General features: G+C 36.1%; 53 protein-coding genes (2 of these 53 running past the window's edge). 30 read left to right on the plus strand and 23 right to left on the minus strand.

Annotation, left to right across the window (positions count from 1 at the left end):
• The 4 genes from ACG94X_RS03825 to gltS all read left to right on the plus strand — a co-directional run.
• Nucleotides 1–1,091, plus strand: partial view of a bifunctional aconitate hydratase 2/2-methylisocitrate dehydratase gene (locus ACG94X_RS03825; RefSeq protein WP_419382411.1) — the 3' end only. It extends 1,549 nt beyond the left edge of the window; 1,091 of the gene's 2,640 nt are visible here — the last part of the coding sequence; its start codon lies off the left edge, out of view; it ends in the stop codon at nucleotides 1,089–1,091.
• Nucleotides 1,092–1,164: 73 nt separating this feature from the next.
• Nucleotides 1,165–3,324 (plus strand): AAA family ATPase, encoded by a 2,160-nt coding sequence (locus ACG94X_RS03830; RefSeq protein ID WP_419382412.1) that lies wholly within the window; start codon nucleotides 1,165–1,167, stop codon nucleotides 3,322–3,324.
• A 204-nt stretch (nucleotides 3,325–3,528) separates the two neighbouring features.
• Nucleotides 3,529–3,750, plus strand: a complete 222-nt coding sequence (locus tag ACG94X_RS03835; RefSeq protein ID WP_419382413.1) for a hypothetical protein — start codon at nucleotides 3,529–3,531, stop codon at nucleotides 3,748–3,750.
• 177 nt (nucleotides 3,751–3,927) lie between these two features.
• The gene (gene gltS / locus ACG94X_RS03840) at nucleotides 3,928–5,151 is read left to right on the plus strand and encodes a sodium/glutamate symporter (RefSeq protein ID WP_419382414.1); all 1,224 of its coding nucleotides are present in this window, start codon (nucleotides 3,928–3,930) and stop codon (nucleotides 5,149–5,151) included.
• Nucleotides 5,152–5,380: 229 nt separating this feature from the next.
• Here the strand turns inward: gltS and mqo are convergent, their stop codons facing one another.
• The 3 genes from mqo to ACG94X_RS03855 form a co-directional block, all read right to left on the minus strand.
• Nucleotides 5,381–7,027 carry a malate dehydrogenase (quinone) gene (mqo, locus tag ACG94X_RS03845; RefSeq protein ID WP_419382415.1) on the minus strand — a complete coding sequence of 549 codons (1,647 nt, stop codon included), beginning with the start codon at nucleotides 7,025–7,027 and terminating at the stop codon, nucleotides 5,381–5,383.
• 323 nt (nucleotides 7,028–7,350) lie between these two features.
• A complete protein-coding gene (locus tag ACG94X_RS03850) occupies nucleotides 7,351–7,836 on the minus strand; it encodes an Lrp/AsnC family transcriptional regulator (RefSeq protein WP_419382416.1) in 486 nt (161 codons plus the stop codon).
• Between the two features lie 379 nt (nucleotides 7,837–8,215).
• Complete coding sequence (locus tag ACG94X_RS03855) at nucleotides 8,216–8,626, minus strand: Lrp/AsnC family transcriptional regulator (protein ID WP_419382417.1); 411 nt, start codon at nucleotides 8,624–8,626, stop codon at nucleotides 8,216–8,218.
• Between the two features lie 126 nt (nucleotides 8,627–8,752).
• Here ACG94X_RS03855 and ACG94X_RS03860 point away from each other — a divergent pair, with 126 nt between their 5' ends.
• Nucleotides 8,753–9,295, plus strand: a complete 543-nt coding sequence (locus ACG94X_RS03860) for a cysteine hydrolase family protein (RefSeq protein ID WP_419382418.1) — start codon at nucleotides 8,753–8,755, stop codon at nucleotides 9,293–9,295.
• 64 nt (nucleotides 9,296–9,359) lie between these two features.
• On the opposite strand, the gene ACG94X_RS03865 is transcribed toward ACG94X_RS03860, so the two are convergent.
• Nucleotides 9,360–9,869, minus strand: a complete 510-nt coding sequence (locus ACG94X_RS03865) for a hypothetical protein (protein ID WP_419382419.1) — start codon at nucleotides 9,867–9,869, stop codon at nucleotides 9,360–9,362.
• Nucleotides 9,870–10,187: 318 nt separating this feature from the next.
• On the opposite strand from ACG94X_RS03865, the gene ACG94X_RS03870 reads away from it, so the two are divergent.
• The 4 genes from ACG94X_RS03870 (at nucleotide 10,188) to ACG94X_RS03885 (ending at nucleotide 14,173) form a co-directional block, all read left to right on the plus strand.
• Nucleotides 10,188–11,354: an ATP phosphoribosyltransferase regulatory subunit gene (locus ACG94X_RS03870; RefSeq protein WP_419382420.1), complete on the plus strand. Its 1,167-nt coding sequence runs from the start codon at nucleotides 10,188–10,190 to the stop codon at nucleotides 11,352–11,354.
• A 72-nt stretch (nucleotides 11,355–11,426) separates the two neighbouring features.
• On the plus strand, nucleotides 11,427–12,746 hold the full coding sequence (locus tag ACG94X_RS03875) for an adenylosuccinate synthase (protein ID WP_419382421.1): 1,320 nt from the start codon (nucleotides 11,427–11,429) through the stop codon (nucleotides 12,744–12,746).
• 209 nt (nucleotides 12,747–12,955) lie between these two features.
• Nucleotides 12,956–13,261: a hypothetical protein gene (locus tag ACG94X_RS03880; protein ID WP_419382422.1), complete on the plus strand. Its 306-nt coding sequence runs from the start codon at nucleotides 12,956–12,958 to the stop codon at nucleotides 13,259–13,261.
• Nucleotides 13,262–13,387: 126 nt separating this feature from the next.
• Complete coding sequence (locus tag ACG94X_RS03885) at nucleotides 13,388–14,173, plus strand: M48 family metalloprotease (protein ID WP_419382423.1); 786 nt, start codon at nucleotides 13,388–13,390, stop codon at nucleotides 14,171–14,173.
• A 100-nt stretch (nucleotides 14,174–14,273) separates the two neighbouring features.
• Here ACG94X_RS03885 and ACG94X_RS03890 read toward each other — a convergent pair whose 3' ends face one another.
• Together ACG94X_RS03890 and crp are read right to left on the minus strand one after the other, a co-directional pair.
• A complete protein-coding gene (locus ACG94X_RS03890; RefSeq protein ID WP_419382424.1) occupies nucleotides 14,274–15,323 on the minus strand; it encodes an NADP(H)-dependent aldo-keto reductase in 1,050 nt (349 codons plus the stop codon).
• 295 nt (nucleotides 15,324–15,618) lie between these two features.
• Complete coding sequence (gene crp / locus ACG94X_RS03895) at nucleotides 15,619–16,326, minus strand: cAMP-activated global transcriptional regulator CRP (RefSeq protein WP_419382425.1); 708 nt, start codon at nucleotides 16,324–16,326, stop codon at nucleotides 15,619–15,621.
• Nucleotides 16,327–16,477: 151 nt separating this feature from the next.
• Here crp and ACG94X_RS03900 point away from each other — a divergent pair, with 151 nt between their 5' ends.
• A complete protein-coding gene (locus ACG94X_RS03900; RefSeq protein WP_419382426.1) occupies nucleotides 16,478–16,900 on the plus strand; it encodes an OsmC family protein in 423 nt (140 codons plus the stop codon).
• Nucleotides 16,901–17,085: 185 nt separating this feature from the next.
• On the opposite strand, the gene ACG94X_RS03905 is transcribed toward ACG94X_RS03900, so the two are convergent.
• From ACG94X_RS03905 to ACG94X_RS03920, 4 genes are all read right to left on the minus strand, one after another.
• Complete coding sequence (locus ACG94X_RS03905) at nucleotides 17,086–17,889, minus strand: M23 family metallopeptidase (RefSeq protein ID WP_514131866.1); 804 nt, start codon at nucleotides 17,887–17,889, stop codon at nucleotides 17,086–17,088.
• 455 nt (nucleotides 17,890–18,344) lie between these two features.
• Nucleotides 18,345–20,300, minus strand: coding sequence for a family 2A encapsulin nanocompartment cargo protein cysteine desulfurase (locus ACG94X_RS03910; protein ID WP_419382428.1), 1,956 nt, complete (start codon nucleotides 20,298–20,300; stop codon nucleotides 18,345–18,347).
• Nucleotides 20,275–21,207: a family 2A encapsulin nanocompartment shell protein gene (locus tag ACG94X_RS03915; protein ID WP_419382429.1), complete on the minus strand. Its 933-nt coding sequence runs from the start codon at nucleotides 21,205–21,207 to the stop codon at nucleotides 20,275–20,277. The genes ACG94X_RS03910 and ACG94X_RS03915 overlap by 26 nt, the downstream gene beginning before the upstream one ends.
• 245 nt (nucleotides 21,208–21,452) lie before the next feature.
• Entirely contained in the window at nucleotides 21,453–21,941 is a 489-nt protein-coding gene (locus ACG94X_RS03920) for a rhodanese-like domain-containing protein (protein WP_419382430.1), read from the minus strand.
• 440 nt (nucleotides 21,942–22,381) lie between these two features.
• On the opposite strand from ACG94X_RS03920, the gene epsC reads away from it, so the two are divergent.
• The 3 genes from epsC (at nucleotide 22,382) to ACG94X_RS03935 (ending at nucleotide 27,219) form a co-directional block, all read left to right on the plus strand.
• Entirely contained in the window at nucleotides 22,382–23,290 is a 909-nt protein-coding gene (gene epsC, locus ACG94X_RS03925; protein WP_419382431.1) for a serine O-acetyltransferase EpsC, read from the plus strand.
• A 661-nt stretch (nucleotides 23,291–23,951) separates the two neighbouring features.
• Complete coding sequence (gene clpB / locus ACG94X_RS03930) at nucleotides 23,952–26,531, plus strand: ATP-dependent chaperone ClpB (protein WP_419382432.1); 2,580 nt, start codon at nucleotides 23,952–23,954, stop codon at nucleotides 26,529–26,531.
• 223 nt (nucleotides 26,532–26,754) lie between these two features.
• A complete protein-coding gene (locus ACG94X_RS03935) occupies nucleotides 26,755–27,219 on the plus strand; it encodes a hypothetical protein (protein ID WP_419382433.1) in 465 nt (154 codons plus the stop codon).
• 16 nt (nucleotides 27,220–27,235) lie between these two features.
• Here the strand turns inward: ACG94X_RS03935 and rlmKL are convergent, their stop codons facing one another.
• Nucleotides 27,236–29,440: a bifunctional 23S rRNA (guanine(2069)-N(7))-methyltransferase RlmK/23S rRNA (guanine(2445)-N(2))-methyltransferase RlmL gene (gene rlmKL, locus ACG94X_RS03940; protein ID WP_419382434.1), complete on the minus strand. Its 2,205-nt coding sequence runs from the start codon at nucleotides 29,438–29,440 to the stop codon at nucleotides 27,236–27,238.
• Between the two features lie 452 nt (nucleotides 29,441–29,892).
• Here rlmKL and ACG94X_RS03945 point away from each other — a divergent pair, with 452 nt between their 5' ends.
• The 6 genes from ACG94X_RS03945 (at nucleotide 29,893) to ACG94X_RS03970 (ending at nucleotide 36,652) form a co-directional block, all read left to right on the plus strand.
• Nucleotides 29,893–30,261: a hypothetical protein gene (locus ACG94X_RS03945; RefSeq protein WP_419382435.1), complete on the plus strand. Its 369-nt coding sequence runs from the start codon at nucleotides 29,893–29,895 to the stop codon at nucleotides 30,259–30,261.
• Between the two features lie 393 nt (nucleotides 30,262–30,654).
• On the plus strand, nucleotides 30,655–31,671 hold the full coding sequence (locus ACG94X_RS03950) for an aspartate carbamoyltransferase catalytic subunit (RefSeq protein ID WP_419382436.1): 1,017 nt from the start codon (nucleotides 30,655–30,657) through the stop codon (nucleotides 31,669–31,671).
• 16 nt (nucleotides 31,672–31,687) lie between these two features.
• Entirely contained in the window at nucleotides 31,688–32,923 is a 1,236-nt protein-coding gene (locus ACG94X_RS03955) for a dihydroorotase (RefSeq protein WP_419382437.1), read from the plus strand.
• A 198-nt stretch (nucleotides 32,924–33,121) separates the two neighbouring features.
• Nucleotides 33,122–34,591 (plus strand): OmpA family protein, encoded by a 1,470-nt coding sequence (locus tag ACG94X_RS03960; protein WP_419382438.1) that lies wholly within the window; start codon nucleotides 33,122–33,124, stop codon nucleotides 34,589–34,591.
• A 147-nt stretch (nucleotides 34,592–34,738) separates the two neighbouring features.
• On the plus strand, nucleotides 34,739–35,773 hold the full coding sequence (locus tag ACG94X_RS03965) for a DUF1311 domain-containing protein (protein WP_419382439.1): 1,035 nt from the start codon (nucleotides 34,739–34,741) through the stop codon (nucleotides 35,771–35,773).
• A gap of 102 nt (nucleotides 35,774–35,875) precedes the next feature.
• Nucleotides 35,876–36,652 (plus strand): Rossmann-like and DUF2520 domain-containing protein, encoded by a 777-nt coding sequence (locus ACG94X_RS03970; protein ID WP_419382575.1) that lies wholly within the window; start codon nucleotides 35,876–35,878, stop codon nucleotides 36,650–36,652.
• Nucleotides 36,653–36,671: 19 nt separating this feature from the next.
• Here ACG94X_RS03970 and ACG94X_RS03975 read toward each other — a convergent pair whose 3' ends face one another.
• Together ACG94X_RS03975 and ACG94X_RS03980 are read right to left on the minus strand one after the other, a co-directional pair.
• On the minus strand, nucleotides 36,672–36,830 hold the full coding sequence (locus tag ACG94X_RS03975) for a hypothetical protein (protein ID WP_419382440.1): 159 nt from the start codon (nucleotides 36,828–36,830) through the stop codon (nucleotides 36,672–36,674).
• A 129-nt stretch (nucleotides 36,831–36,959) separates the two neighbouring features.
• A complete protein-coding gene (locus tag ACG94X_RS03980) occupies nucleotides 36,960–38,363 on the minus strand; it encodes an aminotransferase-like domain-containing protein (protein ID WP_419382441.1) in 1,404 nt (467 codons plus the stop codon).
• A 154-nt stretch (nucleotides 38,364–38,517) separates the two neighbouring features.
• Between ACG94X_RS03980 and ACG94X_RS03985 the strand changes: the two genes are divergently transcribed.
• Complete coding sequence (locus tag ACG94X_RS03985; RefSeq protein WP_419382442.1) at nucleotides 38,518–39,339, plus strand: hypothetical protein; 822 nt, start codon at nucleotides 38,518–38,520, stop codon at nucleotides 39,337–39,339.
• A gap of 262 nt (nucleotides 39,340–39,601) precedes the next feature.
• Here the strand turns inward: ACG94X_RS03985 and trmB are convergent, their stop codons facing one another.
• Nucleotides 39,602–40,318, minus strand: coding sequence for a tRNA (guanosine(46)-N7)-methyltransferase TrmB (gene trmB / locus ACG94X_RS03990; RefSeq protein WP_419382443.1), 717 nt, complete (start codon nucleotides 40,316–40,318; stop codon nucleotides 39,602–39,604).
• Nucleotides 40,319–40,491: 173 nt separating this feature from the next.
• Between trmB and ACG94X_RS03995 the strand changes: the two genes are divergently transcribed.
• Complete coding sequence (locus ACG94X_RS03995; RefSeq protein ID WP_419382444.1) at nucleotides 40,492–42,957, plus strand: ExeM/NucH family extracellular endonuclease; 2,466 nt, start codon at nucleotides 40,492–40,494, stop codon at nucleotides 42,955–42,957.
• A 236-nt stretch (nucleotides 42,958–43,193) separates the two neighbouring features.
• Here ACG94X_RS03995 and ACG94X_RS04000 read toward each other — a convergent pair whose 3' ends face one another.
• Both ACG94X_RS04000 and ACG94X_RS04005 read right to left on the minus strand, forming a co-directional pair.
• Nucleotides 43,194–45,137, minus strand: coding sequence for a sensor histidine kinase (locus tag ACG94X_RS04000; protein ID WP_419382445.1), 1,944 nt, complete (start codon nucleotides 45,135–45,137; stop codon nucleotides 43,194–43,196).
• Entirely contained in the window at nucleotides 45,083–45,775 is a 693-nt protein-coding gene (locus tag ACG94X_RS04005; protein WP_419382446.1) for a LuxR C-terminal-related transcriptional regulator, read from the minus strand. The genes ACG94X_RS04000 and ACG94X_RS04005 overlap by 55 nt, the downstream gene beginning before the upstream one ends.
• A gap of 801 nt (nucleotides 45,776–46,576) precedes the next feature.
• Between ACG94X_RS04005 and ACG94X_RS04010 the strand changes: the two genes are divergently transcribed.
• Nucleotides 46,577–47,188, plus strand: coding sequence for a glutathione binding-like protein (locus ACG94X_RS04010; protein WP_419382447.1), 612 nt, complete (start codon nucleotides 46,577–46,579; stop codon nucleotides 47,186–47,188).
• A gap of 246 nt (nucleotides 47,189–47,434) precedes the next feature.
• Here the strand turns inward: ACG94X_RS04010 and ACG94X_RS04015 are convergent, their stop codons facing one another.
• From ACG94X_RS04015 to ACG94X_RS04040, 6 genes are all read right to left on the minus strand, one after another.
• Nucleotides 47,435–48,115 carry a hypothetical protein gene (locus tag ACG94X_RS04015; RefSeq protein ID WP_419382448.1) on the minus strand — a complete coding sequence of 227 codons (681 nt, stop codon included), beginning with the start codon at nucleotides 48,113–48,115 and terminating at the stop codon, nucleotides 47,435–47,437.
• A 111-nt stretch (nucleotides 48,116–48,226) separates the two neighbouring features.
• Entirely contained in the window at nucleotides 48,227–49,039 is an 813-nt protein-coding gene (locus ACG94X_RS04020) for a thiazole synthase (RefSeq protein ID WP_419382449.1), read from the minus strand.
• Between the two features lie 24 nt (nucleotides 49,040–49,063).
• Nucleotides 49,064–49,261, minus strand: coding sequence for a sulfur carrier protein ThiS (gene thiS / locus ACG94X_RS04025; RefSeq protein WP_419382450.1), 198 nt, complete (start codon nucleotides 49,259–49,261; stop codon nucleotides 49,064–49,066).
• A 45-nt stretch (nucleotides 49,262–49,306) separates the two neighbouring features.
• Complete coding sequence (locus tag ACG94X_RS04030; RefSeq protein WP_419382451.1) at nucleotides 49,307–49,672, minus strand: DUF423 domain-containing protein; 366 nt, start codon at nucleotides 49,670–49,672, stop codon at nucleotides 49,307–49,309.
• Nucleotides 49,673–49,807: 135 nt separating this feature from the next.
• Entirely contained in the window at nucleotides 49,808–50,677 is an 870-nt protein-coding gene (gene rpoH, locus ACG94X_RS04035) for an RNA polymerase sigma factor RpoH (protein ID WP_419382452.1), read from the minus strand.
• Between the two features lie 138 nt (nucleotides 50,678–50,815).
• Nucleotides 50,816–51,055 carry a sulfurtransferase TusA family protein gene (locus ACG94X_RS04040; RefSeq protein ID WP_419382453.1) on the minus strand — a complete coding sequence of 80 codons (240 nt, stop codon included), beginning with the start codon at nucleotides 51,053–51,055 and terminating at the stop codon, nucleotides 50,816–50,818.
• A gap of 381 nt (nucleotides 51,056–51,436) precedes the next feature.
• Between ACG94X_RS04040 and ACG94X_RS04045 the strand changes: the two genes are divergently transcribed.
• On the plus strand, nucleotides 51,437–51,649 hold the full coding sequence (locus ACG94X_RS04045; RefSeq protein ID WP_004822370.1) for a cold-shock protein: 213 nt from the start codon (nucleotides 51,437–51,439) through the stop codon (nucleotides 51,647–51,649).
• A 106-nt stretch (nucleotides 51,650–51,755) separates the two neighbouring features.
• Nucleotides 51,756–52,907 carry an ATP-dependent RNA helicase RhlB gene (gene rhlB, locus ACG94X_RS04050; protein WP_419382454.1) on the plus strand — a complete coding sequence of 384 codons (1,152 nt, stop codon included), beginning with the start codon at nucleotides 51,756–51,758 and terminating at the stop codon, nucleotides 52,905–52,907.
• 71 nt (nucleotides 52,908–52,978) lie between these two features.
• On the opposite strand, the gene ACG94X_RS04055 is transcribed toward rhlB, so the two are convergent.
• Nucleotides 52,979–53,359 (minus strand): hypothetical protein, encoded by a 381-nt coding sequence (locus ACG94X_RS04055; protein ID WP_419382576.1) that lies wholly within the window; start codon nucleotides 53,357–53,359, stop codon nucleotides 52,979–52,981.
• Nucleotides 53,360–53,603: 244 nt separating this feature from the next.
• Between ACG94X_RS04055 and ACG94X_RS04060 the strand changes: the two genes are divergently transcribed.
• The 6 genes from ACG94X_RS04060 to ACG94X_RS04085 all read left to right on the plus strand — a co-directional run.
• A complete protein-coding gene (locus ACG94X_RS04060) occupies nucleotides 53,604–54,179 on the plus strand; it encodes a nitroreductase family protein (RefSeq protein WP_419382455.1) in 576 nt (191 codons plus the stop codon).
• Between the two features lie 62 nt (nucleotides 54,180–54,241).
• Nucleotides 54,242–55,315 carry an NAD(P)H-dependent glycerol-3-phosphate dehydrogenase gene (locus ACG94X_RS04065; RefSeq protein WP_419382456.1) on the plus strand — a complete coding sequence of 358 codons (1,074 nt, stop codon included), beginning with the start codon at nucleotides 54,242–54,244 and terminating at the stop codon, nucleotides 55,313–55,315.
• Between the two features lie 134 nt (nucleotides 55,316–55,449).
• Nucleotides 55,450–55,905: a phosphohistidine phosphatase SixA gene (sixA, locus tag ACG94X_RS04070; RefSeq protein WP_419382457.1), complete on the plus strand. Its 456-nt coding sequence runs from the start codon at nucleotides 55,450–55,452 to the stop codon at nucleotides 55,903–55,905.
• 38 nt (nucleotides 55,906–55,943) lie between these two features.
• The gene (gene gspL / locus ACG94X_RS04075) at nucleotides 55,944–57,086 is read left to right on the plus strand and encodes a type II secretion system protein GspL (protein WP_419382458.1); all 1,143 of its coding nucleotides are present in this window, start codon (nucleotides 55,944–55,946) and stop codon (nucleotides 57,084–57,086) included.
• Nucleotides 57,086–57,565, plus strand: a complete 480-nt coding sequence (locus tag ACG94X_RS04080) for a type II secretion system protein M (protein WP_419382459.1) — start codon at nucleotides 57,086–57,088, stop codon at nucleotides 57,563–57,565. The genes gspL and ACG94X_RS04080 overlap by 1 nt, the downstream gene beginning before the upstream one ends.
• An 89-nt stretch (nucleotides 57,566–57,654) precedes the next feature.
• A protein-coding gene (locus ACG94X_RS04085) for a quinone-dependent dihydroorotate dehydrogenase (protein ID WP_419382577.1) crosses the window boundary here: on the plus strand, nucleotides 57,655–57,671 show its 5' portion. 988 nt of this gene lie beyond the right edge of the window; the window shows 17 of its 1,005 coding nt (coding positions 1–17); it begins with the start codon at nucleotides 57,655–57,657; the stop codon falls past the right edge of the window.

Raw genomic sequence — 57,671 nt, forward strand, 5'->3', positions numbered from 1 at the left:
CTGGTCTTGTAGCATTCGCTGCTGCGACTGGTGTTATGCCGTTAGACATGCCTGAATCTATCCTTGTGAAGTTCAAAGGTAAAATGCAGCCTGGTATTACTTTACGTGACCTTGTACATGCAATTCCTTACGTTGCGATTCAACAAGGTGATTTAACTGTAGAGAAGAAAGGTAAGAAAAACATTTTCTCTGGTCGTATCCTTGAGATCGATTTAACAGAAATGGAAAATGACCTTACTGTTGAACAAGCATTCGAACTTTCTGATGCTTCTGCTGAACGTTCAGCTGCTGGTTGTTCAATCACGCTTTCTGAAGAGAAAGTTGCTGAATACCTTAAATCAAACATTACTATGTTGAAATGGATGATTTCTGAAGGTTATGGCGATGCTCGTACTATGGCGCGCCGTGTAGAGAACATGGAAAAATGGTTAGCGAATCCATCACTTCTTAAAGCTGATGCTGATGCTGAATACACGAAAGTGTATGAAATTGACCTAGCAACTATTACTGAACCAGTTCTTTGCTGTCCAAACGATCCAGATGATGCGAAATTGTTATCTGACGTTCAAGGCGTGAAAATTGACGAAGTATTCGTTGGTTCATGTATGACGAACATCGGTCACTTCCGCGCAACTGGTAAGTTGTTAGAGAAAGTTCCTGGTGGCGTATTGTCAACTCGCTTGTGGATTGCTCCGCCTACGCGTATGGACGAACGTCAATTGATGGAAGAAGGTTTCTATAACATCTATGGTAAAGCTGGCGCGCGTACTGAAATGCCAGGTTGTTCATTATGTATGGGTAACCAAGCACGTGTAGCTCCGAACACAACTTGTGTATCGACTTCTACGCGTAACTTCCCGAACCGTTTAGGTCAAGGTGCGAACGTCTATTTAGCTTCAGCTGAACTTGCTTCAGTTGCTGCTGTATTAGGTAGATTACCTTCTCCAGAAGAATATCAACAATATGCTGCTCAAATTGACAGCATGTCTGCTGACATTTACCAATACTTAAGCTTCGACAAAATGAGCGACTATACTGACGCTGCTAAAGACGTTGATACGAAGAAAATTGCTGCTGCTCAATTGTCTTAATTTGTTGAAAATTAAGACAACATGAGTTAAAAATAAGGGCTGATTATTCAGCCCTTATTTTTGGATTATAAAAATGAATAAAACTTTAAAAATAAAATTTCAAAACTGTTTTGGTATAGGGGAGTTGGAACATGAGTTTAAGTTTACTCCACGAGAAAGAGCACAACTTATTTATGCGCCTAACGGAACAATGAAGTCTTCATTCGCAAATATTTTTGAACTTGTATCGCAAGATAAAATTGGACAAGTAGTAGATAGAATTTTTTTAGACAAGCCTACGGTTTGTGAAATCACAATAAATGATAATTTAATTGATAAAGATGAAGTTGTGGTCGTAAATGCTGAAACTATCACTTCACAAAATTCAATAACAAGGTTTATTGCAAGAACAGAATTAAAGAATAAATATGATGCAATTTATAATGAATTATTAGGTGAAAAAGCAAAGTTTATGGTTTACCTTAAAAAGCAGTCTAGAAGCTCAGATTGTGAGGGGGAGTTAAAAGCTGTATATAATGAAGGAGAGACATTCTTTGAATATCTACTTAGAATTGAAAAGGATTTATCGAATACTCTAGAAGCATATAGTTTTAAATATAATGATGTATTTGATAAGGGAAACAAAGTAAAAGTTTTTTTAGAGTCAAACAAAAATCTTTTAGATGATTATCTACAACGTTACACTCAACTTCTTGAACATTCTAAATTCTTTAATAAATCTTCTAATTCATTTGGAACAGTACAAGCCTCAAATTTATTGAATTCCTTAAGTGATAATTCATTTTTTGATGCTGGGCATCAAATAAACTTACAATCGAATGATATTATAGTATCAAAGAAAGAATTGGCTGATTTAATACAGGCAGAAGTGGATCAAATTCTAAAAGATGCAGATTTACAAAAAAAATTCGATAAGGTGGATAAAGCCTTAGGTAAAAATGCTGAATTGAAAGCATTTAAAACATTATTAGAGAATGATCAAACACTTTTAGTTGAATTAAAAGATTATGAAGGATTCCGAAATAAAATTTGGTTAAGTCATATTTCTGAATTAGAAAAAGAAACAAAATTAATTTTAGATATATATAAATCTCGGAAAGCTGAGCTTCTACAAATTATTAATAGGGCAAATGATGATGTTGAAAAATGGAATACAACTATTGAAATATTTAACTCTAGATTTTATGTTCCTTTTACCATAAGTTTACAAAATCAGTCAGATATCATTCTTAAGAATGATATACCAAAATTAATATTTACTTATAAAGGAAATATTATTCCTAATAATGATGAGAAACTTCTTTTAGAAGTATTAAGTAGAGGTGAAAGTCGTGCATATTATATTTTAAGATTCTTATTTGAGATACAGTCTCGGATTGAAGAAAATAGAAATTTATTAATTGTATTTGATGATGTTGCAGATTCATTTGACTATAAAAATAAGTATGCAATTATTGAATATATTAAAGACCTGTTGGATCAGCCTAATGTTAATGCTGTAATTTTGACACACAACTTTGATTTTTATAGAACAGTAGCAAAGAGACTGTCAATAAGACCGACAAGCTTTATGGCTAGCAAATGTAATCAGGGGATTGTAAAAATAAATAAGGGTAAATATTTTGAAGATGTTTTTAAAAATATTTTCGTAAAAAATTATAATAATGAAAAATTTTTCATAGGGCTAATTCCATTTGTACGAAATTTATTTGAATATTTAGCAAATGATGAAGCATACAATTTCTTAACAAGTTGTCTACATATCAAATCTAATACTATGAATATTACAGCGGATGAAGTCCATGAATATTTGAAAAAAGTAATATTGGATAAAGCAGAAATGAATTTAGAATTCAAAAATAAAAAAATAATTGATATGGTTTTTGCTGAAGCAGAAAAGATTACTGAATTATTTACAGATCATTCAATAGATTTGGAGGATAAATTAATAGTTTCTATTGCTTGTAGATTAAAAGCAGAGCTCTATATGATTGATCAGATATCAATTGATGAATTAAATAATATTAATAAAGATCAGACTCAAAAATTATATCAATTATGTAAAGAAAAAGGAATTGATCCAATCACTTTAAAATTATTAAATAGAGTAAATCTAATAACACCTGAACATATCCACGTAAATTCATTTATGTTTGAACCGTTAGTTGATATGTCTATGAATCATTTGGTAGATTTGTATAAGGATGTCAGTGCTTTATATTTAGATGTATAATAAGCTGTTTAATGAGAATCGGTATATTCTTGCAGTTAGAAAAATAAATTAATTGTCATTGAACATGATTTTAATTAATTAGACCGATACTCACTTTGTCTAATTAATACTTCTTTTATGGCTATCGTTCGCTAAGCTTTACAGCTAGACCAATAAATCGTTTAATCGCCACATTGAAAATGATTTAAAAAGTTGATGTAGCAAATGGCAAAACAAGCACGGTTTTTATGTATTGGTGGGTTTCTTAACGGATCAGCCGTGAAAGACCAAGGTGAAAGCTTTGAATGTGTGGAAAACTCTAAAAAAGTGACTTATCGAAAACTTGAAATTTTTCATCGAGATTCGAGAGATGACTATTACTATGTTTTTGAAAACACAACAGATCAACAAGCTAAAAATTGGGTGTATGACATCGAGTCTAATTAATTGTTTATTGAGTTAGATCAAGTCTCACTTGGTCTAACTTTCTATTTTCAATATATATTTTAGAAACAATAGTATTTGTACAAATATTGTCTAGATACTACATATTGATATATTTATATCTATTTATTACTGAATAATTTGTTTAAAATTAACTGACTAAGCACCAGTGAGTATCAAATGAATTATCAATTGGATGCCTTTTTGACCATAATTGCTGCAGTTGCAGTATTGTTGGTCGGGTATGTATTTGTCAATAAAGTGAGCATACTCAAAAAATACAACATACCAGAACCTGTAGCAGGCGGTATGGTTGCTGCTGTTATCACTTATATCCTATTTAAAAGTTTAAATATCACTGTCAATTTTGATACCAATATTCAGCAAATATTCATGCTGATGTTCTTCACCTCTGTTGGTTTAAGCGCAAGTCTAATCAAACTGAAAGAAGGTGGAAAATCACTGCTCGTATTCTTAGTCTGCGTCATTATATTTGTATTGTTGCAAAATGCTGTAGGTATTAGTCTTGCCAAAGCACTGGGACTTAATCCACTGATTGGATTGATTACTGGCTCAGTGACATTAACTGGTGGTCATGGCACAGCAGGTGCATGGGGTGCAGTATTTGAACAGGAATATGGCGTTCAGGGCGCAATTGCATTGGGAATGGCGAGTGCGACATTTGGCTTGATCATTGGTGGAATGATTGGTGGCCCAGTTGCTAAATTTCTGATTCGACGTTTTCAATTGGCAGAAGAAATTTTACCAGAAACTGGACGTAACGAAGCACCATCATCAGCGCTGACAGCACCATTCGAATACCCCGAAAAAACTCGTTTAATCACTGCGGATGACGCAGTTAAAACACTCGGGATGTTTGCTATCTGTATCAGTTTTGCCTACTTCATGACAGGCTTCGCCAAAGGGCAATGGTTTGAATTGCCGACTTTTGTTTGGGCATTAATGTGCGGTGTAATCGTGCGTAACATTCTTGAACATGGATTAAAAGTTCAGGTCTTTGAGCGTTGTATCGATGTATTTGGCAATGCTTCACTTGCACTATTTTTGGCTATGGCATTAATGTCATTACAATTATGGTTATTGGCAGATTTAGCAGGACCAATGGTCATCATTTTAATCGTACAAACGATTTTCCTGATGCTGTATTTGTACTTTGTTACATTCAGAGTTATGGGAAAAAATTACGATGCGGCGGTGCTATGTGCAGGGCAATGTGGCGTGAATTTAGGTGCAACGCCTACAGCAATTGCCAATATTCAGGCGGTAACCAATACTTATGGCCCATCACATAAAGCATTCTTGATTATTCCGCTGACGGGTGCATTTTTTGTTGATATTGTGAATGCAATGGTTATTCAAATTTCAATTAGTATTTTTGGTTGATGATATTGGGGAGTACTTTTGAGTTTTTATTTACGCCAATTTTACGCTAAAAATTCTCAAGTTATGGATTTTAGACATTAAAAAGCCCCATGGTTAGGGGCTAGTCGTATACAAGCCAAAGCTTATATACTGTAAGAGGCTCATCTCAAACTGAGTGTATTAAAACACAAAATGAGAAATTCAGCCAATAAAAAGATGAGCCGAGGCTCATCTTTTTTACACAAGAAAATTAATGTGCATTTGCTACCGCAGGTGCCGCAGCGGCTGTCGTATCATTAGCAGCTTTACGAGTAGGTGTATAGTTTAGACCTAAAGTCGAGCTGGTATATGTACGCACTTGATCAAGCAGAGCAGGGTTGGTATTTAAATCTTGTTGATAAGACTTCACAATCTCATGCAATTTCGGATTCCATTTACCTTTAACTTGCTCAGGGAACGCTTTTTCCATCAAGCTCAACATGATGTATGGAGAGGTTGATGCACCTGGAGAAGCACCAAGAAGACCTGTGATTGAACCATCTTTAGAGGTGAAGATCTCAGTACCAAATTGAAGTGTTGCAGGTTTATTTGGTGCTTTTTTGATGATTTGAACACGTTGGCCAGCTTGGCTTAAAGTCCAGTCTTCAATTTTTGCATCTGGATAATACTTTTTCAATTCATTGAACTGATCTTGCTTAGACATTGCCACTTGGCTGACTAAATATTTCACCAAGTCCAGATTTTCCATACCAATGGTTGCCATTGGAATCACATTGTTTTTGTTGGTCGCATCAATCAAATCAAACTGAGAACCATTTTTTAGGAACTTGTTTGAATAGGTTGCAAATGGGCCAAATAATACATACTTTTTACCATCAACGTAACGAGTATCAATGTGTGGTACAGACATTGGAGGTGCGCCTAATTCAGGTTTACCATAGACTTTTGCAGTATGTTGTGATGTAACAGCTGGATTATCTGTCATCAAGAAAATACCGCCGATCGGGAAGCCAGCGTATTGCTTAGTTTCTTCAAGACCAGTCATTTGTAATAATCTAATCGCAGCACCACCCGCACCAATAAACACATGACGAGTTTTAACATGGTTGGTTGTGTTGGTTTTTAGATTTTTAAACGATACAGTCCAAGTTTTGTCTGCATTTTGACTAATACCTGTTACTTCAGATGAAGTTTCAAGTTTGAATTTAGGCTGTTTTTTCAAATGATCAATTAATTGGGTTGTAATTGAACCATAATTTACATCAGAACCAACGTCCATACGTGTTGCAGCAACTTTTTGATTTGCATCACGGCCTTGCATAACTAATGGCGCCCATTGCTTAATTTCAGCAGGATTTTCAGTATATTTTAATCCTTCGAACATTGGGCTTTGGCTCATCGCTTCATAACGTTTTTTCATGTAGTTCACACTATCGCCCCAAACAAAGGCAATATGTGGTACAGGATTAATAAAGCTGTTAGGTTGACCCAGCACGCCATTTTTGACCTGATAAGCCCAGAATTGTTTACTTACTTCAAATTGTGAAGCGGTATCAATGGCTTTTTTAATATCAACTTTACCGTCTTTCTCAGGGGTATAGTTCATTTCCATAAAGCCAGAGTGTCCCGTTCCTGCGTTGTTGAATCCCGCAGAACTTTCTTGACCTACCTGATCCAAACGCTCATACATATTGATGGTCCAGTCTGGTTCAACTTCATTGAGGTAAGTCCCCAAAGTTGCACTCATGATACCGCCACCAACAAGCACTACATCTACAACTGGTTCATCTGCTGTTGTATTGACTTTTTTAGAGGCAATTGGTCTGAATAAAAAGATCAATCCAATAACAAATATAACCCCGATGATAATCAGTAGGTATTTAAAAAATCTCTTCATATATTTCCTGTTTCATCAAGTTTTAATAATATTGTAATGTAGAAAAGTTACATAAATGTTAGTTTGTGTAATGATTTTTTTCGTAAATGATTTAAATATATGAAATAATTTGTTTTTAAATTTGTAAAGATGTGTACGAAAAACAACCGGATTAAAATTTGATTAGTATATTTGTGTAATAAATATTCAAAAAAGTCTTAGACTAAAGTACTGTTTTTTGTAGGTGTTAAGCTTTTTGTATCTTTAAATTGGCTGGAAAATATGCTGAAAAGAAGAGTTTTTTCAGTATAAAAAATATACAAACTCTTCTCAATATTTTTTACTTATTCAATCATCATTAAATCAGACTTATTTTCGAGTTTTAAAGGTCTTAACGCAAAAATTGAACGAGTATGACGAACTGCTTTTAATGTGTATAAATTTTTTCTTAAAAAGCGTTCATAGTGTTCGGCATTCCGAACAGCAACTTTAACCAAGTAATCGTAATCGCCCGTGACTAAATATGCTTCAACGACTTCTGGCATGTTGGCAAGGGCATGACTAAATTCATCTAAAATTTCATCATCATGTCGTTCTAACGTAATTTCAATAAAGAATAAATCATTGATACCAATCGCTTTTGGGTTGATATTGGCGGTATAGCTTTCAATCACATTTAGACTTTCTAAGCGTTTGACTCGTGTCCAACAAGGTGATGATGATAAGCCGACCAAATCTGACAATTGTGCAATGGTCAAACGCGCATCTTTCCGAAGGGCAGACAAAATTTTCCGATCTATCTTATCTAAAGTGTATTGACTGTCATTCATTTGCTATATCTCAGAAAAAATTTTCGGGAAAGTGGTATTTACTGAAAATATATTCCGAAAGTGATTAACAATATCTATAAATACGGGAAATATTTTAGTCAGTAAAAGGTTAAAATTACTTTATCAAATCAAAGTCATTTGGGAGATTGGCTTTGATTATACAGACAGCACTCTAAGTAAGGGTGATTTAGAGTGCTATCTGTATGTTTTAAATACATGTTTATAATAACGGCTTCTATGAGTATTTGAATTTTTCACAATCAAAAATTAAAAAAACTAAAAATTGAATATAGTAAGTTAAGATGATTCATATTGTGTTCAAAATATTGTTTTTCAAATAAATTTAAGTCAAGTTTTATATCTGTCAGCAGGGTGTAAACTAAGGCTGCGTTTCTATTGTTCTTACAACACTATCCACTGAATATTGTCCCCATTCAGAAAGTTGTTCAATAAAATGATTCATTGCATGGTTATCAAAATGAGCAACTAACATATAGCAGGCTGAGCCACATACTTTATAACTACTTTCAATGGAATCAAATTGAGCGATAAATGTTTCAAACTGTTCAAATTTATTATTTTGCATCATCACTCGTATAAATTGTGTCGATTGATGGTGCAGCGTAATTGTATATTTCTGAATTGTTCCTTCATCTTGCATTTTAGCGATACGACTGCCTACAGCTTGACCTGTACGGTGAACTAATGTTCCGATCTCTTTATGACTCAGGCGAGAATCAGTTTTTAGTATCTTTAGAATTTTTAAATCAATCGGATCATTTGGCAGCATAGTCAATTGGATGAATTTTCAGTTTGAAAGTTTTTAGAGAATTATTCTTTCATGAGTGACTGCAAATCTCCAGCTGTTTTGATTAATCTTATAAAAATATGAACATAACTAGATATAGGAAAGAATATGAGTAAAACAGCATTATTAGTCATAGATGTACAGAATGATTATTTTCCTCAAGGAAAGATGGAGCTATTTTGTGCGGAACAAGCTTTAAAACAAATCAATCGATTGGAAGATACGTTTATAGAGAATGGTCAGCCGATTATTTATATTCAGCATATTGCTCAACAACCTAATGCGACTTTTTTTGAAGCAGGAACTGAGGGTGTAGATCTACATTCAGGGTTACGAGTAAAGCCGGATTCAGTTGTGATTGAAAAACACTATCCGAATAGCTTTTTTCAAACAACATTAAAGGCAGAATTAGTGCGACTTAATGTCGATAAATTGGTGATTACTGGCATGATGACACATATGTGTGTAGATGCCACATCACGTGCAGCAGCAGAATTGGGTTATCAACCTGCGATCATTGCAGAAGCGACAGCTACCCGTCAATTGGGCTATTCAGGCAGAACGGTTCAAGCGGAAGATGTACAAACAGCTTGTTTATCGGCATTTCAAATGTTTTCACAAGTGTTGAATATTGATGATTATTTAAAATAGTTGAGATAAAAGAGAAGTACATTCATTTTAGCTTCTGTACTTCTCTTTCAATCTCAATAAAATTTTATTCTTGATTTAAAAACCCTTCTTTAATCTTTTCAGGAAAATCTTTATGCCACCATGTATAAATGGAGGATTTTATTGCTTCATCTTCTTCTGGATCATTAAATGGTTCATCATCTTCACGAATTAGTTCATTACCTTCAAATTTAAACCAAAACTCCCAAGGATCATCATCACCACAGCCCCAAGCTTGTGTATCAATATCAGGAACTAAAGCTTTTAAGAACAATAAAATCGCTTCAATAAATTCATCACCAGGAGAGCCATGTACGAAATGTGCAATCGAATAACCTTCGATTTGGTCAACTGATTCTGGACCAAGATCAAATTCAAGATCATCTACGCTGTTGGTTATGTCAATTGCAAGTGCTTCACCTAATTCGGGATGAATAGCAATTGCAGAAGTAACAAAGATATCTTGATTGCCTTTGTGTGATTCAAATAAATGATCTAATGCAGCCATGACTTTTGAATCAGCATGACGGTAATAGACATTGCTGTGCATTTCCATGAAATTTCCTTGGTGTATTTGTTGTGGTTTTTGCAATGTTCATTGCTATTTTTGAATGTGATAAAGTATAAATTTAAAACCATTAAATTCAATCTAAATTATTGTAATAGAATGATAAAAATATTTAAATATCGCACTAAAATAATAACAAGTTTGTGATTTGGTTAAAATGTGTCTAGGTCATCAAATTATTCACTTTGTAAAAGTTATTTTATTAATGCACAGCTCTAACTATCGTGCTAAAATAAGAGAAATCGGGTGTGTTCCCGATTTTTTTATGCGGATTTGTTCCGCGCAGACAGGATTTAGGTCTACAACATGCCCATTTCAGAGACATGGTTATTACCTGATGGTGTAGCTGATGTATTACCAGAGCAAGCGCAAGTTATTGAAAAATTGCGTCGTGAAGCTTTAGATTTCCTCGCAACTCGAGGTTATCAATTGGTGTACACGCCATTCATTGAATACATTGAATCTCTTTCTTCTCTTTCCGAATCGAATCAAGATTTAGACTTAGCCACTTTTAAAGTCATCGACCAACTTTCAGGTCGTTTACTTGGTGTGCGTGCCGATATGACACCACAAGTGGCTCGTATTGATGCGCATGTACATCAGGTACAAGGCGTGGCGCGTTACTGCTATGCAGGTACAGTTTTACATACGAAACCACAGGGTTTTAATACCACACGTGCGCCTTTGCAATTGGGCGCAGAATTATTTGGTTCAGACAATATAGATGCAGATGTCGAAATGATCGACGTGATGCTCAGTCTGATTAAAACCGCAGGTCAGGTAGATGGTATTCATCTCGACCTAGGTCATGTGGGTTTATTCCGTAGTTTAGTTAAACATGCGGGTTTAAGCAAAAGCACAGAACATCATCTTTCAGACTTATATCAGCGTAAAGCATTGCCTGAACTTGCTGAATTTACAGCAGAATTAAAATTTGGTTCAGATTTCTACGCTTTAGGTCGTTATGCAAGTGATTTAACTGCATTGCAAACCCATTTAAGTACTGAAATATTAGCAGATGAAGCTTTTAAACTTGCTTTTAATGCCTTGACGACAACGCAAGCAGAAATTCAAGCACGTTGGCCAACCCTACATATCGGTATCGATGTGGTTGAACTTCGTTCATACCATTATCATACAGGCTTAATGTACGCAGTTTATGCGCCAAATCGTGCTGCACCACTGGCTCAAGGTGGTCGTTATGATGGTATTGGTGAACACTTTGGGCGTGCGCGTCCTGCAACGGGTTTCAGTTGTGACTTGTATGCGCTGTGTGCGGGTCAGTTTAAACAGATTGAAATCGTGGTTGCACCAAAAGGTACAGACGCTGCATTAATAAATGCAATTACGACTGCTCGTGTGCAGGGTTTAATCGTCATTCAGTTATTGGGTAATGATGATTTTAGCTCAGTGCCAAATGCAACACACCAATTGGTGAATGTAGCTGGCGAGTGGAAAATCGAACAGATTTAATCGCCAAACATCAATGTTTATGTCATTGGTGTTTGGTTTTCAATTTTAACAGCATGATGTGATGAGGCTATTATGGGCAAAAGTGTTGTGGTACTCGGTACCCAATGGGGCGACGAAGGTAAAGGTAAAATCGTTGACCTGCTCACAGATCAGGCAACTGCCGTAGTTCGCTATCAAGGTGGACATAACGCAGGCCATACTCTTGTAGTGGGCGGAAAGAAAACAGTTCTTCATCTCATTCCATCTGGTATTTTACGTGAAAACGTATTGTGCTTAATTGGTAATGGTGTTGTGCTTTCACCTGAAGCACTGATTAAAGAGATGGATATCCTAGAAAAAGAAGGCGTACCTGTTAAAGAACGTCTACGTATTTCTCCAAACTGTCCTTTGATTCTTCCACACCATATTGCATTAGACCAAGCACGTGAAATTAAACGTGGTAATGCAAAAATTGGTACAACGGGTCGCGGTATCGGTCCTGCGTATGAAGATAAAGTTGCACGTCGTGCGATTCGTGTTGCTGACTTAGTCCGTGGCGGCGCGCATCTTAAAGCTCAACTTGAAGAATTATTGGAATACCACAACTTCCAATTGACACAATTCTTTGGTGTTGAAGCTGTTAATGTTGATGATGTGCTTGCACTTTGTGACCAATGGCGTGAAGTGGTTGCACCACTGGTGATTGACGTTACAACTGAGTTGCATAACTACCGTAAAAACGGTGACAACATCATGTTCGAAGGCGCTCAAGGTTCACTTCTTGACGTTGATCATGGCACATATCCGTATGTAACATCTTCAAATACAACTGCTGGCGGCGTAAGCTCTGGTTCAGGTATGGGGCCATTACATCTTGATTATGTATTGGGTATCACTAAAGCATATACAACACGTGTTGGTGCAGGTCCATTCCCTACAGAATTGATTTATGACGCTGCAAATGATGTGGGTGATGCGATTGGTAAACACCTTGGAACTAAAGGTTCTGAATTTGGTGCATCTACTGGGCGTCAACGTCGTTGTGGTTGGTTTGATGCTGAAATTTTACGTCGCTCTGTAGATGTAAACTCACTTTCAGGCATTTGCTTAACCAAGCTTGATGTTCTTGATGGTTTAGAAGAAATCAAAATCTGTGTAGGCTATGAAGCTGCAGATTCTGGTTGTGCCGGTTCTTCAGATGCACTTGCATTTGAAACACTGAAACCAATTTACGAAACTATGCCTGGTTGGACTGAATCTACTTTCGGTGCGAAGTCATTGGATCAATTACCACAAGCTGCGCTTAACTATGTTAAACGTATCGAACAGTTAATTGAATGTCCAATCGACATTATTTCAACGGGTCCAGACCGTGAAGAAACGATTGTAATGCGCCATCCATTCGATGCTTAATCTTTAGATTCATATTCGAATATAGAGCCTCGTGATATACGGGGCTTTTTTATATGACTTTGAACTTGAAAATAAAGAGAAGAAGTAAAATATAGAATTATTTAATCATAAACTAAAATCTGCTTTAAAGACTAAAGTCGACATTAAATGAGCTATGCAGAAACATGAACATTGTTAAAATGTGGTTCAAAAGGAATTAGGTTATTGGAATGCAAAAAAATATTTCGAGTACAATTTTTTACTCTTTAATCTTTGCAATGGGTGGAGCACCGACAATTGCAATCATGATTATTCAGGCGCAAACTGCCGATCCAGCAGTAATGAATAGTGCATTACTTGGTTTAAGTGTCATTATTGCATGTATATTGGTTCCGCTTGTTCTAATTCAAAATGCTTTTTTATTTGCACACAGAAAGAATATAAAATTAGAAGAAAAAATTGAACCTTTAAAGAAAATTTACTTGGTTTTAAATGTGATTTGTTTATTGTACTGGCTTGCAATTCAATTTTTATAGGTCACTTACAGACATTTCTTTACATAAATCCTATGAATTTGGCATTTTAAATATTTTAATGTGTGCAATCTATTGAATATAATCACTGCTTTGTAAAATTACATTATTGTTGTGGAGAAAATTATAATGAAAAAGAAGTTATTACTTAGCCTTTGTGCAGTAAGTGCTTTAACAATTTCTGGTTGTGCAACGATTGCAGATATGGCAGGCGCTGACTCAGCAACTTTAAACTTAAATGCAACTCAAGGTTTTAATAAAACTGTACAAGAAGCACGTACAAATAAAACCCTAGATACTTCATCTGCTGCTTATAAAAAAGTTTACGCCGCTTTCATTCGATTAAAACCGTATGCAGATCAAATGAATCAAACAGGTCAAAAGTTTGATTGGCAATTGGCTGTATTAAAATCGGACACTGTGAATGCGTATGTTGCACCTGGCGGAAAAGTAGTATTCTATACAGGTATTGTGAATAAGTTAAACCTATCAGAAGCAGAAGTTGCGGCGGTGATGGGGCACGAAATGACACATGCTTTAGAAGAACATTCTAAGCAAAAACTGGGTGCTCAAGCTTTAACAAATTTAGCTGTTGATCTTGGTAAATCTTATGCAGGTAACCAACTGGGGCAGTTAGGCAATGCTGCGGTCGATTTGGGTAGCCAAGTGGGTGTAGGTTTGCCGTATTCACGTAATCTAGAAAGCCGCGCTGACCAAGGTGGCTTAATGATGATGGCGAAAGCAGGCTATAACCCTCAAGCTTCGATCACACTGTGGGAAAAAATGGCGAAACAAGGTGGTGGTCAAGGTTCAGCTTTATTGTCGACGCATCCATCAGATGTAAATCGTATCAATGCAATGAAGAAGAACTTACCAGCTGCAATGGCAGTTTATACTGCTCGTGGTGGAAAATAAGTTGTAAAAACTGGTTAAATTAAAAGGATGCATGAGCATCCTTTTTTTTAAATTTAGAAATTGGAAAGTTATAAAAATAAAGCAGTGAATTAAAATATATTTATGGTGCAGGATTGGGCTGTTGTTGATGAATTTCATCAATTTCAACTAAGATCTCTTGTGATAAATCAATATCAAAAGCATCAATATTCTGTTTCAACTGCTCAAGATTGGTTGCACCAATAATCGTACTAGTGACAAAAAATTGTTGTTTAATAAATGCCAAAGCCAACTGGGTTAAACTTAAACCATGCTTTTCTGCAAGTAGGGCATATTGTTCTGTTGCCCAATCGCTTTCAGGATTTGTATAACGGCTAAATCGTGAAAATAGTGTGATACGAGCGTCTACAGGGCGTACGCCGTGACGGTATTTCCCTGTTAAATAACCAAATGCAAGCGGTGAATAGGCAAGTAAACCCACACCTTCATAATGTGCAATTTCAGCTAGACCAACTTCATAGGTTCTGTTTAGTAGATTATAAGGATTCTGTACACTCACCACTTCTTCTAAGCCCAGTTTCTCTGCAATTTGTAAAAACTTCATGGTTCCCCAAGGTGTTTCATTTGAAAGCCCAATATGGCGAATACGGCCCTTTTTAACTTCATTAGAAAGTGCCAAAAGAGTTTCCTCGATTGGCGTAATATCATGGCTGGGTACAACATGTCGATTATCGAAGCCAAGCGTGCCAAAGGAGTTGGTTGGACGTTGTGGCCAGTGCAGTTGGTATAGGTCAATGTAATCGGTCTGTAAACGCTTTAGAGAGTCATTTAGAGCAGATTCAATTTCTGTTGCTATGAATTTGGTTTGACCATTGCGAATTTGGCTACCCCCTTGTTGAGGCCCCGCTATTTTTGTGGCAAGAACGAGTTTGTTTCGTTGTCCATTTTTTGCGATCCAATTGCCAATAATGGTTTCTGTTGAACCTTGTGTTTCTGGTCTAGGAGGAACGGGATACATTTCTGCAGTGTCCCAAAAATGAATATTTTTATCAAGTGCATAAGCCAATTGTTCAAATGCTTGTTGTTGATTGTTTTGTTCACCAAAAGTCATGGTGCCTAAACATATTTCTGGGACGAAAAGATCCGATTGTCCTAAACGTTTTGACTTCATGAAACATCCTTGAAAATTTAAATATGACTTAAAGCTTTATAGTCCTATAGATTGAATAATAATGTAAATATTGTGTAATTAAAGCTTTTAAGAAATCAATTAGATGATCAAAAAGTGATAAGTGTGTATTGGAAATTGATATATGCAATTGGATATGTTTCATCGTACTGAAAACAAAAAAAGCAAACTCGGAAGTTTGCTTTTAAAGAATATTTTGAGCTGCGTGAAAATTTTACGATGTTCTATTCTAAAATAATTTTTAGTGAGCTTAATTTTCAGGTCAGCTTAAATTATTTTATTCTTCATTGTCTGATTCATCTTCAGAAAGAGTTGGTTCTTCTGTAGAGACATCAAAAATTAGGATTGCTTTACCATCAGTCTCGATCATGCCTTGTTCTTCAAGTGTTTTCAGAACACGACCAACCATTTCACGTGAACAACCCACGATACGTCCAATTTCTTGACGCGTAATACGAATTTGACGACCATTAGGCAAAATCATTGCTTCAGGTTGAGTCGAAAGGTCAATCAAACAACGTGCGATACGACCAGATACATCAATAAATGCAAGGTCAGTTACTTTACGTGTTGTATTTTTTAAACGACGTACCAGTTGTGCAAATACAGCATAACTTAGGTCAGGATATTGTTTGCTTATTTCATGGAAGTTGTCATAAGAAATTTCAGCAATCTCACATACATCACGGGTTCTTACTTCCGCAGTACGTTGAGGGTTTTGCTCAAATAAACCCATTTCTCCAAAAAAATCCCCAGGGTTCAAATAAGCCACAACAATTTCACGATCATCATCTTCACGTAAAATAATAGAAACCGAACCTTTTAAAATTAGATACAGAGATTTTGACTCTGAACCTGCATCGATAATCGTTGAACGCTTAGGAAAACGATTGATGTGGGCTCTTTTGAGCAAAGCTTTGACTGATTCTGGTAGTTGACCAGGAGACAAAGCATCTGTACTAAGTTGTGCAAAATTAGAAGACATGCTTAAAAATTCCGAATTGGATAATAACTAGATTTTGTGATCTAAATTGAACTCGTCACGTAGAAGCAGTAGAGATGAAATTCCTTATCAACTCATTTTATGCTAGTGTACAGGTACCCCATAAATTTATAGCTTTTTTTAGGTAGTTGCAATGCAAACTAGCGTTCATTGGTTAGAGAATGTTGCTTTTGAAGCAAAATCAGAGAGTGGTCATCAAATTGTGATGGATGGATCTGCTGAGTATGGTGGTGAAAACCGTGGTCCACGTCCTATGGAGCTCATATTAATGGGACTTGGTGGGTGTGCTTCGTTTGATATCGTGACGATTTTAAAGAAATCACGCCAAAATGTGACAGGTGTTGTTTGTAAACTAAAGGCAGACAGAGCAGATTCTATACCCGCTGTTTTTACAAAAATTCACTTACATTTTGTTGTTACTGGACGTGATATAAAAGAAAAGCAAGTTGCCAAAGCTGTTGAACTTTCAGCTGAAAAGTATTGTTCTGCAAGTAAAATGCTGTCAGATGGTGGTGTTGAAATCACGCACGATTTTGAAATTATTAGTGTTGAATAAGTTAAATATTCGATTAAAAAGCCAATAAATTTATTGGCTTTTTTTTATCATTTATCACCAAAATTAAATATGACTGAGTAGACATAATTAAATATCAAATAAAGTATTACAAAATGTGTATTTAGGTGAGAAATTCTCAATTTTGAATAATTTTTTAAATTAACTCAATTATTTATATGTCAAAACTAGGGTGATAAGAATAGTTGTGGATCTATACGGGCATTATTCAGGCTCATACCCCAATGTAAATGAGGGCCTGTAACACGTCCAGTTTTTCCAACTAAACCTAACAATTGTCCTTGAGTAAGCATTTCACCCTTTTGCACATTAATTTTACTCAAATGGCAGAACATACTGATTAGGCCTTGTCCATGATCAATCATGACTGTATTGCCATTAAAGAAGTAATTGCCCGTTGCAACTACTGTTCCCGCAGCAGGAGCTATGACTTTTTGACCGACAGGTGCAGGAATATCTAAACCTGAGTGTGGTGCTCGCTCTTCACCATTAAAGAAACGTTTACGACCAAAAGAGTTACTGAATTTTCCCGCAGTGGGGCGAATGAATTGTGGAAATTTTTCCCATTGAGAAGCGGTAAATGAAGCATAAATATCATTTTGTTCTTTGGCTTCTATTGCATAACGATCAAGTTGTTCTTGCTTTGGATTGACGTAGTCATCATTTTTCACAGTTAATCGTTGTTCAGCATATTTATACGGTTTGACTTCTATATCAATGGGACCATTGGAACTCTGTAGCTGTAAAGTTCCCACAGATGCTGAAAGTGGAATGCCAAAAATAACGTGGTTAACTGAGTTGACACCTGTTTCGATCAGTAAGGGTCTACCTTGATAACGAACATTGAGGATCGTTTTCGGGAGGGTAATCACAGCAATACCGCCAGCACGGCGTGAATCTTGAGGTAAGCCATATACTTGTGTCATAGTGAGTAAACCACAAAGAATGAATAAGTTTTTTATTGAAAACATAAGCTTAAATTATTGATGATTTTGGTCAGTATGCTGTTTTTATTCAATCTTTCGCAATATGAAGTTTGTTAATGAGTGATCTATGGCGATAAGCATCTGACTATTGATAAGTCGGTTGAAATAGCCTAAGCAATGTTGAGATTTTCATGGATATCGAATAAAAGATATATTTGATTAACTGATGTTATTCGATTGAAGCACAATAGATTATATTCATAGTTATGATGATGACTGACATGGCAGAGCCTAATATCAAAAATTTAGATTTAGTCATTAGCCTTCTGCTTGATCTGAGTAGTTAACTCGTCACAGTTTTCGGGAAATGTAGGCAAATTAGCACCCAGCAAATTGGGATGGATATTTAAAAACGATTTAAAATAAAAAAAGAAATTGATTAGTGTTCACATGCCTAATAAATTAAGCATGTGATTGTATCTATCAATAAATAATCAATATCACGACTTATAAGGTTTGGCATGGCGTAATTGATGCAGTACTGAAACCAGTAGGTCGATTTCCTCAGTGGTGTTATAAAACGCCAAAGACGGGCGTACAGTGCGTTCTACACCAAAACGGCGCAAGATCGGTTGAGCACAATGATGCCCTGTACGAACTGCAATCCCATATTGATTCAAAACTTTACCCACTTCTTCAGTTTCATAACCTGCCAATGTAAATGACATCACACTGGCTTTGTTCAAAGCAGTACCAATTAAACGCAAGCCTGAAACGCTTTGTAGTGCATGTTGACCATATTCAAGCAAGTCATGTTCATAACGTGCAATATTATGGATACCAATACTTTCTACATATTCTAGCGCAGCACCCAGACCGACTGCATCTGCGATATTTCCTGTACCTGCTTCAAATTTATTCGGTGCAGGTTGGTAAATCACATTTTCAAAAGTTACGTCTTGAATCATATTACCGCCACCTTCCCAAACAGGCATGGTGTCGAGTAATTCAGATTTGGCATAAACTGCACCAATACCTGTAGGACCGAAGACTTTATGCCCAGAGAACACAAAGAAGTCAGCGTCTAATGCTGTCACATTAGTTGGCATGTGCGAAACAGACTGCGCACCATCAATTAAAACACGTACACCTGCAGCATGTGCAAGGGCAATGATTTCTTGAGTTGGTGTCACTGTACCTAAAGCATTAGATACCTGAGTGATTGAAACAAGTTTAGTTCGAGGATTAAGCAGTTTTACAAATTCCTCAATTTGAATTTGACCTGTATCATCCACAGGGATTACACGTAATTTCGCACCAGCTTCTTGGGTCAGTTGGAACCATGGGACAATATTGGCATGATGTTCAAGGTGCGAAACGATGATTTCATCGCCTGCTTGAATATTTTGCTTGCCCCATGATTTTGCAATCAAGTTAATGCCTTCAGTCGTACCACGAACAAAGACAATATTTTTTGCTGCAGGCGCACCAATAAAATGAGCTACCACATCACGTGCATGTTCATAAGCATCACTGGCACGTGCTGCAAGTTCATGCGCTGCACGGTGAATGTTCGAATTTTCATGTTCATAAAAATATGAAATACGATCAATCACAGCTTTAGGTTTATGCGTTGTTGCTGCATTGTCTAACCAAACCAATTGCTTACCATTGACACGTTCTTGCAAGATTGGAAAATCTTTACGAATTTGCAAAATATCAATCGGTTGATAATTTTGTGCTGTCGTTGGGATTTGAAAATCAGAATGTGGGCGAACAGTTTCAATAGTTGGAGATTGTAGAAAATAATAACCAGATTCTGTTGTAGCAGGTTTGTCATTACGATCTTGCAATATACCACGTAATTGATGGTCATCCGTCACATGAAAATTGTCAAAAGCATACGGGTTTTTCAATACATCGACTTGCGCAGAATTTGTATTTACTGTTTGATGACTCACAGCTTCAGGCTGTGGCAAATCCAAAAAGTAGTAATTCGACGATGCATTGCTTGGTGTCGCAGCAGGCACATTTGCAGGTGTAGATTGCTGTGGTAATAAATTTGTTAGTGCGCTTGGTGCAAAAGACAAATCTAAACCATGTGTTGCTGCTAACGGATCAGGCGTATTCGCACCACCGAGAATCGGCGCAGAAGATAAAATTCTACGCTCAGGATGGTCAGCTGTTGGCTCAATAAAATGTTGTGTTGAATTTGGATTTAAGTTTGCCTGTTCCACAATCGCGGGGATTCGACCTGATAATGCAGCAATCGGGTCTTTTGGCTGTGGTTGATGGCTAGGTAAATCAAAGTTAAAACCTTGTGGATTTTGCTTTGGTAATGCCGAGAAAAATTCCGCAGCTAGCTGTGCAATCACAGATTCACTGATCGGTGCATCAGGTGCACTCGAAGAAATATCTGCAGTGGGTTGATTACTTGTAAGTTGTTGGATAGTCATGGTACTTGTCTACCTCCACATCTTCTAGCACAGCAAGCGCATCGTCTGTCAGTACAGCAAGAGAGCAATAGAGTGAAATCAAATAAGATGCGATTGCATTACGGTTGATGCCCATAAAACGTACAGACAAGCCCGGTGCTTGTTCACCCGCAAGACCTGGTTGGAATAGACCAACAACACCTTGACGTTTTTCACCTACGCGAAGCAGGATGATTTTAGTTTTACCATCTTCTACTGGGATTTTATTTGACGGAATCAGTGGAATACCACGCCAAGTAATAAACTGCGAACCGAACAAGCTGACTGTTGGAGGTGGAACACCACGACGTGTACATTCACGACCAAAAGCAGCAATTGCATCTGGATGTGCTAAGAAAAACCCTGGTTCTTTCCAAACTTTACGCAACAAGTCATCTAAATCATCTGGCGTTGGCGCACCTGTCAAGGTCGAAATACGCTGATCATCTGCAACACTTGCCAATAAACCGTATTCTGGATTATTGATCAATTCACTTTCTTGTCGTTCTTTGATGGTCTCGATGGTTAAGCGGAGTTGTTCTTTGATTTGATCATGTGGGCTGCTGTATAAATCAGACACACGTGTATGAATATCTAATACAGTAGAAACACCATTTAAAAAATATTCACGAGGATTAACTTCATAATCAACAAAGGTTTGAGGTAATGTTGCTTCATCGCGTTGAGTACAAGCCACTTGAATATCATCGGTATTACTGACTTTATTTACACGGTAAATACCCGCTTCTACAGGTGTCCATTGTAATAAATGTGTGAGCCAACGTGGGGTAATAGTCGAAAGCTGGGGAACTGTTTTTGTGGCATTTGCGAGCTGACGAGCAGCTTGATCATTTAATGCTTGGCGTGGTGTCTCTTGGTGTTTTGCCATGAAGAATCCTATTTATCAGTTAATTGAGTTCATTACGTTATGCGTTATTTTGAATGGCGAATCTGAGAGTTTTTACAGCTCCTTGTTATAAAAATGATGAAAATATTGTCTTATATTTGGTTCCAAATCCTACATGAGTAAGATGACGATTAGAAAGTTTTATTACACAATCACTTCTATTTTAAAGTGCTGTAAAACTGAATGATTGTGAATGAAACTACTAAGCTTATTCAAAAAATAAGGGTTTATTCTTGAACCCACGGCAAATTATGAAAACGCCAGCCATTAAATGAACCACGATGCTCATTTTCATCGATGTCACCTTCAAAACCTTGCTCAATATTGTAGATATTTTCAAAGCCAGCATTGAATGCGACATTTGCAGCAGCAGCAGAACGCTTACCACTGCGGCAGAGTAGAAGGATGATTTTATCTTTCCCAACTTTGCTTTCTAACTCTTTGGCAAAGCGAGGATTACGATTTAAGGCAGTACCTGTTGCCCAAGGAATATGAATAGTTTCCTTAACATAGCCAACAAATTTACGCTCTTCATTGGTTCGAACATCAACAATTTCGACTAAACCTGCTTGAAATAAAGACCAAGCTTCATGTGGTAAAACTGTACCTGTAAATTCTAAATAATGATCTTCGACACGTTGTTTTGCTTGTTCAAAGATCTCTTGGATTTGAGCCGTATTTAATTCAGTAAAATGTTGCTGGTTTAAACTATTCATTACGATTGCCTTTCATCAAATTCGAGAATTTACATTCCCGATTGTTCTGTGTATCAGATCTATTGATAACAACTATAATGATTTTATATATTCTATAAATTAATAAAAATTGAATTACTTATTCTTATTTGTGAAATAAAACTTAATTATATTTTGATATATCAATATATGAAGAATGTTTATCTAATAGTGAGCTAATAAAATACTATTTACGCAGAAGAATTGAATAATGAATCCAAAATGTGTTTGATTATTCGTCGCACATAAGCTTCTTTCGTCATTATTTATATCTTTCTTCTTCTCGTTGAGTATGGGGAGAGAGCTAGATTGATAAAAGAGGTTTAATTATTTACAGGTTAATCGGTTGAAACTTGATTATCCATAAGTGAAAAAATTCAATTATTTAGATAATGATAAAGACATAAATTGCAGGCACACCAATGACCCAATGGAACATTCAAAATATCGTCACAGAATTACAGCAAGCTCGTAATGAATGGCGAACACAGCAAAAAAGTCTTAAAGATTTTGGTGGGCGTGAATTGCCGTCCAAAGAAGAAATCAAAAAAATTATGAATGATTTATGTGGTGTTCTATTCCCAATGCGTTTAGGACCACATGATTTACGTCAGCAAAGTGAAAATTTCTATATTGCTCATACGCTTGAAAAGACCTTATATGCATTACAGGAGCAGGTGAAGCTTAATTTAACCTATGATTATAAGTATAAAAAACATCATGAAAATATAGATGTTATAGACGTGCTTGCACAGAGTACTGTCAGTGAATTTGCACAAAAACTCCCCGATATTCGCCGTATTTTAGATACAGATGTGATCGCTGCCTATGATGGCGATCCTGCTGCACGAAGCGTTGACGAAGTTTTGTTATGTTATCCGGGGATATTGGCGATTATTTACCACCGTATCGCACATGAATTTTATAAAAAAGATTTGTCGTTATTGGCGCGTTTAATTGCAGAAATTGCACATTCTAAAACAGGGATTGATATTCATCCTGGAGCGCAGGTTGATCAAGGTTTCTTTATTGATCATGGAACAGGTGTGGTGATTGGTGAAACCTGTATTATTGGTAAAAATGTCCGTATTTATCAGGCAGTGACATTAGGTGCGAAGCGCTTTGAGGTCGATGATTCTGGTCGTTTGCAAAAAGAATATGCACGCCATCCAATCGTCGAGGACAATGTGGTGATTTATGCAGGAGCAACAATTCTTGGACGTATTACTATCGGACAGGGCGCAATTATTGGTGGTAATGTCTGGATTACTCAAAGTGTTCCTGCAAATAGTGCTGTTTCACAAAGTTCAGCGACGAAATCGCAAGTGTAGAAAATTATCGCCTAATTAAAATCTTGGTGAATTTTTCAAAAGTTTACCAAGATAATAAGCGTATTGCGCAAATTCAAAATAACCCATTATTTTCGATAAAAAATCCCCACTTCTTAAAATAAATATAAGTACTGTATTTTTAAGTATACTAATTAATTGATTTTAAGTTATTTTTTCTAGTTGGTTCTAGACCCATATTTGAAATTTATAAAATTATTAGAATCAACTACGTGAAAATTGATTAATAACCACAATTATTCAGAACAGTCATTGTAATTAAGATTGATAATGATTTACTTAAATTCAACATTGTTCTTATTTTCAAATATTTGAATCACCTTTATCCTAAATAAGAGATTTGTTCATGATTGTTTATTTGTTTTACTTTTCACACTATGTGAGGTGTTAGAGAAATAAAATGGATTGATGAAAGAAATCGAGTACAGCGACAAACGCTTCAAAGTACAAACGGATTATATTTGCAGAAAACTGACTTGAAAATACATGAATAAGGACGCATATTAATACTGATATGTATGCTGAGTATTTTTATTAAGTTTTTGAAAAATATATAAAATAATTTCACCATCATCCCTTGAAATCCGAAAAAGCATTCCCATTTATTATTCAAGTACATAATATGTTGTGAGGAATAACAATAATGCGATTTGAAAAATTTACGAACCGTTTACAGCAAGCTTTATCAGATGCACAATCTTTGGCAATGGGTAATGATAATACCGCCATTGAAGGTATTCATATTTTATCTGCACTGTTGGAAGAACCTTCTAATTTAAGTTTATTACAACAGTCAGGTGCAAATTTACCTGAGCTAAAAGCAAAACTGCAAAAAGCGATTAACGATGCAGCAAAAATTGGTACACCAACAGGTGATATTAACCTCAACCCTGAAGCTGTCCGTGCACTGAATTTAGCAGACAGTTATGCACAAAAAGCAGGTGATGAGTTTTTATCAACAGATTGGGTAATTCTGGCGCTTGCTGAAACAGGTGCAACAAAAACATTATTAACAGGCGTTGGTGTTACAACTGACAAACTGCGTAAAGCAATTGAAAATATTCGAGGTGGTGAGCAAGTTATGGCGAATAATCATGAAGATCAACGTGATTCGTTAAATAAATATACTGTTGACCTGACTGAACGAGCATTGTCAGGCAAGCTTGATCCTGTCATTGGTCGTGATGAAGAAATTCGCCGTACCATTCAGGTATTGTCGCGCCGTACCAAAAATAACCCTGTGTTAATTGGTGAACCAGGTGTGGGTAAAACTGCCATTGTTGAAGGTTTGGCACAGCGTATTGTAAATGGTGAAGTCCCTGAGAGTCTGAAAGGTAAACGTGTTTTATCGCTCGATTTGGGTTCATTGCTTGCTGGTGCAAAATACCGTGGTGAATTTGAAGAACGTCTAAAAGCAGTGTTGAAAGATTTAGGAAAATATGATGGCGAAATCATCCTATTTATTGACGAATTACATACGCTTGTAGGCGCAGGTAAAGGCGATGGTGCAATGGATGCAGGTAATATGTTGAAACCTGCATTGGCACGTGGTGAGTTGCGCTGTGTAGGTGCAACCACTTTAGATGAGTATCGTCAGTTCATTGAAAAAGATGCTGCTTTGGAACGTCGTTTCCAGAAAGTATTGGTCGATGAACCGAGTGTTGAAGATACCATTGCGATTTTACGTGGCTTAAAAGACAAATATGCGACGCATCATGGTGTGCAAATTTTGGATTCTGCGATTATTGCAGCAGCGAAAATGTCACATCGTTACATCACCGATCGTCAATTGCCTGACAAAGCAATTGATTTAATTGATGAGGCTGCATCACGTATTAAAATGGAAATCGACTCTAAACCAGAGCCGCTTGATCGTTTGGATCGCCGCTTAATTCAATTGAAAATGCAGTTGGAGGCAGTGAAAAAAGATGAGGATTCAGTTTCTAAAGCTGAAGTTGAACATCTTGAAAAGCAAATTGCAGAAGTTGAAAGAGAATACAGTGATTTAGAAGAGGTTTGGATTGCCGAAAAACGCTTAGTTGATGGTACAAATCAAGCTCAGATTGAACTTGATAAAGCGCGTACAGCCTTTGAAAAAGCGCAGCGTGAAGGTGATTTGGCAGAAGCAAGTCGTTTGCAATATGGTGTGATTCCAGAGCTGCAAAAACGCTTGAATGAAGAAGAAGTTGCGGAAGTGAATGAAGAGCCAAAACTGATTCGTACCAAAGTCACTGAAAATGAAATTGCAGAAGTGGTGAGTGCTGCAACAGGGATTCCTGTATCGAAAATGCTGCAAGGTGAACGTGAAAAACTATTGAATATGGAGAGTTTTTTACATAACCGTGTTGTTGGTCAGGATGAAGCTGTCGTTGCAGTATCTAACGCAGTACGTCGTTCGCGTGCAGGCTTGTCCGATCCGAACCGTCCAAGTGGTTCATTCTTATTCCTTGGACCTACAGGTGTTGGTAAAACTGAGCTGACCAAAGCACTGGGTAATTTCTTATTTGACAGTGATGATGCGATTATTCGTATCGACATGTCCGAGTTTATGGAGAAACACTCTGTGAGTCGCTTGGTTGGTGCACCTCCAGGCTATGTTGGATATGAAGAAGGCGGTGTTTTAACAGAAGCCGTACGCCGTAAACCATACAGCATTGTGTTATTTGACGAAGTTGAGAAAGCACATCCAGATGTATTTAACATCTTACTGCAAGTGTTGGATGATGGTCGTTTAACGGATTCGAAAGGTCGCTTAATTGACTTTAAAAATACCGTAATTGTAATGACTTCGAACTTGGGTTCGATAGATGTACGTGAGTTGGGTGAGGGTGCAAGTGATGAGGATGTTCGTGCAACGGTTCTAAATGCCGTATCACAGCATTTCCGTCCAGAATTCATTAATCGTATTGATGAATTGGTGGTATTCCACTCACTGAAAAAATCTCAGATTCGTGGTATTGCCGATATTCAGTTAGATCGTTTACGTTCTCGTTTAAGTGAACGTGACATCGGATTGAAAGTGGATGATGAAGCTTTTGATATTCTGATTGATGCTGGTTTTGATCCTGTTTATGGTGCGCGTCCTTTAAAACGTGCGATCCAACAGCAGATTGAAAATCCATTGGCTCAGAAAATTCTGGCAGGAGATTTTATTGCCGGAGATACTATCTTAGTCAGTGCTGAAGATGGTCGGCTGAATTTTGGTAAATTGAAATTGAGTTAATCCATTCAAATAAAGTCTTTCATTATCTAAACATTAAAAAAGCCAATTGTCGTCAGACAGTTGGCTTTTTTGTTTAACTACATTTAAAAATAAATGTTCAATTCTATTTACAATATTTTTACATAATACCTATTGTCGGGTTTTTTAATCAATTTATTGCAACAAGCATTAAAAATTGTTAATTTTTATATAGGAATAATAAAAAAACGTAAGGTGAGTCAAGATGATCAATGATATGGAAAAATCAGATTATTTAAAAATACTTTGTCTGATGTTGATGACATTGAGTTCATCTAATCTAGCAGCAAAAAATTCATTAGATGATAATAGTTTGGCTGAACAATATGTTGGTTTAGCAAAGCTTTCTCCAATTATTATTAATGCAGTGAAGCAAGATGCACAGCAACCTGTAGATGAGCAAAATAAGATGCATGGGGAAGTTGCCAAAGAACAAGCCGATAAAGCAAAAAAAGATGAAATTTATACGACAGTATTGACTGATTTTGAATGGCAGAAAAAAGATCCTGACGCTAATAAGCCATCAGATAAATACTTAAAACCTTATGATAAATTTAGATTAATAGAAGTTGGTTATAATCCATATCAACGCCATGACGTCAGAGTCACGACCGCAGATCGGATAACGATCTATATCGGTCATGAAATTGACGGTGTGGGCTTTAAATAGTCTTTAATTAGACTATTTAAACTGGGTGATGTTGGATAATCCAAGCTTTATGAATTTTTAGATTACGTTTGAAATCTAAACCAATGGTTTCACTGGTAATTTCTTGCACATTAAACATCGCTTGAACTTCTTCATCCATCTCAAAACCACGATAGTTGTTCGAGAAGTATAAAGTACCCTCAGTGGTTAGACGGTTCATCGCACGTTTTAATAGAGAGTTATGATCACGTTGAACGTCGAAAGTACCATGGAACTTTTTAGAGTTTGAGAATGTTGGTGGGTCAATAAAGATCAAGTCATATTGTTCATGACCTTCTTTTAACCATTCAAAACAATCACTTGAGAAAAATTGATGTTGCTGATCTGCATGGTCTACAGTTAAGCCATTCAACACAAAGTTTTCTTTAGACCAGTTTAGATAAGTATTTGATAGATCGACACTTGTTGTACTTGCAGCACCACCGAGTGCAGCATGTACGCTTGCAGTGGAGGTGTAGCTATATAGATTAAGGAAGTGTTTTCCTTTTGCTTCCGCTGCAATACGTAAACGCATTTGACGGTGATCTAAGAATAAACCTGTGTCTAAATAATCTGTTAAATTGATTAAGAGTTTTGCTTTACCTTCCTGAACAATAAAACGCTTAGAAGCCGTACTTTGCTTCTCATATTGGGTTTTACCTTCTTGGCGAGCTCTGGTCTTAATGAAAATAGCATCACGTCCTAAACCAGTTACTGCACGAATTGCAGCCAAAGCTAAATTAAAACGTTTTTTTGCTTTTTCAGGATCAATTATTTTTGGTGGTGCATATTCTTGGACATGTAAGCGTTCACCGTATAAATCAACAGCAACGTTAAAGTCTGGTAGATCTGCATCATATAGACGTAAGCAATGGATGCCTTCTTTCACAGCCCATTTTTTTAAGCTTTGCATATTTTTTTGCAAACGATTGGCAAAGTCTTCTGCGCCTTCAATTGCTTCAAATTGCTGTGGTTGCCAATTTTCTAAGAATGGTTTTATAACCGCTGTTGGCTTGATTTCACCCAAGCGAATATAAATTGGCAATTTACCATTCATCAAACGTACAGTTTGTGGATTGTTAAATGCCATAACGTCGGCTTGTTCAATTTGCGATGCAATCACTGCTGCATATTGGTTAGGAAAATTCTTTTGTAATAATCCAGATAAACCTAAATAGAGTGCTTTATTTGAAGCTTTTTCACCTAAACGTTCGCCATAAGGTGGATTCGTTACGATAAAAGCAGTTTTGCCTTCAGCTTCAAAGTTTGGCCAATCAGCCATGGTACGTTCTTCAATTTGAATATGATCAAGTAAAGATTCGAAACCTGCAGCGATAATATTTTGCTTGGTGGCTTTTACCGCTTCCCAATCTGCATCATAAGCATAGAATTGCGGTAAATCATTTTGCATTGCTGCTTGATGACGATCTTCAGCTTCTACTTTAATTGACATCCAAAGGTCATGGTCGTGACCATTCCAACCATTGAAACCAAAACGACGAACTAAACCAGGCGCACGATCCGTTAAAATCATTAACGATTCAATGATGAATGTCCCTGAACCACACATTGGGTCGAGGAAAATATCTAGATTACGATCTTTTAATTTAGCTTTTTGTAGAATTGCAGCAGCAAGATTTTCTTTAATCGGTGCATCGGTCATATAACGACGATAGCCACGTTTATGCAACGAATCACCAGACAAATCTAAGAAATAGGTATGCTCAGTTTTTCCTGCCAATACATAAAGTGTAATTTCAGGTTGTTTCGTATCAACATTTGGGCGGCGACCTACAGCTTCCATAAAGGAATCTACCACACCATCTTTGGTGCGAAGTGTTGCAAATTGCGTATTGACCATAATGTCGCGTTCCGCATGTAAGCGGATGGCAAATGTACTTTGTGGTGCAAAAATAAGCGACCAATCAAAGTTTATTGCACCTTCGTAAAGTTCTTCTGCGACATCACGGGCATCATGGGTAAAATCAAGTGCATGGGTGTGAATAGGGGTAAGCACACGTGAGGCTAAACGTGACCACATGCAAATGCGGTAAGCATCTTCAAGTTTACCTTTAAAAATTAATCGCCCAGGGAATCGTTCGATATTTTGAACACCTAAACCTTCAATTTCTTCTTGTAGTAAGGTTTCTAGTCCATCCGCACAGGTGACCCAATATGTAGAAAGACGTGGTTTCGAATTCATGAACAATTTCCAAAGACAGTAAAGCAATAGAATATTTTAACGTATTTTGAGCATGAAAACTTGCGGTTTGAAGGCGGAATAGTTTTTTTTTAGAGAATTGTCTTAAATTGCTCATAAAATTAAAAATAATTGTTTGAAATGCCGTCGATTATTTATATTAAAGAAATAGTCAATAAAAATGTCCAAGATCGTCAAGAGCTTAAATTTTCTGATGATCATTTTTATTATTAATATCCATTTTATTGAGCCATATGGATTTAATCGCTTTCAGCTGTGTTATTCATCCTGGGTTAAAACATATTTTTGGGATGCGACCCTTAGTTTTAAATTTCTATCAATGAGCTCAACAATAGCTAAAATTGGTACACAAATTGCTTAATTACTCTCCATAAAGGTCAGCATTTTGACCCAAATTATATTTGAATTTTAAATTGATTAATGAGGGGATTTTTATGCAATCAGTAAATAGTTTTGGATTTATTGCACATGCCGATGCTTTTTCTATTGGAACATTGATATTGGCTCGTTTACGACGTGTTACTGGGCGAGTGATTGATGTTATGTATCTCGTGGAAAATAAAGCCTATGCACAGTATATTGTTGATTTATCATTAGTCATTCAAGACTCTGAATTAAACCGTCAAGCTTTACGTTTAAAATACTTATTAGATATTGAATCTCCAAATCAAGCAGAAGAGACAATAGAATCTGTTGAAATCCTTGATGTTGAAGAAGATCAGTCCGAGAATATTTCCTGTGCAACAGAAGAAGAAATCTACCAAGCACAGGTATCACATCACTATATTGGTGCATTACGATAATTTTGGTTCTTTGTTGCATCCCATGTTTAGCGTTAAGGCTTTGAATGCTTTGTTTAATAGATATTGCAGACTCTCATTGAGTGTGTTTTACAATTTATCCAATATGAATTGTTTTGTTCATTTGATTGATTAAAGCAATTCAAAAATACCTTTAGATTATGATCAACGAATTTTCAAAATATTAAATAGTCGGTTTGGAAATACTTATAGCGAATATTTGATCGGAAGATCGCTATTTGTTTTAAGTATATTGCTGTCTAAATCTGAAATGTGACTCGTAGCAATACAAATATTTAAAAAAATGTATTTTATACAACTGTTGTCCAAAACTTCATCTGCCAAAGCCAAAACATTTCTGTATAATACGTTAACTTAGCACCTCAGGAATCTCTCATGCACTTGGCGGCATTGCATAAACCGAGTCAGATTCAACTCAATAAAGATGGTAATTTAAAACATTTCCTCACCATCGATGGTCTTTCTAAAGAAACCCTCACCAAAATTCTCGATACAGCTCATTCTTTTATTAATGATCAAAACCAACTGATTACGACACCTCTATTGGAAGGTCGTACAGTGATGAATTTATTTTTTGAAAATTCAACACGTACCAGAACAACATTCGAAGCTGCTGCAAAACGTTTATCGGCAAATGTTTTAAATATTGATATTGCTCGTTCAAGTACTTCAAAAGGGGAAACACTGCGAGATACGCTTTGGAACCTTGAGGCGATGGCGGCAGATATATTTGTCGTACGTCATTCTTCATCGGGTTCTGCGCATTTTATTGCAGAAACTGTTTGTCCACATGTGGCAATTATTAATGCAGGCGATGGTCGCCATGCTCATCCAACGCAAGCGATGTTGGATATGTTAACCATCCGTCGTGAAACCAAGAAAAAATTCGAAGACATTAGCTTAGCCATTATTGGCGATATTAAGCATTCTCGTGTAGCACGTTCTGATATTGCAGCTTTGCAAACTTTAGGTTGTAAAGATATTCGTGTGATTGCACCGAATACATTATTACCTTACGGCTTTAGTGAGTTTGGCGAAGGTGTGCGCTTGTTCAATAACATGGAACAAGGGATTAAAGATTGCGATGTGATTATTACTTTACGTATTCAAAATGAACGTATTGATTCTCCAGCACTTTCATCACAAGCCGAATTCTACAAAATGTATGGTTTGAATAAAGAACGCCTTGCTATGGCAAAACCTGATTGTATCGTCATGCACCCAGGACCAATGAATCGTGGTGTAGAGATTGATTCAAGTATTGCAGATGGTGCGCAATCTGTGATTTTGCATCAAGTGACCAATGGTATTGCGGTACGTATGGCGGTATTGGCTTTGGCAATGCAAGGTCAACTACAAGAAAAAGGTTTGTTAGAAGCGATTGCAGTTTAGGGACGGGATAAAAGTCATGAGTATTGTAAAAATTGAAAATGTACGTCTCTTAGACCCAATTAATAAAACAGACAGCATTGAAACGGTTTATCTTGAAAATGGTAAATTTGTAGAAGCATCAACAGATATTGCCGAAACTATTGATGGTCAAGGTAAATGGTTAATGCCGACCATGGTTGACTTATGTGCACGCTTACGTGAACCCGGTCAGCAACAACATGGAACGCTAAAGTCTGAAGGTAAGGCTGCACGTGATAATGGTATTTTACATGTCATTACACCACCAGATTCAAAGCCAATTGTACAAGATAATGGTGCGCTTATTCATGGGCTTGTAGAGAAAGCCATGGTTGATGGTGGAATCTATTTGCATGTTATCGGTGCGCAAACTCAAGGTTTAAAGGGTAAACAGCCATCCAATATGGCAGGATTGAAAAAAGGTGGATGTACTGCCGTTTCAAATGCTTATGCTACTTTTGAAAATGATGATGTCACTATTCGTACACTTGAATATGCAGCAGGTTTAGACCTGACAGTGGTGTTCTATCCAGAAGAATATCAAATTGCCAAAGATGGTTGTGTACATGAAGGCTTTATTGCATCACGTCAAGGCTTACCAATGATCCCAGTGATTGCAGAAACTATTGCGATTGCTAAATATTTGTTAATGGTAGAAGTGACAGGTGTTAAAGCCCATTTTGGATTAATTTCAGCTGGTGCATCTGTAGAGTTAATTAAAATTGCCAAAGACAAAGGTTTGGCTGTGACTGCGGATGTGGCAATGCATCAATTGCATTTAACTGAGCAATTGATTGATGGATTTAATTCTTTAGCGCATGTTCGTCCTCCATTACGTGCTGAAAAAGATAAAGAATTGCTACGTCAGGGTGTGAAAGATGGCGTTATTGACTCAATTTGCACCCATCATGAGCCATTAAGTAGTTCTGCAAAACTTGCTCCATTTGCAGAAACTTTACCAGGGATCAGTGCTTTTGATACTTATGTATCTTTTGGTGTGAAATTGGTAACAGAGGGTTTATTTGAGCCTTTAGAATGGGTTGAAAAAGTCACTCTTGCTCCTGCAAAAGTGGCCAATATGGTGGAGCGTTGGAGCCAAGAATCGGGTTGGATTTTGGTTGATCCCAAACTGGAGTGGACTGTAAATAAAGAAAGCATTATTTCTCAAGGCAAGAACACACCTTTAATCAATCAAAAAGTTTATGGAAAAGTAATTCAAACTTTCATAGCTTAGACTGCATTTTTAATCTATTTTTTTAAGTCAGCTTAGGCTGGCTTTTTTTATTTCTAGTAAAAACTTAACGATAAGTAATAAAAAATTGGCTACAAAAAACTCTTATAAATCTCACCTTGAAATAATTAGAATAAAAATTCGCCAATAAATGATTATTTTCATATTACAAAACAAAAATGACACAGGAGTGTTGAGTAGATGAATATTATTGAATTGTTAAAAGATCAAGTGACATCGAAGGTATTACAGGGTGACAATCATTTTCAGGATGAAAAAATCGGCGCTTTAAGTGCTTTTTATCCTATTCTATTAACCATATTAAAATCTAAACCTGAGCTCATTCAAACTTTACAGCAAAACCTAAATCCACGTTTGGGTGATGTTTTTAGCAATCATTTCGAATCTGTGAGTAAATTTATTGGGCTGGTCGGTGGGGATGCACCTAGCCATGAAATTGAAAAAACATTGAATCACTCAATTACTCCAGCTTTATCTTTACTGGCAGATCAAGCTGGTTCAGATGATAAAAATGTCCTTTTTAATTTTATTAAATCTCAGTGGGGAAATATCGAAGCTGCTTTACCTGCATGGGCGACAGGCTTTTTTTCTATGCTTGGTCTGAGTGTTGCTGGCCTAGGCTTTGGCTCGCAAGCTGCAGCTTCTTCTGCGGTTCAACCAGTCGTTACACCACCACGAACTACGCAAGCCGCGATTGATCCAGAACCGAAAAAAAGTAATTGGTTGTGGCCAATTATTGCATTGTTAGTTCTTGCTGCGCTTGCGGCACTGTTCCTTAAGCAATGTAGTAATAAAACACCTGTCGCTTCTGGTGCAATATCTACCGATAACGCAACGCAACCTGCAGTCGAGTTACAAGCTGCTGAATTACACATTGCGACAGATGCAGAAGGAAAACTGAGTAATTGTCAGGCTTCATCTAGTAGCCAAAGTTTATTGGATAAACTTAAATCTAGTGTTGCAGCAATTTTTAATCAAGCAGATCAATGTCAATCTGTGGTCAATGCAGCTTATGCAGGCGACTTAACAGATCAAAATGCACTTGATCATGTTTTAACAAAAATTAAAGGCATCCCAAATGCTTCAGTTGCTTGGATTGATAATCAATTGACTATTTCTGCACCTAATTTAGCGCATGCACAAAAATTTGCAGATGAAATTAAAGGTTTAGTGCCAAATTTACAAGTAACAGCAAATCAAACTGCAGGTACTTCTGGGAATTCAATGGTAAGTGTCGATACAAGTAATACGCAAGCAAATCAAGCACTTTCAAATATTAAAACAGATAAAGCCAATGTGGATGATGTTGTTTCGGCATTGAATTTACAAGTCATTAATTTTGCGACGGGTTCTGCACATATTCCAGATAGCAATAAAGTCATTCTTGATAAAGCTGCAATTTTACTGAAACAACTTCCTGATGCAAAATTGGTGGTAAAAGGTTTTACAGATAATGTAGGGAATGAAGATTTAAACAAAAATTTATCTGAAAAACGTGCCAAGTCTGTAGTGGTCTATTTAATAGAAAAAGGTGCAACTCCATCGCAATTGACTGCTGAAGGACATGGCCAAGACAACCCAATTGCAGATAACTCAACCAAAGAGGGGCAATTCAAGAATCGTCGAATTGAATTTGCAGTGTCAAATTAACAGAATCAATCAAATGAGTTTTGATTAAAAATATAAAAGTTAACTAAAAACCCTCGATTATGTCGGGGTTTTTTAGTTAGACTACGCATATTCAAAATAATACTTTGATTTAATTTTTCACAAAACAAAGACAAAATGGTTTGTATAATGAATAAACTCACATTAATTAGCGCAATATCTGCAACTTTACTGCTTTCTGGGTGTGACTTCTTTAAAAAGAAAAAAGAAGAATCTAGTTCAGCTCTTTCTGAATGGAGTTGTACGAATCCAACCAATATTGATCAAATTCAAAAATATCTTAAAGATCAGTATTTACAAACAGTGAGTAGTGGTTTGGCAAATTCAGGCTATGAGGCGGATCAAGCTTTATTGCAAAAAATCAATAATGGTCTGAAATTTGAAATAAAAAATGTCAGAACAATCACTGAAGATCCATCTAAAACTAATCAGTTAGAATGTGAAAGTCAGTTGGTTGTGCAATTTCCAAAGGGTTTGCAACAACGTGCTGAAAATGCCTATAGCGAAAATAGTAGTAATTGTCACGATGAGGGGTGTGAAGGTGAAGGTGAAGGCAGTTATCAATCTTTACGTGAATATATTGAAGCAACTGAGTCTAAACTGGTTTTAAATAATGATCAGCTGAAAGGAAAGTTTAACTACAACATTGTCAAAACAGATAAAGAAGGTTTAACTTTAGATGTTCTTAATCAAGAAGCTGTAGTCAATGGTGTGGTCTTTGTTGCGACTAAGGCGGTTCAATATGCTGCCTATGTTGCCGAAAATAAAAAAATAAAAGAGAGTGAACAATCATCTCAAATTGAAAATGCTGAGCAAACTGAGCTCGCACAAAAAGCGATGGATATTCGCAAGAAAGAATTAGATGATGATAAATTAAAACAAGTTGATCGTTTAAACCAAGCATGGGACAAGTTGACAGATGAGCAAAAAGCACAGCTTCAGCAGGATCAGTCAGAATGGTTTGAAAAACGTGATGTAGATTGTAGGGTGATTTCACAAAAATATGTTGGTCAAATTAGTGAAAATGAGCGTGAAACTTACCAAAGTCAGTATAACTATTGGGATGATGCAATGCGCCAACAGAACAAAGATATGGAATACAGTAAATGTTTTAATAAACGTACAGCTGAACGTAGCGTTTATTTGAATAATCTATTTAACTAAATCTAAGATGCATTAAATTTAGTGATTTTATGAGAGGGACGAATTGATTCGTCCTTTTTTGATTGGCATGTTGTAATGGAATTTAAAGAGTTTGAATATCTTATGCGTATTAGTTTTATTGGTGCTGGGCGAGTTGCAACACATTTAGCAAGTGCATTGTGCGAACAACATCAAATTATTCAAATATTTAGTCGCCATTTAGCACATGCAAAGACATTAGCTATTCAGCTAAATGCTGAAGCGATTTCAGAGTATTCTCAATTAAACGCACAAGTCGATTTAGTTATTGTTGCTGTGAGTGATCAATCAATTGCAGAAGTTATTGAAAGTATCAGCCCTTATCTCCAAGGTGTTTTTATTGTGCATACGTCTGGAAGTACAAATTTAAGTGTATTGACTCAATCACATGAAAAGTCTGGGGTATTTTATCCATTGCAGACCTTTAGTATAGGAAGAGCAGTGGATTGGGTAAATACACCGTTATTTGTAGAAGCGGTGCAAGCAGAGGATTTGGAGAGTTTGACAATTCTTGCAAATAGCCTAAGTCATCGAGTTTATCAATATAATTCTGAACAACGTCTAAGTTTACATTTGGCAGCTATATTTGCATGTAATTTTAGCAATTATTGCTATGATATGGCGAAGCAAGTGGTTGATGCTAAACAAGTCGATTTTAGTTTGCTTTATCCACTGATCGTTGAAACTGCCAATAAAGTCACCCAGAATGATCCTGAGCTTGTGCAGACGGGGCCTGCGATCCGAGGCGATCATAATATTTTAAATATGCACCAACAGATGTTAAATGATACAGATCGAGAAGATTTAAAAGCGGTTTATCAAATATTGAGTCAGCAGATTTTGAAACGACACTCACAGTAATAACTGTGAGTGTATTCAATTAGTTAATTGCAGCGTGATCTAAACCAATAGTGACAACTACGCCAATACAAAATAGCGCGCAATAAACAAAAAACCATAGAATCATGCGTTTGAAAGCTTTGTCAGAAATAGAACTATCCGCATATTGTGGTTTTTTAGGGCGTTTATCATCGTTCATCATAAAATCTCTTTATGCTTAATATAGTAGAATTATGTGGTGAAAATCCCCAATTCACTAGATACAAAATATTAGAAAAAAACTATAACAGATTAACTGTTAATATAAAATCTGTTATAAAAACTATTCTCATTGATTGATGTTGATTTTCACAATTTCGATTAATTTGTCCAAAGCATTTTGTATTTTTTCATTCATTTCAAAAGAGCAATTTATGCGGATAAAATGATTTTGCTGATTGGTAATATTAAACAGATTACTGGGAGCAACACTAATATTGTGCTGTAAAAGTTGTTGGTAAATCAGTTCACTATCCATATATTCAGGTAATTCAATCCAAAGGAAATAACCTGAAGGATAATAAATTGTTTTACATTGCTCAGGTAAATGACTTTTAAAATAGTTAAAATACTGTTTTTTATAGCGTTGTAATGTAGAGCGTAATGTTTTTAAATGTTTTTCATAATGCCGATGTGAAAGATATTCAACTAAGGCATTTTGAATAAACGGATTGACCGAAAGTGTACTCATTAACTGAATATGCTGAATATTTTCAGAAAATTTACCTGCATAAACCCATCCTATTCGGAAACCAGCGCCAAGTGTTTTTGAAAATGATGAACAATGTAAAACCCAATTTTGTTGATCAAAATATTTCATGGACAGTGGTTTTTTTTGATCATAATAAAGTTCTTCATAGACATCATCTTCGATTAAATAAATTTGATATTGATTCAGTAACTTAGCAATTTTGAGTTTAATTTCATCACTGACTGTAAAACCAATTGGATTGTGACTATTTAACATCAGCAAACAAACTTTGATTGGATATTTTAAAATCGCTTGTTCAAATGCTGCCAAATCAATCCCATGTTCAGGATGCTCAGGTATGGTAATTACTTTTAGCCCGAGCCGTTCAGCAGCTTGCCATGCGCCGTAAAAAATGGTTTGTTGCAGTAAAATGTAATCGCCTGTTTGTGTTAAGGCTTGCAGCGACAGATTTAAGGCATCTAAGCCACCTGAAGTGATGACGATATCAGAAGGATCAGTTGGAATACCTTGCATGGCATAGCGTTGAGCTATGATTTTCCTGAGTGCATAATTACCAGGTGGTAAACTGGGTGTCTGCTCATAACTACGGCGTTGTCTGGCCAATTGACCGAGCGATTGAATGAGTTTTGGCGAATAAAGTAGTTGGCTATTAGGAAATGCAGAGCCTAATGGAATAATAAATTCAGATTGCAGCGATTTTAAATATTTAAAAACAATAGAGTTAATTTCAATTTTGTCATTGATAGCGAGTACAGGATTGAGCCTTGTCGAGTGTTGTTCTGCTACAAAATAGCCAGATTTTGCTTTTGAATAAATTAAACCTTGCGCTTCTAATTCTTGGTAAGCATTCATCACGGTAATTAAACTTAAACCTGATTGCTCAGCTTGCTGGCGTAGCGAGGGCAGTTTTTCATGCGCTCTCCATGTGCTATTTTCTATGAGTTGTTTAAGACTATGCGCCAGTTGTTCAGATTTATACATTGAAGAATACAGCCGAAAAAATGAAATTTTAATATAACAGATTAGATAAATTCGGCTCAATCTGTTATATTTTTTTTATCGGTTTTTGTAGCTACATTTACCTCTTGTTTATTCTCAAAATAGTGGATAGGAACAATTGATAAATGGTGGGATAATGTTTGTTACAACTCAGTTAAATGCGCTTAACAACATTTTGACCGAAAAAGAATGTTCTGAGACTGTGATTAATCGCTTGGATCAATATTTTGTGAATATTGAAGCGACTTTGCTCAGAGCCAAAGTTTTACGTGATTTTTCGAAACAAAAGAATCACGCTATTATTCAGACTACGATTACAGAAAATGACATGAGTTTAGCTTATCTATTTTCCGTATTTGTTTTAGCAAATTTAAATAAAACAACAATTTATATGACCCCACTTACAGCCCAAATTCAACACATCCTACAACCATTTTATCAAGTTGAAAAAACGTTAAACCTTAAGCAAGAGACTGTTTTAGAAAGTTTGAATTTGTTTTTAGATTTTAGCAATGATGGATTTAATGATGTAGATTTTATTTATCTACAACTCATCAAGGCACTGACAAATGCAGAGGTTTCAACTGTTTTTTTAATTACAGATCAGTCTGTTCAACTCAAAAATATTATTGAAATAGAGCACTTTTTAAATGTACAAATTCTTATTATTCAAACAAAAAAGCAAGATTTAGATATCCAACAATTGAAAATGCAAAAATTACTCTTCAAAAGTAAGGATGATTTACATCATTCATTATCGAACCAATTTGCAGAAATAAATGCGCAACTGCTTTATTTATCAGGTTTATATCAATTGAAAGATGCCAAAAACTTGATTGAAGACATGTTTTATTCAGAACATATTTACGAAAAATTATCAGTTTATGCAGAGTTTATGCAAACCAAGATTCAAAATGATGCGCAGACTTTAAAGTTATTATTCACATTAAGCGCTTAATTCTGAATATAAAATAGTTTCTATTCATCATTTACTAATTTTAGCAAAGTGTTTAAATCGTTATAACTGAAGTGTAGAAATACGTGAAGTGTTTTGAATGAAATGATTAGAGAATTTGTTGAGTCAGGATTATTATTGTCTATGTGATTTGCAGGTTAAAGTTCAAGTAGCTCACTTTTATTTTGATCACATTTTAAATAAAAAAGAGATAAATATCAAATACTTACCTCTTAATCAAAACTATAATCAATTGCTATTTAAATTAATTAATTTTCTTGAAAAGAAAGTCATTAATCTTATGTCCAGCTTCTATACCACGGCGCTCAAATTTAGTTTGTGGACGCCATTCAGGGCGAGGGTAGCTATTCCCTTTACCTGCTAGGTTCTCTAAACGTGGACGATTGTCTAAAACGTCAAGCATCCATTCTGCATACGGTTCCCAGTCTGTTGCAGCATGAAAAGTTCCACCGATTTCAAGTTTTTCTTCAACCAGTGGCATACGGTCATGCGAAACAAAACGACGTTTAAAATGACGTTTCTTTTGCCAAGGATCAGGGAAGTAAAGTTGAATCGTATTGATGCTGTTGTCTGGCATTTCACGTAATACTTGAATTGCATCTGCATCTAAAACACGTAAATTTTTAACTTCTGCGACACTTGCCTCATATACGCATTGCGCAATCCCTGGAATATGTACTTCAATCCCAATGAAATTACGTTCAGGAAAGGCTTTTGCCATAAGTACCAATGAACGGCCCATACCAAAACCAATTTCTACAGTTAATGGATGTTCAGGATGTTCAAAATGCTGGCGTAAGTCACCAACTGGGTATTCCAAAATTAAATCGTGATGTTGTTCAAGCGCAGTACGTTGTGAGGTATTTAGCGGCATCGTTCTACGCATATATGTCACAATTTCACGGTGCTCATGCAAATTGTCTAACTCTACAACTTGCGCTTCAATTTGATCGTTCGACATAAGCAGGGTAATACTAAAAATCTAAAAGGCGTATTGTAAGACTTGAGCCTAGCAAGTCAAATTTTTTGATATATTCTATGAAAATTAATCCATATAAAAATGTCATAAAATATTCATGCAGTTGTCATTTATAAAAACTAACCTGCTTGGAATTTAAACAAAAGTTCAAAAATATGAAATTTTTAAAACCTCGTACACTAGCGCTTAGCCTTGCAGTTTTAGGTTGTTCATTCTCTGCTTCTGCACAATTGATGTTTAGCCAATATATTGATGGCTCGGCGAATAGAAAAGGCTTGGAAATTTATAATCCAGATACAGCAACAGTGAATTTAGCAGATTACGAAATCCGTCAGTTTAATAATGGTGAAGCTGTTAAATATCTGTCATTTCCATTGCAGGGTAGTTTGGGGAGTAAAAGTAAATTTTTGATAGGGCGCTCTGAATTACAAGCTGCTATTGGGGCAAAAGTGAATCAAGTAGCAAATTTAGGATTCAATGGTGATGATGCTTTAGTTCTTTATTATAAAGGTACGCCAGTAGATCGCTTTGGGCAATTGGGCGTGTTACCAACAACTGGTTGGGGAACATCGCTAACAGCTGTAAAAAATAGTTTTGAACGAATCAAAAAGGGCAATGATGTGGCATCTATTGATCCAACTGCTCAATTTAATTTAGAGGTTGAATGGTCAAAATGGTCTGATCAGAATGCATTTGATACATATCTAAATAGCGGAACAACAACGCCGCCTTTAATCACTCTGAGTTGTAGTGCTACAGATACACCCATTGCAGATCTACAGTCTGCTAAGCAAAATCAGCAATATACAGTTCGTGGTGTCATTACCGCAGATTATCGTTATGAAAATGGTTTTTCAGGGGTATATATTCAGACTGTTGATAGTAAAGCGAAAGCAAATCTAAGTAATGCAATTTTTGTCTATTTACCTGCGGGTAGTGCTGTGATTGGTGGGAAGTTTGGGGAAGAGGTTATTTTGAAAGGGCGTTTAACAGCGTATCAGAATCAGCTTCAATTAGATGAATTAAGTAGTCATATTCAAACGTGTAATACAAGTGCTGCAAACCTTATCAGCGCTCAATCTATCCAACTGCCATTTTCCAGTTTGACCGATACAACAGGCAACGCCCCGAAACGTTACCAAGGCATGTTGGTTAAAATTCCACAGAACTTAACGGTCAGTGAAAATTACAATTATGGTCGTTACGGTGAATTATCACTTAGTTTAGGGCGTCTTTATATTCCGACCAATTTATATCCTGCAAAATCTGCTGAAGCTGTGAATTTAGCCAAACAAAATTTATTGTCTAAAATTATTTTGGATGATGGCTATAATAATCAGAATAGAACACCGTGGTTACCAGAAAAATTCAGTGCTTTAAATACCTTACGTGCAGGTTACCAAGTTAAAAATGTAGAAGGTATTTTAGAATATCGTTTTGGTGCATGGCGGATTCAGCCAATACAGGGTAGGCTCGCTCCTGAGGTTATTAGTACTAGCAATGAGCGTAAATCAAGTCTTCTTGCCAAAGACAGTCGTCAAGTTCGTGTCGCTTCTTTTAATGTCTTGAACTACGATAATGGTTTAGAAAAAGGTTTTCCAACTGAGCGTGGTGCGACGACACAAGCTGAATTTGTTAAGCAACATAGTAAAATTGTCAGCGCATTAAAAAGTATTGATGCTGATGTGTATGGTTTGATGGAAATTGGCAATAATGGTTATAGTGAAAATAGTGCAGTAGCTTACTTAACGAAAGCTTTAGGTATCGACTGGAAATACGTGATTCCACCTAATACTGTTAAATTAGGTACAGATGCGATTGCTGTGGCGATTATCTATAACAGTAAAAGGGTAAAACCCATCAATGCTGCTGTAGTTTATGATGATTTAACTCAGAAAAATCGCGTGACTATGGCACAGACTTTCCAAGCGGTATCAGGGGGTAAGATATTTACAATAGTCCCCAACCATTTGAAATCTAAAGGCAGTTGTCCAGATGATAAAACGGTAGCAGATGCAGATCAAAATGATGGTCAAGGTTGCTGGAATCCTACACGTTTAACCGCAGTGCAAAGATTGATGCAGTGGATTGCAACCAATCCAACCAAAGTGGAAAAGCCAAATTATTTATTGGTTGGTGATATGAATAGCTATGCTAAAGAAGATCCAATTTTGGCTTTTGAAAAAGCCAATTATAAAGTCTTACTCAATGATGAAAAAATTGGTCAAGGAAAATCTGCATATAGCTATGTATTTGGTGTCGCAAGTGATGCTAATGGTAACGGTGGTGCAGGAAATTTAGATCATGCAATTGCTGATGCGACCTTATATCCACTGGTGAAACGTACTTTTGCATGGCATATCAATGCAGATGAGCCAACGGCACTGGATTATAATGATGAATTTAAGAACGATGCACAAAAGATTGCTTTTTATAATGCCGATGCGTTCCGTTCTTCAGATCACGATCCAGTTATTGTCGATTTAGATTTGAATGACGTTACTACAGGTTCAGATTCGAAAGATACTCATGGCGGTGGTACGGGGGTGTGGTCGTTATTAGGATTAATTTTATTAACAATGTCATTAGTCTTTAAGCGGGCCAAAAAAGTAAGTTCTTGAAGTAAATTGGGTGATTGATAAATTAAAAAAGAGAAGTAATAAATACTTCTCTTTTTTGTTGATTTTGAGTGTTTGATCTTATTGTCATCATTTAAATGACTAATCTAGTCTGAATAAATTAATATTTAATTCATCAGTGATTCAATTTAATCATTTAGATATTTACAGTAAATAGTTAATCGTGAAAAATAAAATAGCTGTCACTTACTAGGGGAAAATATTCAGTTGAATATTAATCATTCACATATAGCTCTTTGTGGAACAATTGCACGGATAACTGTGAGACCAGTTTCAGAACTAATATGAAAGTCTCCTCCAATCCGTTTCACACGAACTTGCATACTTTGTAAACCGACATGTAGTCCTTCTTGAACAGAATCAGCCACAAAACCTATACCATTGTCTCTAATTTCTAAAATGATTCGATATTGAGCATCTTGGGTTAAAGATACTTCTACATCCGTTGCTTGACTATGTTTGATAATATTGGTCAAAGCTTCTTCTGCAACGCGTGAAAGGGTTAAACAATGCAGTGCGATAGGTGTAATATTCCAGTGGTTTGCAAAAATCCAAGTGGACTCTATATCCATTTCCTCAAATAATTGAACAAAGCGGTGCCTGAGTGGTGCGACCCACAACACTGGACTTGTAGGAATTTTTACACCAATACTTGAGCCTGTATCGATGACCTGCCTTAAATCATTACGTAATAATTTAAACATAGACATCACTTGGCTTTTTTCAACTTTTTCAGAGTGATCTAATAAAATCATAGAACGTACCAGCGAACCACCCAAACCATCATGTAATTCATGGGAAAGGTTTAAACGCTCTTGCAAACGCATATTATCTATTTCAAGTTGGTATTTTTTATCTAAAGATTGTTCGAGATCGAATGTAACTGCTTCTACAGTATCTTTTAATGTTTCATTAAAGGTTTCAATACGATGCATATTTTTGGAAATTCGTAGTGCAAGAATAATCGAAATTGCAACACTGGTAATTGGAGCGGAAAAAGGAGTCCACATTAAAGCAGTTAGGTTCTGTGTCATAATAAGCACTAAGTCATGTATGATTATGATGATAAAAGTCAGAAAAACAGCTGCGAGTAAATATACGTCAAATTTCTGTTTTTTATAGGCAATCCATTGTGTGAATAGACAATTTAGTATGAAAATGATACAGCTAGACAGAAATGAAATATTGAGAACTGTCAAAATATGATGATCGGGTATAAATATTAATAATATGCTTAACAAAATTGTGAATACTGCAAGAATTCTTTCCATTATTCGAAATTTAGCATTAGAAAATCGCCAAACAAATAAGCAAAATGTATATGTGTAACATAATAAAAATACAAGGTTAAATCGTGAAAGTGTCAGGCTATCATTAAATGGAAATGGTGTTGTGATAATCATGTTTGCGATAAATAAGGCCCAAAAAATACAACTGAATGCAAACCATCCAAAAGCAACTTCTTGACGACGAAATATCCAAATTAAAAAGCAGATCATGCCTAAAATACAGGTAATCAATAGATTGATTGCATACAATGTTCTATTTTCAAATACTGCTTGTCCATGTTGATTTGTTATATTTTCAACATTTCCAATCTGGATATGACCTAGACCTGAATGCTGAGATTGTAATCCAACTACTCTCACTAAAATTTCATTTTTCCCTTGTTTTAATGAGCTTGAAGGTAAAACCCAATAACGCGGCATGTTCCAGCTACGTGATAAAGGCTCGATCAATGATTTATCGCGCCAAATCAGTTCATTGTTATTATAGACAACCCCTGCAAGGGTTATTCGTTCAATAAGTACAGCAAATGGATGATTATATTGATTATTAGCACAATGGTATTGCCATGTTATTTTATACCAAGCAGATCCAGAGTAATCTTTCCAGCGGGAGTCCCAATCATCGGGTAATTTGACATCTTGCCAACCATTTTGCGGTGCTCGTGTTAAATCTGGATCAGCTTTGACCACTTGGGTATTTAAAATCTGAACAGAGCAGGCGCTGTCTAAATGGTCTGAGTGTAATTCTAACTTTTGATTTACATAGGTTTCTTTCGTGAAACCTAGTGAAAAACTCGTGCATAAAACAACAAATAGACTTAGTCGAGTAAACCAAGATTGCGTGCTGTATCGATTGCTTTGGCTCTGTTGCATACAGCAAGTTTCCGATAAATATGTTTAATATGCGATTCAACGGTATAACGTGACAATGTAAGATGGTCAGCAATTTCCTTATTGCTTAAACCTTGTGCGACTAATTCTAAAATTCCCAATTCGCGCTTAGATAGTATACTTTCATTATCTGTTATTTTTGAGTCACTTAAGTTTTTATTTGGCGTGCTTCTACCATTAAATTGTAGTTGTTTTAAAATCTTTTGCGCAATAAATGGATCTATGGGGGCACCACCACGTAAAACACTGCGAATTGATAAAGTAACCTCTAAATCATCCCGTTCTTTTAAAACATAACCTGTTGCACCTGCACTTAAAGCATCCAATATGGCATCTTCAGTACTCCATGCAGAAATGACTAATATGGTGATAGTAGGGTCGTATTTTTTTAAAGTTTCAATAAAATCAACGCCATTTCCATCTGGCAAACCTAAGTCAACCAGTGCAAATGAGGCCGAATGTGTCAGTAATTGTTCATTGGCTTGAGCTAAATTTTGGGCAAAACGTAAATCTGATATTGAGTATCCAATATTGATTAATATATTTGTCAGCCTTTTTTGTATCAGTGGTTCATCTTCAACAATGATCACGGGTACAGGTAAACTTAACTCATTGTTCATGATGTAAAAAACTCATCTATGTCTATTTATTCATTTTTTCAGGTATTTAAAAATTTAGCTATACCTGATAATAGGTATTTTTGAAAATTATGGACCTAAATCTACATATTTTTTATTTAGAAGAATTAAATGTTTCATTAAATATAAATTATTTATTTTCAATTGGTTGTAATAAGTTAACTATGCCTGCAATGTTGGATGGAGGCTCAAAAAATTCCAAAACTGCAGGTTATTGTTAAGTATGTTTTTTAAATTATTTTTTCTGAATATTGTTTCGAATAATATTAACTATTTTGCAACTTATGAATCATTTTTGATGTAAAAGTTGAAATATGAGTTTACGTTAAAAGTATGTTATTTATATTTTAGTTACGGCTTCGATATAAAATCATAAGCTTTTTGGTATAGACCGCAATTGATCTAATAATGTATCGCTTGTGCATTCCTCCAATAATAATCAAGGATAATTTAGATTTACCTGCGAAGCGGTTACAACCGCAATTGCAGGAAAAGTGATGAATTTAGATGAGTAATAACCCGAAGGCATATCTTGTAAATATTCGTTTGAATTTTCAGACTAATGATTTCAAAAATTTCATCATTCTTTAAAGGTGCGTATGTTAAAACATCTTTTAGTCAAAAATAGGTAAGTTTGACTTGAAAAAGTCTTCATTTTGCGGAATATTCAAGATGTAACGGAATTTACAATTTTTACGCTTATTTGCAAATTTTATTTTTTAAAACTTGAAATTAGATCATAAGCCCTTTAAAACTTAAATAGTCATATAACAAGGATTAGATATGAAGTTGTATTATTCTCCAGGCGCGTGTTCTTTAGCTGCCCATATTTTATTGAATGAAATTAATGTTGATTTTGACTTAGAACGAGTTGATTTAAAAACGCATAAAACAGAAAAAGGTGCAGATTATTATGAAATTAATCCTAAGGGTTATGTGCCTGCTTTAGAGATTAATCCAGGTTTGATTTTGACTGAAAATGTTGCAGTTCTTCCATTTATTGCACAACATGACCCAAAACAAGATTTGATTCCACCATCAGGTTTAGGGCGTGCAAAAGTTTTAGAGTGGTTAGGGTATTTAAATTCAGAGTTACATGATGAATATGCAGTATTTTTTGATCCAAAAATTACAGAAGATGAAAAAGTACGTGGTTATGCGACAATCAATAAAATGTTGAAATATATTGATGATTATTTGGGTGAGTCTGAATACGACTATCTGGTGAATGATCGCTTTGGTCCAGCAGACGCTTACCTTTTTGTGCTGACAAATTGGTCAAATGTCATTCATCATGACTTAACACCATTTACCAATATTATTGCTTTACGTAATAAAGTTGCGGAACGCCAGTCTGTACAAATTGCGATGCGTGATGAAGGCTTAATTCCTTAATCCGTCTATAAAGTCATGTTAAATAAAATAGCCTGAATCATAAGAGGATGAAATAAGGCTGTTTTATTATTCAAATTCATAACAGTGATTAAACTTAACTTGTTCTAATTGAAACGAATAACTTTTTTTGATTTGGCATCATTTTACTATTTTATGCTGATTGCGTATTAGCCTAAGTTGAATTGCCTCAGGTAATCGATGTTCAAATAAAAGTAATTTTTGTTTTATCTTCAGATTTTTAGGAATCTATTGAATCATTTGTTTGAGGAAATCATCACTTTGATACAATGTTATTTTATCCAATGTGTGGATGGGTAATGCTTTTAATCTAGACCAACGTACTGTTAGTTGGATTTCATTCAGACTGATGTTTTGAAGTGTGGTTTTCATTTTACCTGTTTGAAAATTTCCACTGATTATTTTTTCTTCACCATTATTTTTTTGTAGATAATCATATTCAAATCCAATCAATTTAAATTGTGATCGATGATATTGAAAGCGATAAGTCGAAATGATCCCATAGCTATTTGAACAAGTATTCATTTCCTCAAATGCTATATTTAGTACATTATTTTGAATACTTAACCCACCACTTAATAAAGCATCATTTATACAATTTTTAGCATCGCTATAGCTCCAATTGGGGATCTGTTTAGTTAAAACGGAGCGAAGTTGCGATTTTTGATTGAATAAAATAATCAGTTTACGATTGCGTTGATGTTTAGGTTGGATGATCAATACATTATCTTTCATCCCATCATTATTTAAATCACCATTTGCTTGTGAAATAATTTCCCAGTTTTTGGGAATGAATTGTTGTAATTGACTTTTTTGTGATTCTGTCGCGAGTGAATTTGCAAAACACATTGGAGATAATGTAAGTAGGCTGAAAGCACTTATGACTTGGATTAGTTTTATTTTCATCATCAGGTTAGCTCAATTATTTTTACATCATATTAAAGTATAAAAAGGATGCCGCAGCATCCTTTTGTATTGTCATTTTCATCATCCGTAAATTTAAAACAATTTTGGAATACTTTACTTAAAAAAATAACCTGTTTCAGGTGAGCTGGCACTTGCCATACGTTTACGTGGCATACGACCTGCTAGATAGGCTTCACGTCCTGCTTCAACAGCCTTTTTCATTGCAGATGCCATGAGTATAGGGTTTCGTGCAGCAGCAATCGCCGTGTTCATTAAAACACCGTCACAACCAAGTTCCATGGCAATTGCAGCATCGCTCGCAGTGCCTACGCCTGCATCGACCAATACAGGTACTTTGGCATTTTCTTTAATGATTGAAAGGGTGTGTGGATTTAAAATCCCTAAACCTGAACCAATTAAGCTACCCAACGGCATGATTGCGACACAGCCCATACTTTCTAGCTCTTGTGCAACAATTGGATCATCTGAAGTGTAAACCATCACTTCAAAACCATCATCAATTAAAGTGCGAGCGGCTTTTAAGGTATCAATTACATTCGGGTAAAGGGTTTTTTCATCACCCAAAACTTCAAGTTTTACCAAGTTATGACCATCTAAAAGTTCACGAGCGAGCATACAGGTACGCACGGCACTATTGGCATCAAAGCAGCCTGCGGTATTTGGTAAAATCGTATATTTATCTGGTGGAAGTATTGATAATAAATTCGGTTGGTCAGGGTTTTGACCAATATTGACGCGACGAATTGCAACCGTAACGATCTCTGCACCACTGGTTTGAATGGCTAAATCGGTTTCTTTCATATCTTTATATTTACCTGTGCCGACAAGTAAACGTGATTTGAACGTGCGTGAACCGATAATCAGCGGCGAGTCTTGGTTACTCAATGTATTGGGAAGGTCTTGCATGGGCTTACTCCATTTTTAGCCAATTTAGCCGCCACCGACAGCTTGAATAATTTCAATACGATCTTTTTCCGCAATTGGGGTTTGTTCAAGTTTGCTTTTAGAAATAATCATTTCATTCATTTCAACAGCAAAACGCTTGCCCTCAAGTGAAAGCTCTTGAATAAGTTGCAAAAGATTTTGGCAAGCCGTTTCTTGTGATTCACCATTTAAGAAAATTTGCATATAAATTCCGTTTGTGCAGTAAATGAAAGAATGTATTTAAAATATTTACTTTGCATATTTAAATGCATTCCATGCAAGGATTAACCAACCTGCAATCATCAATGCACCACCAAAGGGGGTAATTGCACCTAAACCACGAGGTAAGCCAAGCGCCATAATATAAAGTGATCCGCAGAATAAGAAAATACCCATTTGGATCAATAAAAAACAGGTTTTAATAGGAAGTTGTGGAATCACTTTATTCAGAATAGCAAGTGCAAAAAGCCCGAGTGCATGGTAGAAAAAATAATCAGTTGCAGTGTGCCACCAGCCCAGTTGTGCTTCATTTGCATGGTTTTTTAAGCCGTGCGCGCCAAAAGCACCGAGTATTACCGCAAAAGCTAAGTTTAAGGCTGAAATTGCAATCCACATAAGTCAGTCATCTGCATAAATTTTCGCACAACATTAACATAATTTTCGTCAATGGATAAAGCTGAAATCTTTGTACACCCAAGCTCTGGATAAAAATAAAAGGGCATTTAGCCCCTTTATTGAAAATACAAAAAATTAATTGGATGACATTGCGACCTTAATCTTTTCCATCGCATTTTTTTCTAACTGACGAATACGTTCCGCAGACACATTATATTCAGCAGCCAGTTCATGGAGTGTAGATTTATCATCATCTAACCAACGGCGTTGTAAGATATTACGTGAACGATCATCAAGTTTTTGCATTGCATCTTGTAGCGCTGCCGTACTTTGATTCTCGTAGTCTTCTTCTTCTACAAGTCGTGCAGGGTCATAACGATTATCTTCAAGATAAAGCGCAGGGGCAACATAGGTTGATCCTTCATCGTCATCCTCACCCTGCGCTTCAAATGCGGCATCATAGGCAGTCAAACGACCTTCCATTTCCAACACTTGCGCAGGGGTTACATTCAAATCGTTAGCAATAGATTTGGCTTCTTCAAGTGTTAATTTTTTACTCGATTTTTTTAAGCTACGTAAATTAAAGAATAGTTTACGTTGTGCTTTGGTTGTTGCAATTTTGACAATACGCCAGTTTCGAATCACATATTCATGAATTTCGGCTTTAATCCAATGCACAGCAAATGACACCAAACGCACGCCCATGTTGGGGTCAAAGCGTTTAACTGCTTTCATTAAACCAAGATTACCTTCTTGGATGAGGTCACCTTGTGGTAAACCATAACCTGCATAACTACGGGCAATATGAATCACGAAACGTAAGTGAGACATGACTAACATTTTCGCAGCATCTAAATCCTGATCATAATAATAACGATTCGCCAACTCTTTTTCTTGTTCGGCTGTCAAAATAGGAATCTGATTTACAGTGCTAATATAAGCACCCAGATTTACACCTGGCGCAGATAAGGACAGGGGCATCAATTGATTGCTGCTGTCACTCATGAGTTCTCCTTATAGGAATTTCTTTGTATTACCGATGCATTCATCATAATTCGAATAACACAGATAAGTAAGGAAATTTGGGTATAGAAATGTAAAATTTTATGCAAATTTGCAAAGTTAAATTTTAAACGAAAATAATTAAGATTCAATTAAGTAATGAAACTCTTTAGGGGATAATTTAGTCAATTGGCAACCTAAATTGTTTATTTGACAATAACGCATAATGTCAATTTCACTATGCGGGTCAGATGACAATAGTAAAAACATTTGCTGTGAATCCGCTTTTTTTAATTCACGCTTTAACATCAATAACGGCATGGGGCAGGGTTTACCCATACTGTTTATTTCGATAGGCATTTGACCTAAAGGATCATTCATTTTATAGAGAATACAGCATTTTTATGGAATATCTATTCTAACAAGAATAAAGTCGTGACCCAAATAAATTTGCAAATTTCTTTAAAAAATACAAATGAAAAAATTAAAGTCAAGATAAATTAATCGTGAAAATTGAAATAATTATCAAAAAAAAATCTATTATTTGTATTTAACCCATGTTAAGCTCGTTGCGTATTTAGGATTTCTTGGAAGCAATTATTGTTTCAATCCTACCTTACAAACGGATGTAACCCAGGATTTTGTTAATAGTTTTACAGAATGATTACAAGCTTTGAAATTAAAAAATATTTTAAAACTTCGTTTGCTCTGCTGTTTGCAACACCGGGTGGTCCCTTTTTCTTAATAACTGAGGATTAACTTATGACAGCTCGTGAACAAGGCGTAGTTAAATGGTTCAACGACACTAAAGGCTTCGGCTTTATTCAACGTGCAGGCGGTGATGACGTATTTGTTCATTTCCGTGCTATTCAAGGTGATGGTCATCGTTCACTTCGTGACGGTCAACGCGTTGAATTCAGTGTTGTACAAGGCCAAAAAGGCTTCCAAGCTGAAGAAGTACAACCTTTAGATTAATCTTAAATTATTAAAATTTAAGTGGCGCTCCAATTTTTAGTGAATTGGGGCGTTTTTTGTTTATAATGGGCGCAATTTAAAGTGTCTAATCTTAGAGCTCGTATATATGTCATCAGGTTTCGAAACCCTTAATTTACATCCGCAACTTCAACAAGCGATCGATGCTTTAGGGTTTAGTGAAATGACCCCAATTCAGCAAAAAGTATTAAAATATACTTTAGCAGGTCATGATGCAATTGGGCGTGCCCAAACAGGCACTGGAAAAACAGCAGCATTTTTAATTAGTATTATTAATGATTTACTTAATAATCCAGTTTCAGAACCGCGTTTTCGTGGTGAGCCTCGTGCGTTGATTTTAGCGCCGACGCGTGAACTTGCGATTCAAATTGAAAGTGATGCAAAAGAGTTGGTGAAATTCACCAATTTAAATGTCATGACATTGGTGGGTGGTGTAGATTTTGATAAGCAACGTAAGCAACTGAATCAAAACTTTATTGATATTATTGTAGCAACACCAGGTCGTTTAATTGATTTTACCGAGCAAAAAGAAATTTGGTTGGATCAAATTGAATTTTTAGTGATTGATGAGGCAGACCGTTTGTTGGATATGGGCTTTATTCCATCAGTGAAACGTATTGTTCGTTTTTCACCACGTAAAGAGCAGCGTCAAACACTCATGTTTTCTGCGACATTTAGTTATGATGTTCTAAACCTTGCACAGCAATGGTTACATGAACCTGTAACGGTTGAAATTGAACCTGACAAGAAAACCAATGCAGACGTTGAGCAGCGCGTTTATATGGTTGAGAAAAAAGATAAATATAAGCTATTGCGTCAAGTTTTAGCGGATGAGCCTATTGAGAAAGTGATGATTTTTGCTAATCGTCGTGATCAAGTGCGTAAACTGTATGATCATTTAAAAGCAGATGGTTACAAAGTAGTGATGCTTTCTGGTGAGATTGCACAAGATAAGCGTTTGAAAATGCTTGATCAATTTAAAAATGGTCAACATAACATTATGATTGCAACAGATGTGGCAGGTCGTGGTATTCATGTTGATGGTGTTTCACACGTGATTAATTTCACATTGCCAGAACAGTCGGATGACTATGTACATCGTATTGGTCGTACAGGTCGTGCTGGAGCGCAAGGTGTAAGTATTAGTTTCTTATCTGAAGATGATGCTTTTAATTTACCAACTATTGAGAAAGCAATTGGTCAGAAATTGCCATTAACTCGATTGGAAGGTTATTGTTAATTTAAAGTCTTAAAAAAAACCTTCTCTTTTAAGCGGCGAAGGTTTTTTTATGAGTGTAACTACTGCTAGATTTAATTTGCTTTACAGCTAAAGGTCAGCGTGCTTTGATAGTCTGTGTCTTTTTCAATGGCATTGTTTTTACCCATAATTGAACCTAAAACACCAGCGGCAGTGGTAATTAATTTTCCTGTTTTTTCATCGACAACACCTTTTAGTGCGCCGTTATATTCAGTTTTTTCATCGATTAAAACGGGAGTTCCTTTATTGCCGCAGGTTTTGTTGGCAGCAATAATGGCGTTATTTTTTGCAGTAATTTGATCTTTGCCTAAACCTGTGACTTCGTATTGATTATCTGCTTTTTGAATTGCTAATGTTTGAGTTGGATTAGAAGCACAAGCGGTTAGAAATGTTGCAACTATAGACAGTGTTAAAACTCCAAATACATTTTTCATATTCATCTTCTATCTCATTGTTAAAGTAATTTAAATTCTTGTTATTTGAACATAAAAATTAATTTAATATTGAGAATCATGTATGAGATTTGCTTTTTTCTTACGTTTTAATGTGAAAAATATACCTGGCAAGATATTTAATTTATTAGATATTTAAATTATTTCACATTGTTATGCTATTACGATTTTTTAAGAGTGTGTTAATCTTGGAAGGAACATTTTTGAATAGATAATAGATAGGTCAATGTCGGATTCAGACTTTAAAGCAGTACATGATAATATTCATCAACGTCAATCTATTGGGCATTTAGTTGAGCCTGCTCCAACTCATGAGCAATTGAATGTGTCATTCCAGGCGGCATTGACAGCGCCAGACCATCATCGTCTTAAACCGACTCAATTTATTGTTATTGACGGTGAAAATCGTGCAGCTTTTGGTGAACTATTAGCAAAAGCTGTGGCTGATTTAGGTGAGTTGGATTCTGCACAAGTTGAGCGAGTAAAGCATCATCCATTTCGTGCACCTATTTTGGTTCTTGCAGTTACTAAATTTCAAGATCACGCTAAAGTGCCTTTTTTTGAGCAGACTTTAAGTACGGGCGCGGCTGTGCAAAATTTTCTACTTTCTATGCAGGCGCAGGGTTTTGCGACAATATGGCGTAGTGGGGCTGTGGTTGAATCTACTTTATTGAAAAAAGCTTTGGGGTTGGCAGAGCGTGATTTAATTTCTGGCATTATTTATGTTGGAACGGCAGTGAAAGAGATTGCACCAAGAACAGAAATTGATAGCGCACAATATGTTGAATTTTGGAAAGCTTAATACTTTGCATTGATTAATTTGAATTGATCTTTTTAAGAAATAAATTTTTAGGGATAACAATGATGTCGGATTTGCAATTTAAAGATTTGGTTGAACCTGTAGCAGTAGATCAGAAAACAGCATTGAGAGTGACTGTCTTGGGCGGCGGTAGTTTTGGTACGGCGATGGCAAATACTGCTGTGCGCAATGGCTGTGACACTATGATTTGGATCCGAGATGAAGCAATTGCCAATGAAATTAATGCAACGCATGTCAATAAACGTTATTTACCAGACTTTCAATTGGAAGCAGGTTTACGTGCTGAATCAAATTTAGAAAAAGCAGTACGTGATCGTGATATTATCTTAGTTGCAATCCCAAGTCATTCATTTCGTGATGTTTTACGTCAAACAAAACCTTTTATCAGCGCGCAAGCCGTAGTGTCATTGACCAAAGGAATTGAAGCAAAAACCTTTAGTTTTATGAGTGATATCATTCGTGAAGAATTGCCAGAAGTGCCTTTTGGTGTGTTGTCTGGACCAAACCTTGCGAAAGAGATTGTTGCAGGGCAACCTGCGGGAACCGTGATTGCGAGTGATTCGGAATTGGTGCGCTATGCGGTACAGCAGGCATTACATAGTGCACTGTTCCGTGTTTTTGGTAGTGACGATGTGCATGGAGTTGAACTTGGTGGTGCACTTAAAAATATCTATGCGGTAGCAATGGGTATGGCTGCGGCATATAAAGTAGGTGAAAATACCAAGAGTATGATTTTAACCCGTGCGTTAGCAGAGATGAGTCGTTTTGCAGTTAAGCTCGGTGCTAATCCATTAACATTCTTAGGTTTGTCTGGTGTTGGAGATTTATTTGCTACTTGTAGCAGTCCATTGAGTCGCAATTATCAAGTAGGTTTCGCTTTGGGTTCTGGTAAGTCATTGGATCAAGCAACTCAAGAGCTTGGGCAGACAGCAGAAGGGATTAATACTATTATTCAGGTTAATGTGCGTGCAAAAGAACTTGATGTGTATATGCCAATAACGACAGCTTTATACGAAGTTATTTTTGAAGGTGCACCGCCTTTAAATATTGCTGTATCGTTAATGAAAAATGGTCATCGTAGTGATGTGGAATTTGTGCTGCCACACAACGAGGTTTAATTGATTTTTGAATGTACAATCTATTGATAAATATATGTTCAGAGTAAATAAGTTGTGACGAAACTCTAGATATTAGAGATGGAATTGTAATAAAGCATCGTTATAATCAGCGCAAGAGTAAATAGGGAAATTTTATGCAACTGACTTTAGTACGTCATGGTGAAGCAGCACCACCAATTAATGGTGTGGATAGTAAACGTCCATTGACAGAGCGAGGGCATAAACAGGCTCAGCAAACGGCTGATTTTTTGAAAAAAAATGTTCAGCCCGATGTATTTGTTGTCAGTACTTTGCTGCGAGCACAGGAGACTTTAGCGCATATTCAACAGTATTATAAAGATGTACCTGTATTGATTTGCGATAAAATTAAACCAGAAGATGATGCGAAACTTGCAATAGAGTGGTTGTCACAATTACCATTTGAAAGTATTGTGGTGGTCTGTCATATGAATGTCGTTGGTTATATTGCTGAACAATTGACGCATGAGCAGTTTAATCCGTTTGCATTGGCTGAGGCACGTATTTACGAGCAATCAGTGATTGCAAATGGTCTTTCTACACAAAATAAAGCCTTTATTCCAACTGTATAAAAGCATTGTAAAAATAAATGAACGGTAGAAAACGATAGATGTTGTATTTATGGATGCCTGAAGCCAATGGGGTTTGGCAGTGGTCGCGCGGAGAAGATTGGAATAAATCTGCGAGTCTAGAACAATTAATTCAAGATATTAAACTTTACCAAGGTGAAGAGACGACGGTCTTTTTCCCAAGCCGTGAAGTTCAGATTCTTCAGCAAAAATTTAATAAAACTCAATATAAACAATTGGGCGCAAATGGAATTAAGTATTTACTCGAAGAATATGTGATTCAACCGATTGATCAAATGAAGGTATTTTCACATTTTCAACAACCTGATCAAATCTTTGTGTTGGGGATTAACCAATATGTGGTAACGACGATGCAACATTCATTGTCATTGCTGCCGTTGAAAATTGTTGCATTATTGCCTGATTTTTTAATTTTGCCTATTCCAGAAGTGGGGCAAAGTATTTTAGCCAATATTAATGGTCAATTGTTGGTACGTGAAAATGAGTTTTTAGGTAACTCAATTGATGATTTAGCTTTGTATCTTGATTTTTCAGATAAAGAAAAAAATTATAAATACAGTGGCTTAACCAGTGAGCAAGCCGTTAGCTTATTTGCGGTTGCAACAACAGATCAGCGTGAAAACTTTAATTACCAATTTGCAGAAATTAAAAAACCGAAACAGCATTCTTTTAATGTACTGCCTAAAGCGAAACAGGAAAATGGCGGTATTTCTCGTTATTGGCAAGCTTGTGCAGCGTTGGTTGTTGCATTGATTATTGCTCAGCTGAGTTGTGATGCTTTACGATGGTTTAAGTTGAAAAAAGTCGCAGATCAGACCGCATTGATTGCTGTGGATCAATATAAAAAATGGTTCCCGAACGAGCAGCGTATTACTGAAGATTCTGTTCAGCGTCAATTTAAAAATAAATTGGCATTGAGTCAGGGTGCGAATACTCAAGCTTTACAACTTTTAAGTCGTGTTGGGCCTATTTTGATGCAGCATCAGATTATTGCTAATCGAGTTAATTATGATGCGTCCGTGTTGAGTATGGACTTAGTGGCTAAATCGTCAGATGCTTTACAGTCGTTGGTGAAACAGTTAAATCAACAAGGATTTAAAGCTGAACTGGGCAATGTGCAGACTCAGGGTGCTACAGTCATTGGATTGGTGAAAATACAATAATGAAAACAATGGGAAATGTACAAAATAAATTTGACGCATGGTCTGAAAAAATTTCTGATCAGTTAGAGAAAATGTCTGTTCGTGAAAGAGTTCTTGTGATTTTTACCACGATTTTTGTTGTGGTTGCACTCATCGGTTCAGCACTGTGGTTTACGCATAAAGCTGCCGAAACTCAGCAGAAACGTCTCAATGATTTGAAGGACTTAGTGGTTTGGATGCAAAGTAATGTGGTGGCGATGAAGCCATCTGATGATTTAGCATTAACGACGGCCGATAAAATTCAAAGAGTCTCGCAACAACAAGGGCTTTCAGTTGCTTCGCAGCAAGTGGGGGAACAATTTCAGATCGTTGCTCAACATCAAAATTATGCGATTCTGGCGAACTTTTTAACTCAAATTGCACAAATGGGTGTAAGTATTGAAAAGATGGAATTGGCAAAAGATGGTGCGCAGATTAAATTAACAGCGACAGTGCAATAGTAAGTGAAAATAAACGTGCTTCAAGCATAGCCTTTTCAAGCCGCTGTGCCTATAATGTGGCAACTCAAAAAGCAGTAGACTTTTTAGCTATGTTGTATTCACTTGC

It is taken from the genome of Acinetobacter psychrotolerans, from assembly GCF_048552595.1.
In the GTDB taxonomy this organism is placed as follows: Bacteria; Pseudomonadota; Gammaproteobacteria; order Pseudomonadales; family Moraxellaceae; genus Acinetobacter.

Coding starts and splice junctions, on each gene's coding strand:
- ACG94X_RS03830 (WP_419382412.1), top strand. CDS start 1,165: ATGAATAAAACTTTAAAAATAAAATTTCAAAACTGTTTTGGTATAGGG.
- ACG94X_RS03835 (WP_419382413.1), top strand. CDS start 3,529: ATGGCAAAACAAGCACGGTTTTTATGTATTGGTGGGTTTCTTAACGGA.
- gltS (WP_419382414.1), top strand. CDS start 3,928: ATGAATTATCAATTGGATGCCTTTTTGACCATAATTGCTGCAGTTGCA.
- mqo (WP_419382415.1), bottom strand. CDS start 7,027: ATGAAGAGATTTTTTAAATACCTACTGATTATCATCGGGGTTATATTT.
- ACG94X_RS03850 (WP_419382416.1), bottom strand. CDS start 7,836: ATGAATGACAGTCAATACACTTTAGATAAGATAGATCGGAAAATTTTG.
- ACG94X_RS03855 (WP_419382417.1), bottom strand. CDS start 8,626: ATGCTGCCAAATGATCCGATTGATTTAAAAATTCTAAAGATACTAAAA.
- ACG94X_RS03860 (WP_419382418.1), top strand. CDS start 8,753: ATGAGTAAAACAGCATTATTAGTCATAGATGTACAGAATGATTATTTT.
- ACG94X_RS03865 (WP_419382419.1), bottom strand. CDS start 9,869: ATGGAAATGCACAGCAATGTCTATTACCGTCATGCTGATTCAAAAGTC.
- ACG94X_RS03870 (WP_419382420.1), top strand. CDS start 10,188: ATGCCCATTTCAGAGACATGGTTATTACCTGATGGTGTAGCTGATGTA.
- ACG94X_RS03875 (WP_419382421.1), top strand. CDS start 11,427: ATGGGCAAAAGTGTTGTGGTACTCGGTACCCAATGGGGCGACGAAGGT.
- ACG94X_RS03880 (WP_419382422.1), top strand. CDS start 12,956: ATGCAAAAAAATATTTCGAGTACAATTTTTTACTCTTTAATCTTTGCA.
- ACG94X_RS03885 (WP_419382423.1), top strand. CDS start 13,388: ATGAAAAAGAAGTTATTACTTAGCCTTTGTGCAGTAAGTGCTTTAACA.
- ACG94X_RS03890 (WP_419382424.1), bottom strand. CDS start 15,323: ATGAAGTCAAAACGTTTAGGACAATCGGATCTTTTCGTCCCAGAAATA.
- crp (WP_419382425.1), bottom strand. CDS start 16,326: ATGTCTTCTAATTTTGCACAACTTAGTACAGATGCTTTGTCTCCTGGT.
- ACG94X_RS03900 (WP_419382426.1), top strand. CDS start 16,478: ATGCAAACTAGCGTTCATTGGTTAGAGAATGTTGCTTTTGAAGCAAAA.
- ACG94X_RS03905 (WP_514131866.1), bottom strand. CDS start 17,889: ATGTTTTCAATAAAAAACTTATTCATTCTTTGTGGTTTACTCACTATG.
- ACG94X_RS03910 (WP_419382428.1), bottom strand. CDS start 20,300: ATGACTATCCAACAACTTACAAGTAATCAACCCACTGCAGATATTTCT.
- ACG94X_RS03915 (WP_419382429.1), bottom strand. CDS start 21,207: ATGGCAAAACACCAAGAGACACCACGCCAAGCATTAAATGATCAAGCT.
- ACG94X_RS03920 (WP_419382430.1), bottom strand. CDS start 21,941: ATGAATAGTTTAAACCAGCAACATTTTACTGAATTAAATACGGCTCAA.
- epsC (WP_419382431.1), top strand. CDS start 22,382: ATGACCCAATGGAACATTCAAAATATCGTCACAGAATTACAGCAAGCT.
- clpB (WP_419382432.1), top strand. CDS start 23,952: ATGCGATTTGAAAAATTTACGAACCGTTTACAGCAAGCTTTATCAGAT.
- ACG94X_RS03935 (WP_419382433.1), top strand. CDS start 26,755: ATGATCAATGATATGGAAAAATCAGATTATTTAAAAATACTTTGTCTG.
- rlmKL (WP_419382434.1), bottom strand. CDS start 29,440: ATGAATTCGAAACCACGTCTTTCTACATATTGGGTCACCTGTGCGGAT.
- ACG94X_RS03945 (WP_419382435.1), top strand. CDS start 29,893: ATGCAATCAGTAAATAGTTTTGGATTTATTGCACATGCCGATGCTTTT.
- ACG94X_RS03950 (WP_419382436.1), top strand. CDS start 30,655: ATGCACTTGGCGGCATTGCATAAACCGAGTCAGATTCAACTCAATAAA.
- ACG94X_RS03955 (WP_419382437.1), top strand. CDS start 31,688: ATGAGTATTGTAAAAATTGAAAATGTACGTCTCTTAGACCCAATTAAT.
- ACG94X_RS03960 (WP_419382438.1), top strand. CDS start 33,122: ATGAATATTATTGAATTGTTAAAAGATCAAGTGACATCGAAGGTATTA.
- ACG94X_RS03965 (WP_419382439.1), top strand. CDS start 34,739: ATGAATAAACTCACATTAATTAGCGCAATATCTGCAACTTTACTGCTT.
- ACG94X_RS03970 (WP_419382575.1), top strand. CDS start 35,876: ATGCGTATTAGTTTTATTGGTGCTGGGCGAGTTGCAACACATTTAGCA.
- ACG94X_RS03975 (WP_419382440.1), bottom strand. CDS start 36,830: ATGAACGATGATAAACGCCCTAAAAAACCACAATATGCGGATAGTTCT.
- ACG94X_RS03980 (WP_419382441.1), bottom strand. CDS start 38,363: ATGTATAAATCTGAACAACTGGCGCATAGTCTTAAACAACTCATAGAA.
- ACG94X_RS03985 (WP_419382442.1), top strand. CDS start 38,518: ATGTTTGTTACAACTCAGTTAAATGCGCTTAACAACATTTTGACCGAA.
- trmB (WP_419382443.1), bottom strand. CDS start 40,318: ATGTCGAACGATCAAATTGAAGCGCAAGTTGTAGAGTTAGACAATTTG.
- ACG94X_RS03995 (WP_419382444.1), top strand. CDS start 40,492: ATGAAATTTTTAAAACCTCGTACACTAGCGCTTAGCCTTGCAGTTTTA.
- ACG94X_RS04000 (WP_419382445.1), bottom strand. CDS start 45,137: ATGCAACAGAGCCAAAGCAATCGATACAGCACGCAATCTTGGTTTACT.
- ACG94X_RS04005 (WP_419382446.1), bottom strand. CDS start 45,775: ATGAACAATGAGTTAAGTTTACCTGTACCCGTGATCATTGTTGAAGAT.
- ACG94X_RS04010 (WP_419382447.1), top strand. CDS start 46,577: ATGAAGTTGTATTATTCTCCAGGCGCGTGTTCTTTAGCTGCCCATATT.
- ACG94X_RS04015 (WP_419382448.1), bottom strand. CDS start 48,115: ATGATGAAAATAAAACTAATCCAAGTCATAAGTGCTTTCAGCCTACTT.
- ACG94X_RS04020 (WP_419382449.1), bottom strand. CDS start 49,039: ATGCAAGACCTTCCCAATACATTGAGTAACCAAGACTCGCCGCTGATT.
- thiS (WP_419382450.1), bottom strand. CDS start 49,261: ATGCAAATTTTCTTAAATGGTGAATCACAAGAAACGGCTTGCCAAAAT.
- ACG94X_RS04030 (WP_419382451.1), bottom strand. CDS start 49,672: ATGTGGATTGCAATTTCAGCCTTAAACTTAGCTTTTGCGGTAATACTC.
- rpoH (WP_419382452.1), bottom strand. CDS start 50,677: ATGAGTGACAGCAGCAATCAATTGATGCCCCTGTCCTTATCTGCGCCA.
- ACG94X_RS04040 (WP_419382453.1), bottom strand. CDS start 51,055: ATGAATGATCCTTTAGGTCAAATGCCTATCGAAATAAACAGTATGGGT.
- ACG94X_RS04045 (WP_004822370.1), top strand. CDS start 51,437: ATGACAGCTCGTGAACAAGGCGTAGTTAAATGGTTCAACGACACTAAA.
- rhlB (WP_419382454.1), top strand. CDS start 51,756: ATGTCATCAGGTTTCGAAACCCTTAATTTACATCCGCAACTTCAACAA.
- ACG94X_RS04055 (WP_419382576.1), bottom strand. CDS start 53,359: ATGAAAAATGTATTTGGAGTTTTAACACTGTCTATAGTTGCAACATTT.
- ACG94X_RS04060 (WP_419382455.1), top strand. CDS start 53,604: ATGTCGGATTCAGACTTTAAAGCAGTACATGATAATATTCATCAACGT.
- ACG94X_RS04065 (WP_419382456.1), top strand. CDS start 54,242: ATGTCGGATTTGCAATTTAAAGATTTGGTTGAACCTGTAGCAGTAGAT.
- sixA (WP_419382457.1), top strand. CDS start 55,450: ATGCAACTGACTTTAGTACGTCATGGTGAAGCAGCACCACCAATTAAT.
- gspL (WP_419382458.1), top strand. CDS start 55,944: ATGTTGTATTTATGGATGCCTGAAGCCAATGGGGTTTGGCAGTGGTCG.
- ACG94X_RS04080 (WP_419382459.1), top strand. CDS start 57,086: ATGAAAACAATGGGAAATGTACAAAATAAATTTGACGCATGGTCTGAA.